The 56,873-nt window shown below is 71.8% G+C and carries 50 protein-coding genes and 3 pseudogenes; 31 read left to right on the top strand and 22 right to left on the bottom strand.

All coding sequences use genetic code 11. The features are described from left to right. Positions 1-163 precede the first annotated feature (163 nt). Together ACWEK3_RS23450 and ACWEK3_RS23445 are read left to right on the top strand one after the other, a co-directional pair. Positions 164-1,792, top strand: a complete 1,629-nt coding sequence (locus ACWEK3_RS23450; RefSeq protein ID WP_453250540.1) for a SulP family inorganic anion transporter — start codon at positions 164-166, stop codon at positions 1,790-1,792. A gap of 108 nt (positions 1,793-1,900) precedes the next feature. Continuing rightward, positions 1,901-2,254, top strand: coding sequence for an ArsR/SmtB family transcription factor (locus tag ACWEK3_RS23445; protein ID WP_450541794.1), 354 nt, complete (start codon positions 1,901-1,903; stop codon positions 2,252-2,254). Positions 2,255-2,311: 57 nt separating this feature from the next. On the opposite strand, the gene ACWEK3_RS23440 is transcribed toward ACWEK3_RS23445, so the two are convergent. The 4 genes from ACWEK3_RS23440 to ACWEK3_RS23425 all read right to left on the bottom strand — a co-directional run bounded on the left by ACWEK3_RS23440 (position 2,312) and on the right by ACWEK3_RS23425 (position 5,829). Further along, positions 2,312-2,803 carry a hypothetical protein gene (locus tag ACWEK3_RS23440; protein WP_453250524.1) on the bottom strand — a complete coding sequence of 164 codons (492 nt, stop codon included), beginning with the start codon at positions 2,801-2,803 and terminating at the stop codon, positions 2,312-2,314. Positions 2,804-2,959: 156 nt separating this feature from the next. Next, positions 2,960-3,832 (bottom strand): amidohydrolase family protein, encoded by an 873-nt coding sequence (locus tag ACWEK3_RS23435; RefSeq protein ID WP_453250523.1) that lies wholly within the window; start codon positions 3,830-3,832, stop codon positions 2,960-2,962. A 117-nt stretch (positions 3,833-3,949) separates the two neighbouring features. After that, a complete protein-coding gene (locus ACWEK3_RS23430) occupies positions 3,950-4,624 on the bottom strand; it encodes a response regulator (protein WP_450541800.1) in 675 nt (224 codons plus the stop codon). Next, positions 4,621-5,829, bottom strand: coding sequence for a sensor histidine kinase (locus ACWEK3_RS23425; protein WP_450541802.1), 1,209 nt, complete (start codon positions 5,827-5,829; stop codon positions 4,621-4,623). Before ACWEK3_RS23425 ends, ACWEK3_RS23430 begins: the two co-directional genes overlap by 4 nt. A 225-nt stretch (positions 5,830-6,054) precedes the next feature. Here ACWEK3_RS23425 and ACWEK3_RS23420 point away from each other — a divergent pair, with 225 nt between their 5' ends. The 3 genes from ACWEK3_RS23420 to ACWEK3_RS23410 all read left to right on the top strand — a co-directional run bounded on the left by ACWEK3_RS23420 (position 6,055) and on the right by ACWEK3_RS23410 (position 7,968). Then, positions 6,055-6,762, top strand: coding sequence for a class I SAM-dependent methyltransferase (locus tag ACWEK3_RS23420; protein ID WP_453250522.1), 708 nt, complete (start codon positions 6,055-6,057; stop codon positions 6,760-6,762). Between the two features lie 186 nt (positions 6,763-6,948). After that, positions 6,949-7,131, top strand: coding sequence for a hypothetical protein (locus ACWEK3_RS23415; protein ID WP_450541806.1), 183 nt, complete (start codon positions 6,949-6,951; stop codon positions 7,129-7,131). 204 nt (positions 7,132-7,335) lie between these two features. Further along, positions 7,336-7,968 carry a hypothetical protein gene (locus ACWEK3_RS23410; RefSeq protein ID WP_453250521.1) on the top strand — a complete coding sequence of 211 codons (633 nt, stop codon included), beginning with the start codon at positions 7,336-7,338 and terminating at the stop codon, positions 7,966-7,968. A 90-nt stretch (positions 7,969-8,058) separates the two neighbouring features. Here ACWEK3_RS23410 and ACWEK3_RS23405 read toward each other — a convergent pair whose 3' ends face one another. Next, positions 8,059-8,508 carry a DNA-binding protein gene (locus ACWEK3_RS23405; RefSeq protein WP_361418466.1) on the bottom strand — a complete coding sequence of 150 codons (450 nt, stop codon included), beginning with the start codon at positions 8,506-8,508 and terminating at the stop codon, positions 8,059-8,061. Between the two features lie 221 nt (positions 8,509-8,729). Here ACWEK3_RS23405 and ACWEK3_RS23400 point away from each other — a divergent pair, with 221 nt between their 5' ends. The 4 genes from ACWEK3_RS23400 to ACWEK3_RS23385 all read left to right on the top strand — a co-directional run bounded on the left by ACWEK3_RS23400 (position 8,730) and on the right by ACWEK3_RS23385 (position 13,828). Further along, complete coding sequence (locus ACWEK3_RS23400; RefSeq protein ID WP_453250520.1) at positions 8,730-9,515, top strand: IclR family transcriptional regulator; 786 nt, start codon at positions 8,730-8,732, stop codon at positions 9,513-9,515. A 159-nt stretch (positions 9,516-9,674) separates the two neighbouring features. Next, on the top strand, positions 9,675-11,366 hold the full coding sequence (locus ACWEK3_RS23395) for an OPT/YSL family transporter (protein WP_453250519.1): 1,692 nt from the start codon (positions 9,675-9,677) through the stop codon (positions 11,364-11,366). A gap of 108 nt (positions 11,367-11,474) precedes the next feature. After that, positions 11,475-12,542, top strand: coding sequence for a hypothetical protein (locus ACWEK3_RS23390; RefSeq protein ID WP_453250518.1), 1,068 nt, complete (start codon positions 11,475-11,477; stop codon positions 12,540-12,542). Continuing rightward, positions 12,542-13,828, top strand: coding sequence for an alpha/beta fold hydrolase (locus ACWEK3_RS23385; RefSeq protein ID WP_453250517.1), 1,287 nt, complete (start codon positions 12,542-12,544; stop codon positions 13,826-13,828). Before ACWEK3_RS23390 ends, ACWEK3_RS23385 begins: the two co-directional genes overlap by 1 nt. 181 nt (positions 13,829-14,009) lie before the next feature. Here ACWEK3_RS23385 and ACWEK3_RS23380 read toward each other — a convergent pair whose 3' ends face one another. The 3 genes from ACWEK3_RS23380 to ACWEK3_RS23370 all read right to left on the bottom strand — a co-directional run bounded on the left by ACWEK3_RS23380 (position 14,010) and on the right by ACWEK3_RS23370 (position 15,344). Beyond that, on the bottom strand, positions 14,010-14,387 hold the full coding sequence (locus ACWEK3_RS23380; protein ID WP_390726282.1) for a fic family toxin-antitoxin system, toxin component: 378 nt from the start codon (positions 14,385-14,387) through the stop codon (positions 14,010-14,012). After that, positions 14,387-14,626 carry a hypothetical protein gene (locus ACWEK3_RS23375; RefSeq protein ID WP_376543439.1) on the bottom strand — a complete coding sequence of 80 codons (240 nt, stop codon included), beginning with the start codon at positions 14,624-14,626 and terminating at the stop codon, positions 14,387-14,389. Before ACWEK3_RS23375 ends, ACWEK3_RS23380 begins: the two co-directional genes overlap by 1 nt. A 73-nt stretch (positions 14,627-14,699) precedes the next feature. Then, complete coding sequence (locus tag ACWEK3_RS23370; protein WP_450541817.1) at positions 14,700-15,344, bottom strand: FxLYD domain-containing protein; 645 nt, start codon at positions 15,342-15,344, stop codon at positions 14,700-14,702. 567 nt (positions 15,345-15,911) lie between these two features. On the opposite strand from ACWEK3_RS23370, the gene ACWEK3_RS23365 reads away from it, so the two are divergent. The 7 genes and pseudogenes from ACWEK3_RS23365 to ACWEK3_RS23335 form a co-directional block, all read left to right on the top strand. Continuing rightward, a complete protein-coding gene (locus tag ACWEK3_RS23365; RefSeq protein ID WP_453250516.1) occupies positions 15,912-16,889 on the top strand; it encodes a Gfo/Idh/MocA family protein in 978 nt (325 codons plus the stop codon). A gap of 1 nt (position 16,890) precedes the next feature. Beyond that, entirely contained in the window at positions 16,891-17,955 is a 1,065-nt protein-coding gene (locus tag ACWEK3_RS23360; protein ID WP_450541820.1) for a Gfo/Idh/MocA family protein, read from the top strand. Positions 17,956-18,304: 349 nt separating this feature from the next. Further along, positions 18,305-18,949 (top strand): dihydrofolate reductase family protein, encoded by a 645-nt coding sequence (locus ACWEK3_RS23355; protein WP_450541822.1) that lies wholly within the window; start codon positions 18,305-18,307, stop codon positions 18,947-18,949. 255 nt (positions 18,950-19,204) lie between these two features. Beyond that, positions 19,205-19,912 carry a hypothetical protein gene (locus ACWEK3_RS23350; protein WP_450541823.1) on the top strand — a complete coding sequence of 236 codons (708 nt, stop codon included), beginning with the start codon at positions 19,205-19,207 and terminating at the stop codon, positions 19,910-19,912. A gap of 175 nt (positions 19,913-20,087) precedes the next feature. Continuing rightward, positions 20,088-20,513: a hypothetical protein gene (locus tag ACWEK3_RS23345; RefSeq protein WP_453250515.1), complete on the top strand. Its 426-nt coding sequence runs from the start codon at positions 20,088-20,090 to the stop codon at positions 20,511-20,513. Next, positions 20,510-22,093 (top strand): multicopper oxidase family protein, encoded by a 1,584-nt coding sequence (locus ACWEK3_RS23340; protein WP_453250514.1) that lies wholly within the window; start codon positions 20,510-20,512, stop codon positions 22,091-22,093. The genes ACWEK3_RS23345 and ACWEK3_RS23340 overlap by 4 nt, the downstream gene beginning before the upstream one ends. Positions 22,094-22,154: 61 nt before the next feature. Beyond that, positions 22,155-22,850: pseudogene (locus tag ACWEK3_RS23335) on the top strand (site-2 protease family protein); the annotation flags it as partial. Positions 22,851-23,453: 603 nt separating this feature from the next. Here ACWEK3_RS23335 and ACWEK3_RS23330 read toward each other — a convergent pair. From ACWEK3_RS23330 to ACWEK3_RS23295, 8 genes and pseudogenes are all read right to left on the bottom strand, one after another. Beyond that, on the bottom strand, positions 23,454-24,476 hold the full coding sequence (locus ACWEK3_RS23330) for a metallophosphoesterase (protein ID WP_453250513.1): 1,023 nt from the start codon (positions 24,474-24,476) through the stop codon (positions 23,454-23,456). A 129-nt stretch (positions 24,477-24,605) separates the two neighbouring features. Next, a complete protein-coding gene (locus ACWEK3_RS23325; protein ID WP_453250512.1) occupies positions 24,606-25,835 on the bottom strand; it encodes a glycosyltransferase 87 family protein in 1,230 nt (409 codons plus the stop codon). Further along, positions 25,832-27,220 carry a polyprenol phosphomannose-dependent alpha 1,6 mannosyltransferase MptB gene (gene mptB, locus ACWEK3_RS23320; protein ID WP_453250511.1) on the bottom strand — a complete coding sequence of 463 codons (1,389 nt, stop codon included), beginning with the start codon at positions 27,218-27,220 and terminating at the stop codon, positions 25,832-25,834. Before mptB ends, ACWEK3_RS23325 begins: the two co-directional genes overlap by 4 nt. A 415-nt stretch (positions 27,221-27,635) precedes the next feature. After that, complete coding sequence (gene aspA / locus ACWEK3_RS23315) at positions 27,636-29,048, bottom strand: aspartate ammonia-lyase (protein WP_450541833.1); 1,413 nt, start codon at positions 29,046-29,048, stop codon at positions 27,636-27,638. A 37-nt stretch (positions 29,049-29,085) separates the two neighbouring features. Then, complete coding sequence (locus ACWEK3_RS23310; protein ID WP_453250539.1) at positions 29,086-30,132, bottom strand: asparaginase; 1,047 nt, start codon at positions 30,130-30,132, stop codon at positions 29,086-29,088. 11 nt (positions 30,133-30,143) lie between these two features. Then, the gene (locus ACWEK3_RS23305; protein WP_365776469.1) at positions 30,144-30,821 is read right to left on the bottom strand and encodes a FadR/GntR family transcriptional regulator; all 678 of its coding nucleotides are present in this window, start codon (positions 30,819-30,821) and stop codon (positions 30,144-30,146) included. Positions 30,822-30,907: 86 nt separating this feature from the next. Next, positions 30,908-31,279, bottom strand: coding sequence for a DUF1330 domain-containing protein (locus ACWEK3_RS23300; RefSeq protein ID WP_453250510.1), 372 nt, complete (start codon positions 31,277-31,279; stop codon positions 30,908-30,910). Between the two features lie 251 nt (positions 31,280-31,530). Further along, positions 31,531-32,688: pseudogene (locus ACWEK3_RS23295) on the bottom strand (RNA-guided endonuclease InsQ/TnpB family protein); the annotation flags it as partial. Positions 32,689-32,967: 279 nt separating this feature from the next. Between ACWEK3_RS23295 and ACWEK3_RS23290 the strand changes: the two are divergent. Beyond that, positions 32,968-33,510, top strand: a complete 543-nt coding sequence (locus ACWEK3_RS23290) for a hypothetical protein (RefSeq protein WP_453250509.1) — start codon at positions 32,968-32,970, stop codon at positions 33,508-33,510. Positions 33,511-33,518: 8 nt separating this feature from the next. Here ACWEK3_RS23290 and ACWEK3_RS23285 read toward each other — a convergent pair whose 3' ends face one another. Together ACWEK3_RS23285 and ACWEK3_RS23280 are read right to left on the bottom strand one after the other, a co-directional pair. Beyond that, entirely contained in the window at positions 33,519-34,079 is a 561-nt protein-coding gene (locus ACWEK3_RS23285; protein WP_450541837.1) for a DinB family protein, read from the bottom strand. 97 nt (positions 34,080-34,176) lie between these two features. Then, positions 34,177-35,790, bottom strand: a complete 1,614-nt coding sequence (locus ACWEK3_RS23280) for a hypothetical protein (protein WP_453250508.1) — start codon at positions 35,788-35,790, stop codon at positions 34,177-34,179. 352 nt (positions 35,791-36,142) lie between these two features. Between ACWEK3_RS23280 and ACWEK3_RS23275 the strand changes: the two genes are divergently transcribed. After that, the gene (locus ACWEK3_RS23275; protein WP_450541841.1) at positions 36,143-37,285 is read left to right on the top strand and encodes a glycoside hydrolase family 19 protein; all 1,143 of its coding nucleotides are present in this window, start codon (positions 36,143-36,145) and stop codon (positions 37,283-37,285) included. 90 nt (positions 37,286-37,375) lie between these two features. Here ACWEK3_RS23275 and ACWEK3_RS23270 read toward each other — a convergent pair whose 3' ends face one another. Further along, entirely contained in the window at positions 37,376-38,350 is a 975-nt protein-coding gene (locus tag ACWEK3_RS23270) for an ROK family protein (RefSeq protein WP_453250507.1), read from the bottom strand. Positions 38,351-38,382: 32 nt separating this feature from the next. Continuing rightward, complete coding sequence (locus ACWEK3_RS23265) at positions 38,383-39,180, bottom strand: GntR family transcriptional regulator (protein ID WP_453250506.1); 798 nt, start codon at positions 39,178-39,180, stop codon at positions 38,383-38,385. A 291-nt stretch (positions 39,181-39,471) separates the two neighbouring features. Here ACWEK3_RS23265 and ACWEK3_RS23260 point away from each other — a divergent pair, with 291 nt between their 5' ends. From ACWEK3_RS23260 to ACWEK3_RS23200, 13 genes are all read left to right on the top strand, one after another. Then, a complete protein-coding gene (locus ACWEK3_RS23260) occupies positions 39,472-40,626 on the top strand; it encodes a Gfo/Idh/MocA family protein (RefSeq protein ID WP_361418406.1) in 1,155 nt (384 codons plus the stop codon). Further along, positions 40,623-41,618 (top strand): sugar phosphate isomerase/epimerase family protein, encoded by a 996-nt coding sequence (locus ACWEK3_RS23255; protein ID WP_453250505.1) that lies wholly within the window; start codon positions 40,623-40,625, stop codon positions 41,616-41,618. The genes ACWEK3_RS23260 and ACWEK3_RS23255 overlap by 4 nt, the downstream gene beginning before the upstream one ends. Before the next feature lie 429 nt (positions 41,619-42,047). After that, positions 42,048-43,442 carry an ABC transporter substrate-binding protein gene (locus ACWEK3_RS23250; protein ID WP_453250504.1) on the top strand — a complete coding sequence of 465 codons (1,395 nt, stop codon included), beginning with the start codon at positions 42,048-42,050 and terminating at the stop codon, positions 43,440-43,442. Positions 43,443-43,543: 101 nt separating this feature from the next. After that, positions 43,544-44,422: a carbohydrate ABC transporter permease gene (locus ACWEK3_RS23245; protein ID WP_376543484.1), complete on the top strand. Its 879-nt coding sequence runs from the start codon at positions 43,544-43,546 to the stop codon at positions 44,420-44,422. A gap of 3 nt (positions 44,423-44,425) precedes the next feature. Then, positions 44,426-45,256 (top strand): carbohydrate ABC transporter permease, encoded by an 831-nt coding sequence (locus tag ACWEK3_RS23240; RefSeq protein ID WP_450547218.1) that lies wholly within the window; start codon positions 44,426-44,428, stop codon positions 45,254-45,256. Positions 45,257-45,261: 5 nt separating this feature from the next. Further along, positions 45,262-46,077 (top strand): 6-phosphogluconolactonase, encoded by an 816-nt coding sequence (locus ACWEK3_RS23235; protein WP_450547219.1) that lies wholly within the window; start codon positions 45,262-45,264, stop codon positions 46,075-46,077. 8 nt (positions 46,078-46,085) lie between these two features. After that, on the top strand, positions 46,086-47,051 hold the full coding sequence (gene iolC, locus ACWEK3_RS23230) for a 5-dehydro-2-deoxygluconokinase (protein ID WP_450547223.1): 966 nt from the start codon (positions 46,086-46,088) through the stop codon (positions 47,049-47,051). After that, positions 47,048-47,953, top strand: a complete 906-nt coding sequence (locus ACWEK3_RS23225; RefSeq protein ID WP_453250503.1) for a Cgl0159 family (beta/alpha)8-fold protein — start codon at positions 47,048-47,050, stop codon at positions 47,951-47,953. Before iolC ends, ACWEK3_RS23225 begins: the two co-directional genes overlap by 4 nt. Further along, a complete protein-coding gene (gene iolB, locus ACWEK3_RS23220) occupies positions 47,953-48,837 on the top strand; it encodes a 5-deoxy-glucuronate isomerase (protein WP_450547221.1) in 885 nt (294 codons plus the stop codon). The genes ACWEK3_RS23225 and iolB overlap by 1 nt, the downstream gene beginning before the upstream one ends. Beyond that, positions 48,834-50,735 carry a 3D-(3,5/4)-trihydroxycyclohexane-1,2-dione acylhydrolase (decyclizing) gene (gene iolD, locus ACWEK3_RS23215; RefSeq protein WP_453250502.1) on the top strand — a complete coding sequence of 634 codons (1,902 nt, stop codon included), beginning with the start codon at positions 48,834-48,836 and terminating at the stop codon, positions 50,733-50,735. The genes iolB and iolD overlap by 4 nt, the downstream gene beginning before the upstream one ends. A 374-nt stretch (positions 50,736-51,109) precedes the next feature. After that, on the top strand, positions 51,110-52,315 hold the full coding sequence (locus ACWEK3_RS23210; RefSeq protein ID WP_453250538.1) for a glycosyltransferase: 1,206 nt from the start codon (positions 51,110-51,112) through the stop codon (positions 52,313-52,315). 144 nt (positions 52,316-52,459) lie between these two features. After that, complete coding sequence (gene helR, locus ACWEK3_RS23205) at positions 52,460-54,628, top strand: RNA polymerase recycling motor ATPase HelR (RefSeq protein WP_453250501.1); 2,169 nt, start codon at positions 52,460-52,462, stop codon at positions 54,626-54,628. Between the two features lie 128 nt (positions 54,629-54,756). After that, positions 54,757-55,533 (top strand): SAM-dependent methyltransferase, encoded by a 777-nt coding sequence (locus ACWEK3_RS23200; RefSeq protein WP_453250500.1) that lies wholly within the window; start codon positions 54,757-54,759, stop codon positions 55,531-55,533. Between the two features lie 76 nt (positions 55,534-55,609). Here the strand turns inward: ACWEK3_RS23200 and ACWEK3_RS23195 are convergent, their stop codons facing one another. After that, on the bottom strand, positions 55,610-56,011 hold the full coding sequence (locus tag ACWEK3_RS23195; RefSeq protein ID WP_453250499.1) for a hypothetical protein: 402 nt from the start codon (positions 56,009-56,011) through the stop codon (positions 55,610-55,612). 226 nt (positions 56,012-56,237) lie between these two features. Next, positions 56,238-56,873: pseudogene (locus ACWEK3_RS23190) on the bottom strand (hypothetical protein); the annotation flags it as partial.

The raw sequence follows: 56,873 nt of genomic DNA, 5'->3' as shown, positions 1-56,873 counted from the left end.
ATTGCTTAGATGCTGTGTTCGCTGTGCCCCCAGGTAGCCGGGGGCACAGCTTCTGTGTGGGTCGCCCCGGTGGGGCTGTGCGAGGGGAAGTTGAGGGGTCGTGTCGGTTCCGCTGTACCAACGGATCACCTCCTCGTTGCCCTCCCGCTCCGATCTGTCCCAGATGCGGCGTGATCCGCGCCGTGACCTGCTCGCCGGGCTGACGGTGGCGATCGTGGCGCTGCCGCTCGCCCTCGGCTTCGGGGTGTCTTCCGGGCTCGGCGCCGAGGCAGGTCTGGCGACCGCGGTGGTGGCCGGCGCGCTGGCCGCCGTGTTCGGCGGGTCGAATCTCCAGGTGTCGGGGCCGACCGGGGCGATGACCGTGGTCCTGGTGCCGATCGTCGGTCAATACGGTCCGACCGCCGTTCTCACGGTGGGCCTGATGGCCGGCGTGATGCTCGTCGTCCTCGCCGCGTTCAGGGCCGGGCGCTATATGCAGTACGTGCCGGCACCCGTGATCGAGGGCTTCACGCTCGGCATCGCCGGAGTGATCGGGTTGCAGCAGGTGCCGAACGCGCTGGGCGTGCCCAAACCCGAGGGCGACAAGGTCCTCGTCATCACCTGGCACGCGGTCGAGGAGTTCGTGAAGGCGCCGGACTGGACCGCCGTGGGACTCGCGGTCTGCGTGGTCGTGCTCATGCTGGCCGGTGCGCGGTGGCGGCCCACCGTGCCGTTCTCCATCGTCGCCGTGATCGCCGCCACGGTCGTGGCCCAGGTCGCCGGACTGGACGCGAAGCCGATCGGCGACCTGCCCGCGGGACTGCCCGCGCCTTCCCTCTCCTTCCTCGATCCAGGCTCGCTCAGCTCACTGCTCGCCCCGGCCGTGGCGGTGGCCGCGCTGGCCGCGCTGGAGTCGCTGATGTCCGCGGCCGCCGCCGACGCGATGACGGTGGGGCAGCGTCACGACCCGGACCGGGAGCTGCTTGGCCAGGGGCTGGCCAACATCGCCGCCCCGCTGTTCGGCGGCGTCCCGGCCACCGGAGCCATCGCACGCACCGCCGTCAACGTCCGCACCGGTGCCCGCTCCCGGCTGGCCGCCCTCACCCACGCCGCCGTCCTCGCGGTGATCGTCTTCGCGGCGGCACCCCTGGTGTCGAAGATCCCGCTGGCGGCGCTGGCCGGCGTGCTGCTGGCCACCGCGATCCGCATGGTCGACGTCGGCTCGCTGAAGGCGATGGCCCGCGCCACCCGGTCCGACGCCGTGATCCTCGTCCTGACAGCGGCCGCGACGCTGGCTCTGGACCTGGTGTACGCGGTGATCATCGGCCTGTTGACCGCCGGTGCCCTCGCCCTGCGCGCCGTGGCGAAGCAGGCCCGCTTCGACCAGGTGTCCCTCGACCGGGGTGACCACACCGACGAGGAGCACCAGCTGCTCGCCGAGCACATCGTCGCCTACCGCATCGACGGTCCGCTGTTCTTCGCCGCCGCGCACCGCTTCCTGCTGGAGCTGACCGAGGTGGCGGACGTGAAGGTCGTCGTCCTGCGGATGTCGCGGGTGTCCACGATGGACGCCACCGGCGCCCTCGTCCTGAAGGACGCGGTGGAGAAGCTGAACCGGCGCGGCATCGTCGTCCTGGCCTCCGGAATCCGTCCCGAGCAGCGGCAGGTACTCGACTCCGTCGGCGCCTTGGAACTGCTTCAGCACGAGGGCCGTGACTACGCCAACACGCCGGAGGCGATCCACGCCGCCCGCGATCACCTGCACCTGGCCGGAGTCCTGCCGGCCGAGCCGACGGCACCGGCTGGACAGTGACGCGACCGGACAGGCGAGGATAGGGCGCATGTTCTTGACGAGTAGGTGGATGCGATGCCGAGTGGGCCGGCCGTTCCGGTCGTACCGTGCCGGGGAGGGGACGGCAGGGTGAGTACGCCCCTGTACCAACTGAAGGCCGAGTTCTTCAAGACGCTCGGACACCCGGCCCGTATCCGCGTCCTGGAGTTGCTGAGCGAGCGCGAGCACGCGGTCGCGGAGATGCTGCCCGAGGTGGGGATCGAACCGGCGCACCTGTCCCAGCAGTTGGCGGTGCTGCGGCGGGCGAACCTGGTGCGGACCCGCAAGGAGGGGTCGAACGTGTACTACTCGCTGGCCAACCTGGAGGTGGCGGAGCTGATGCGGGTGGCCCGCTCGATCCTGTCGGGTGTGCTGGCGGGGCAGGCGGAGCTGCTCGCCGATCTGCGGGCGGACCAGCCGGAGAGGAAGCAGTCGTCGCAGTGACGGTCATCGGACGACGGTGGTCCCGGGAAGGCGGCCTGTAGGGCGTCGCGGTCGGGGCTACGCCCTGCGGACGGTCTCGTGCTCCGCCCCCTGCGGCCAGAGCACCTCGACGTCGACACCGTGGCTGCGGGCATAGGCCACCAGGTGCGCCGTCGCGTCCCGCCCCGAGGAAGGGGAGCCGTCCCAGACGGCCAGCACCCGTGCGCACGAGCGCAGCAAGCCCTCGTCGGCCGTCACACACGAGGAGCGGTCACCGGGGTCGTACTCCACCAGCCGCACCTGCTGGGACAGCAGCAGGAGTTCCCCGGCCGCCTTCCGGTCCGGCTCGGCGACATGCGCGGGTACCCCGTTGCAGGACGGCAGGACCGTCACCACGGCCAGTCCCGCCTTCCGAGCGGCCCGCCCGAACGCCACCGGCAGTCCCTTCCCGGCGCGCACCAGCCCGGACGTTCCCGCCTGGGCGAAGGCGGCCAGACGGGAACGCAGTTCCTCCTCCAGCACAGCCAGCGTCGACGCGCTGAGATCGGCGTGCCCTACAACAGCGATCACTCGTGGCTTTCCCTTCTCCCCATGCCCTTGATCATCGTCAAGGCGGCTGGGACGCGCAGGGGCCCGGTCGGCCCCGATATCAGGCTGTTCGGCCCTGGCGGACGGCGCTGCACGAGTACAGCGGGCACACGCTCGCAGGTTGCCTTCGGTTGCGTGTTACAGCCCGAACAGTCCTGCCGCGTTGTCGTGGCACACGGCCCGCAGCCACTCCGGTCCGAGCCCCAGCCGCTCCAGGGCGTCGAGCTGATGTACGTAGGGATAGGGGATGTTGGGGAAGTCGGAGCCGAGCAGGACGCGGTCGCCGAGCGCCGCGAGCCGGGGCAGGGCCCGGCTCGGGAACGGCATGAATCCCTCGGTGAAGTCGGTGAACGCCATCGTCGTGTCCACCCGCACGTGCTCGTACCGCTCGGCGAGGCCGAGGAAGTCCTCGTACTCGGGCATCCCCATGTGCGCGACGATCAGGCGCAGTTTCGGGTGCCGCGCCAGCACCCGCGCGATCGGCTCGGGGCCGGTGTGCTTGCCGGGCGCGGGCCCGGAGCCGCAGTGGATCACCACGGGGATCCGCGCCTCGGCGAGCAACCCCCATGCCCGCTCGAGAAGTTCGTCGGCCGGGTCGTAGGCCCCCACCTGTACATGTGCCTTGAACACGCGCGCGCCCGCTTCGACGGCCTCGCGGACGTATGCCTCGACGTCCGGCTCGGGGTACAGGGTGGCGGTCTGCAGGCAGTCGGGCGTGCGACGGGCGAAGCCGGCCGCCCATCCGTTCAGCCACCGGGCCATGCCGGGCTTGTGCGGGTAGAGCATCGCGGTGAAGGCCCGGACGCCGAACTCCCGCAGAACGGCCGTGCGCTCCGCCTCCTCCTTCCGGTAGGTGATCGGCCACTCGAGCCCACCGGTCAGCGGTCCCTGCCCGTCGAAGTAGTCCCAGACCTTGTGCAGGACACGCTCGGGCATGAAGTGCGTGTGGACGTCGACCAGCCCGGGAAGACCGAGCCGGCCCCAGAAACGGCGGACCTCACCGGATGCCATGCGGTGATCATTCATGTCGTCCACGATCGGCCCTGGTGAGGGTGCGGGCCACCCTTTCCGCAAGGGGCGCGGTGCGGGATCCGTCACACGCGCCCCGGCGGTGAGGAGCCGTTCCGGCTAAGGGGCTGTGCCGCGAGGGGAGACAAGGCCGGACTCGTAGGCGGCGACGACGAGTTGGGCGCGGTCGCGGGCGGCGAGCTTGGTCATGGTGCGGCTGACGTGGGTCTTGACCGTGGACGAGCTGATCACCATGTGGGCGGCGATCTCGTCGTTGCCGAGGCCTCGGCCGACCAGGGCGAGGACCTCGCGCTCCCGCCGGGTCAGCGCCTCCAGTCCGGGGTGCGTGCCCGAGCCCGGGTACAGGGGCCGGGACGTGTACTCGGCGATGAGCTTGCGGGTGATGGCCGGGGACAGCAGCGCCTCGCCCCGGGCGGCGACCCGGACCGCCTGGAGCAGGTCGGCGGGTTCGATGTCCTTGACGAGGAATCCGCTCGCACCCGCGCGCAGCGCGCCGTAGACGTACTCGTCGACGCCGTAGTTCGTCAGGATCACCACGTGCACGGCGGACAGGGCCGGGTTCGCGGCGATCCGGCGGGTGGCCTCGATCCCGTCCACCACCGGCATCGAGATGTCGACGAGAGCCACGTCGGGGACGTGCTCGGCGGCGAGCGCGGCTCCGGCCGCGCCGTCCGCGGCCTCGGCGACGACCTCGATGTCGTCCTCCGCGTCGAGGAGCGCGCGGAAGCCGCCGCGGATGAGCGGCTGGTCGTCGACGAGCAGGACCCGGATCATGGTGTGCCGCCGGGGTCGGTGCCGTTCAGCGGGAACTCAGCGCGGACGGTGAACCCGCCCTCCGGCCGGGGTCCGGCGTGCAGCCGCCCGCCGAGTCCCGTGACCCGCTCGCGCATACCGGTCAGGCCGGTACCCGGTTCCGGCTGTACCGCGGGGGTCGCCCTGCCGTCGTCGTCGATGTGTACGGCCAGCGCGTCCGGCCGGAAGTCGAGACGGATCCAGGCGGAGGCGGCCCCGGCGTGCCGGGCGGTGTTCGTCAGGGCCTCCTGGACGACCCGGTAGACAGCCCGGTCGAGTTCGGGTGGCAGCTCCTTCGGTTCACCCTCGACCGTGACGGTGGCGGGCAGGCCCGTGGAACTGGTCCGTTCCACCAGCACGGGCAGGAGGCCGAGTCCGGTGACCGGTGGGCCTGCCCGGCCGGGGACGGCCTCGCCGGGTGCGCGGAGCACGTCGAGGGTCGCCCGGAGTTCGCGGGTCGCGTCGCCCGCGGCCTCCTGGATGGCCAGCAGAGCCTCCGGCACGCTCTCGCCGCGCTTTCGCGCCAGATGGACGGCCACTCCGGCCTGCACCTTGATCACGGAGATGCTGTGGGTGAGCGAGTCGTGCAACTCGCGGGCGATCCGCAGCCGTTCCTCCCCCGCGCGGCGGCGTGCGGTCTCCTCGCGGAGCCGCTCGGCGTCGGCCGCCCGCCGCTCGGCGTCCGCGGCGCGCTGCTCGGCCTGGCTGAGGTTGCTGTTCCACTGGCGCCGCATCTCCGCCGCCATGACCGCGGCCACCACCCAGCCGACCAGCAGGAACCGTCCCTCGACGATCTGCCGGGCGGACTGGCCGCCGGAGGACGTGAGGGTCAGCGCCACCGTGCCCGCGGCGAACGCGCCCGCGCCCAGGACGACCGTCACCAGCCGGTGGCCCGCGAGGACGGCGGTGTAGATCGCCACGAGAACCGGTGCGGCGGCCCCGTCACCCGGGTAGCCGCGCAGATGGTAGGCGAACAGGCAGACGAGCGTGGTGGCCACGACCGCGACCGGGAAGCGGTGCCTGGCGGTGAGCGCGAGGCCCCCCACCAGCACCAGCAGGTATCCGAGCGCGTCGAGACCGGTGCGGTCGGGGACCGCCACCACTGAGCTGACCAGCGAGATCACGGCAACGGCACCCGCCGTCACCGCGTCCCGCGCGTAGCCGCGCAAGCTCAGCCGCATGCTCATCCCCGCACGGTAGCGCCGGTGCGCGGGGCAATACGTCACCTCGTAGGGCCATTTCCTGCGTACTTCCGGCGGAGTAGCCGTCGGGCCGGGTGGCCCCGGTGCGGCAGCGGGCAGTCCAGCCGCCAGGGCGACGACGGCGGCCCCGGCCCCGCCCATCATCGAAGGACGTCTCGGCCGACACCGCGGACGGCCGGTTCGGCAAGGGCATCGGAAGGAGAACAGGTCATGAAGAGTCACGGAGTTGACACCGCCGACACCGGGGTGCGGGAGCCGGAGCAGCCGGGCCTCCTCATCCCGTGGGCGCGCCGGTACAACCTGCTCGTCACGGTGATCTTCGGCGGCCGCCGGGGCGCGCTGAACAACACGCTGGTGGCGGCGAGCGGCGTCCGCCCCGGCGACCGGGTGCTCGACGTCGGCTGCGGCCCGGGGGTCTTCGCCGGGCGGCTCGCGGAGGCGGTGGGGCCCGGGGGCCGGGTGGTCGGCGTCGACCCCTCGGCACCGATGGTCGAGTACGCGACCCGGCACGCGGGCCGGTCCGCCAACTGCCGCTTCGTCCTCGCGGCCGCGCAGTACCTGGACCTGCCCGACGGTGAGTTCGACGTGGTCACCTCGACGTTCGCGATGCACCACATCCCCGAGGGGCACCGGAAGACCGCGCTGGCGCAGATGTACCGCGTGCTGCGGCCCGGCGGGCGGCTGCTGATCGCGGACGCCTTCCCGAGCGGCCCGGTGGCTCCCCGGGTGACCCGCGCCATCGCCGGGATGATGGTCCACGGTGTCGCGCACGGGGAAGTCACGGAGGATCCCATGTCCGCCGCCGACGTGCGGCAGTACGCGGACGTGCTCCGTGCCGTCGGGTTCACCGAGCCCAGGTTCGCCGACGTGCGGCCCTGGACGCGATATCTGCTCGCGGAGCGGCCGGCGGCCGCTTGAGCACGGGGTGGGGCGCCACCGCGGGGGAGCGGCGCCGTCCCGGAACGGTCGGGCCGGGTGGCCGGGTCACGGCAGCGTGACCCGGCCACCCGGCCTGTGTTGATGTCGCTCGGAAGCCCTCTTTGAAGTCTGACTGCCGTCCCCGGCCGGTCCGTCGGCTGTCAGGCACTGGTCGGGGTCCACCAGGTGGATGAGCGCGGGAAGGACGCCGATGAGGAAATCAGCGAGGGCGCCCATGAGGAACTCCGCCGCCGAACCGCGCAGAAGGAGTTTCCCGTCACCCTCCAAGTGGAGAATGACGGGCTCTTGGCCTCCTCCGAGGATCTGGAGTTGTCCGTGTCGCCCGTCGATCTTCTCGCCAACTACTGACGGAGTGGGGGTAATCGCCTCCACTTGAGCGTGAATCCGCTCGCGCGGCGGGGGTTGAACGCCATACTTGCCGAAGTGGTCAGTCAGCGACTGATATACCCGGCCTATCATCACTGGGCCAGACCCCCACAGCCGGACTACCTGCCGCCTGACTCTCTGTACCTGGCACGCAGGTTTCGCCCGGCACGAAGCGAGGAGAGAAGGATGCCCGAAACTACGGCTCCGTCCACCGAGTTGACGTCGCAGTACATCAACCAGGTAACCAGCGACCTTGAGCGCAACGTCAAGGAGCAGGAACGCATCACGGCGGAAATCACGGCGTTGCAGTCCCAGTTGGCCGCCCTTCAGCACGACCACACCCTGCTGGTGAGCATGCAGCAGGCACTCGGTATCGCGGCAACGGCCCCCGAGCCCGCGACCACCGCCAGCGCCTCCGTGCCCTCTCCCCGGAAGAAGACCACTGCCGAGCCTGGCAAGAAGGCGAAGACGGCGACCGCGAAACAGCCCACGGTCAAGAAGCAATCCGCCAAAAGCCCCGCGCCCAAGAACGACGCTGCCGCGAAGAAGGCACAACCCACGCTGGCCGAACTCGTCCGCCGCCACCTGACCGAGCAGAGCGAGCCGCGCTCCGCCGCGGAAATCGCCACGGCACTCGGCCAGGCACACGCCGACCGCGACATCAAAACCACCGTCGTACGCACCACTCTCGAAAACCTTGTGGCCAGGAGCCAGGCTCAGCGCAGCAAGCAGGGCACGTCCGTCTTCTACACCGCTCCCAACCCGCCGGAGCCCACGGCAGCCTCCAAGACCGAGGCCCAGTCCGAACCCGCCGAATAGGCCACGCTCGTCGTGCGCTGAACCACTGCCGCCCGACGCGGAGTCGGCAGACCCGAGGAAACGGGCCGGGCAGCCCCGAGGCCGGCTCCTCTACTCCGGGTCCTCCGCGTCGGCTGCGGCACGGGCGGCCAGTCGCTCATACCGCTGCCTGGCCGCCTGCGGGGTGCCCAGCCCGAGCCCGAAGGCGATCTCCTGCCAGGTCATGCCACGGCCTCGTGCCATCTGGAGCAGTCCGGTCTCCAGTTCGTCCATTTCCCCGCGAACCAGCGGGACGAGACTCAACGCGGCCGTGATGTCGGCGCGATCCACCTCCGGCTCGCCGTCATCCGGCTGTGCCGCCCCGCTGAGCAGGAACGACACGAGTCTGACGGCCTCGTGCGGCGCGATGACCGAGGGATGTACCTGTCGCCGGCGTTGCTCGTCGGTGGCCGCGTGCCGCTCGGCGATACGGAACAGGGACGCGTAGACGCGCTGCGCCCGCGCCTGCTCCGGCTGCGGAGGCGTGAAGGGGTCTGCGTGCTGATCAGAAGTCGACGACATGAGACGAGGATGGGGCAGCATGCACCGGGAAGTCAACAGGACGTTTTAAACAACTAGTTCAATTCCGTGCCGGCTCGCGCGGAAAAGTGCGCCTGGAACCCTTGACACCTCCACCCGGCCAGCGGATAGTTTCTGGCCGCTCAGCGCCACGGCGTTGCGCCGAGCGCACCGGAGGGCGGCTGAGTCGCCCGGTGCGGGGCACCACATGATCGAGGAGTCTCATGGCCGAGCCGACCGACGAACCGGGTACACCAGCGCCTCGCGGGGTGCTGCAGAGCGCCGACCGCGCCCTGGTAGCCCTGCTCTCGTTCACCGAGCGGCGGCCCGAGTGGGGCGTCAGCGAGATCGCCCGCCACCACGGCTGGGACAAGGCGGTCGCCCAGCGGCTGCTCACCACGCTCACCGCGCGCGGGTTCCTCACCTGCGACACGATCACGCGCCGCTACCGTCTCGGGCCGTCCGTGCACCGGCTGGCCCGGGTGGGCGAACACAGTGGGGTCCTGCCCTCGCTGGTCCGGCCGATCCTCGCCCGTATCCTGCGCGAGACCGGGGAGAGCGTCGTCCTCAACGTCCCCAACGGGGGCGGGTACCGTTGTGCCGCGGCCGTCGACGGTACGGGACCGGTCCGCTACACCGCGATCGTGGGCGCCCTCATCCCCGGCCATGCCGGAGCGTCCGGACACGCGATCTTCGCCCACTACCCCGAGGCGGAGATCCAGAAGACCTTCGGAGCCACCCCGCTCCAGCGCTTCAACGAGCACACCATCACCGACCTCGACGCCCTGCTCGCCTGCTACGCCGGTGTACGCGAGCGCGGCTACAGCGTCAGCCACGGCGAGTACGACGAGGCCGTCTCCGCCGTCTCCGCGCCCGTCTTCCAGGCCGGCACGATCGCCGCGTCCCTGACCGTCATCGGTCCCGCGCACCGCATCGACGCGGGCGTCGACCGGCTCGCCGAACTCGTCACCGCCGGAGCCGCGGAGGCCACCGCCACCCTCGGCGCCTGACCGGCCCACCGGTCACCCGCGCCCGCGCCGGCTTCGTCGCTCACCGGCGACACCCGCCTCCCGCTCCACCTTCACCCTCCCCTTTTCTTCATCTCCCTGTTCCCGTCCTCCTTCGGCGTCCCCCGACCCGCCAGGACTCGCCCACGCAAGGGATGTCCCGTGCCCCATCACACTTCCGCACCGCCCACCGCGCCCCCGCCCTCCCCCGTCGAGGAGCCGACGCACCATCCCCGGGTTCGCGAGCCCGTCGTCTTCGTCCTGCTGGTCGTGCTCTCCGTCGTCGGCGCCGTGATCGGAGCGGACCTCGTCGCCAAGCTGGGAATCTCCGCGAACACCTCCGTCGTCGGCGCCCTGATCGCCATGCTCGTGGGGCGCATCCCGCTCGGCGGGCTGCGCGGTATGCGGTCCGTCCATCGGCAGAACCTCGCCCAGTCCGCCATCTCCGCCGCCACCTTCGCCTCGGCGAACGCGCTGCTCACATCCGTGGCGGTGCCGTACGTCTTCGGCCGCAAGGACCTCGTGTGGCCCATGCTGAGCGGCGCGTTCATCGGACTGCTCATCGACACGTGGGTGCTCTACCGCTCCTTCGGCTCCCGGCTGCTGCCCGCCACCGCGGCCTGGCCGCCCGGCACCGCCGCCGCGGAGACCATCAAGGCCGGAGACCAGGGCGGCCGCCGCGCCCTCGTCCTGGGCGCCGGAACGCTCGTCGGCATCGGCGGGACCCTGCTCAGCCTGCCGCTGTCGGCCGCGGGCGTCGCCTTCCTCGGCAACGTGTGGGCGCTGCTGATGTTCGGCATAGGCCTCGGCATCCGCCAGTTCAGCCCCGACCTGTTCCACACCGACATCGGCGCGGGCTACGTCCCGCACGGCGTGATGGTCGGCGCCGGCATCGTCGCACTCGGCCAGGCCGCGGTGCTGCTGCTGCGCCGTCGCGCCGGCCGCACCGCGCACCAGCCGGTGCGGGCCGCCGCGGAGACCGGTCCCGCGGGCAGCCCCACCGCCGAAACCGCCGCCGACCCCAGCACCGCCGTCACCGTCGACGAACGCGCCCTGCGCCACACCCTGCTGCGCGGATACGCCCTCTTCACCGCCGGCGCCGCGGTCCTCGCCGTCGTCGGCGGCCTCGTCGGGGACATGAGCCCCACCGGTCTGGTCGCCTGGGTCCTGTTCGCCGCGTTCGCCGCCCTCGTGCACGAGCTGATCGTGGGCCTGGCCGCGATGCAGTCCGGCTGGTTCCCCTCGTTCGCGGTCACCCTGATCTTCCTGATCGCGGGCCTGCTCATCGGCATCCCGTCCGTTCCGCTCGCCCTCCTCGTCGGCTACGTGTCCGCCACGGGTCCCGCGTTCGCCGACATGGGCTACGACCTCAAGGCCGGCTGGCTGCTGCGGCGCGAGCACCGTCCCTGGGACCCCTTCGAGCGCGAGGGCCGGCGCGAGCAGTTCCGGGCGGCGCTCATCGGCTTCGGCGCGGCGCTCGTCGTCGTCGCGGTCCTGTGGCAGTCCTACTTCCGCCAGGGACTCATCCCGCCGGTCGCCAAGGTGTACGCCGACACCGTCAAGCACGGGCTCGGCGACCCGGGCGTGATGCGCACCCTGGTGCTGTGGGCGATCCCCGGCGCGCTCGTCCAGCTCCTCGGAGGCACCAAGCGGCAGATGGGCGTCATGCTCGCCACGGGCCTGCTGATCCTCACACCGCAGGCCTGCTGGATGGTCCTGGCCGCGCTCGCCGTCCGCGTCGGCTACCGCCGTCTGCGCGGTCCGCGGGCCGAGGAGGAGCTCAACCTCGTGGGCGCCGGACTCATCGCCGGATCCTCCCTCGGCGACTCGGCCCAGATCATCAAGGCCGGCTGAGCGGGCCCGCCCCCTTTGTCCACCAGGCGGGAAGCGCCCTGCCGTCCCGCCGCATCCCGCACCGCTGTCACGCGGTACCGATCACGCAGCACCTAGGAGATCCACCCCATGGAGATGTTCAGCCGCCTCGAGCCGCGCGGCGAGTACCTCAGCTTCGAGCTCGCCCTCGCCGCCCGCAAGCTCGTCGAGGAGGTCATGCTCGTCAAGCCCGGTGAGCACGTCGTCCTCACCGGCGACACCAGCAGCGACCGCCGCGTACTCGAAGCCACCGCACAGGCGGTCGCCGCCGCCGGCGCCCACCCCGTCGTCGTCTGGTACGAGACGCTGCCCAGCTCCTCCATGGAGCCGCCGCGGCCTGTCGCCGGTGCCATCGCCGACGCCGACGTGTGGATCGAGTTCGCCGTCTCGTACGTCATGCACTCCGACGCCTTCCGGACGGCCATGGCCAACGGCTGCCGGTACACCAACCTGACCGCGATGGACGTTCACATGCTCGTCGCGACTGTGGGACGGCCCGACTTCCAGGGCGTCATCAAGCTCGGCAAGGCACTGGTGCGGTTGCTGGAGCAGGCGGACGAAGTCCGTATCACCTCGGCGGCGGGCACCGACCTGGTGGGCCGCAACGGAGACCGTCCCATCAACCTGCGCGGAAAGCCCGCCGAGAAGCCCGGCGAGACCGTGATGCTGTCCGGGCAGATCTCCTGGAACCCGCTGGAGGAGACCCAGGACGGCGTCCTCGTCTTCGACGGCGCCCTGTGGCCGCCGGACCAGCTCGGCCTGCTGCGCTCCCCCGTCCGTCTCACGATCGAGAAGGGCGTCGTCACGGCCATCGACGGCGACGGCCAGGACGCGGCCGTCTTCCGTCGCTGGATGGAGTCCTGGAACGACCCGAACATGTACCGCATCGCCCACTGGTCCCTCGGCTTCAACCCGGGCGTGCCCGCCCCCACCGGCCGCATCGTCGAGGACGAGCGTGTCTTCGGCTGCGTCGAGCTGGGCATCGGCACCAAGGGTGCCTGGATCGGCGGCGAACCGTGGGTCGCCGCCGCCCACACCGACGGCTCGGTCAGCGCGCCCTCCATCCACCTCGACGGCGAGTGCATCGAGAGGGACGGTGTGTACGTGCATCCCGAACTCGTCGAGATCTGCCGTGAGCTGGAGGTCGAGGGCTACTGATGGCCACTGTCCATCGCCACGGCGGCATGGTGTGCACCGACCACACTCTCGACGTCCCGCTGGACCACTCCCGCCCCGACGGCCCGTCGATCTCCCTCTTCGCCCGCGAGGTCGTCGCCGCCGGCAACGAGCACCGCGACCTGCCCCGCCTGCTGTGGCTCCAGGGCGGCCCGGGCGGCCGCGCGGAGCGCCCGAACGCCGCAGGTGCCTGGCTGAAGCGTGCGCTGAAGGAGTACCGGGTGGTCCTCATGGACCAGCGCGGCACGGGCCGGTCCACGCCCGCCGACCGGCACACCCTCGCGGTCCATCCGTCCCCCGAGGCCACGGCCGCGTACCTCGCGCACTTCCGTGCCGACGCCATCGTCCGCGACGCCGAGCTGCTGCGCGGGTTCCTCGTCGGCGACCGGCCGTGGACCGTGCTGGGCCAGAGTTTCGGCGGTTTCTGCGCACTGACCTATCTCAGCCATGCCCCGCACGGCCTGGACCAGGTCTTCATCACGGGCGGCCTGCCGACGCTGACAGGGCACGCCGACGATGTGTACCGGGCCGCGTACCGGCGCACCGCCCGCCACAACGAGCTGTTCTTCGCCCGCTACCCGGACGATCGGGAACTCGCCCGAAGGATCGCCGCGCACCTCGGCAGCCACGACGTGCGCATGCCGTCCGGCGAGCGGCTGAGCCCCCGTCGCTTCCAGTCCCTCGGCATAGGTCTGGGCACCTCGTCCGGCTTCGACGCCCTCCACTACCTGCTGGAGAGCGCGTTCGTGGCCGGGCCGGCCGGACCACGGCTGTCGGACGCCTTCCTGTACGGCGCCCAGGCCACGCTGTCCTTCGCGCCGCGCCCCCTGTACGCGGTGCTCCACGAGCCCATCTACGCCCAGGGCGGCCGGGCCACCGCATGGTCGGCGCACCGCGTCCGCGAGGAGTTCCCCGAGTTCGACGCGGACGGTGACGGCCCGTTCCTTTTCACCGGCGAGATGATCTACCCCTGGCAGTTCGACGAGGACCCGGCGCTGGTTCCGCTGCGCGAGGCGGCGCATCTGCTGGCCGCGCGCAGCGACTGGCCCGCCCTGTACGACCTGAACCGGCTCGCCGGCAACAGGGTCCCGGTGGCGGCAGCCGTGTACTTCGACGACATGTTCGTCGACCGCGAGCAGTCCCTCGAGACCGCCGAGGTGGTCCGTGGTCTGCGGCCGTGGATCACCAACACCCATGCCCACGACGGCGTCCGCGCCGACGCCGCCGTGCTGGACCGGCTGATCGCGATGGCGCGCGGCGAGGTGTGAGGCCCCGGCCCGCCGACCCGGTGCCGATCCCCGCTCGGCGTCGTACGAGCGGGGATCGGCGGCGTGTCGACCATGATGGTGGCCGGCTCCGACTCCGAGCACGTCCGGCGAAGCCCTCGGTACGTCTCGTACGACCGGTACGGGAGGACGCACGTCGGCCCGGCTGCCCGAGGAGCGCGGCTCAGGTGGCCTGCGGCCAGGTGCGCAGCAGGCCGGCGATCCTCTCGGCGGTGCAGCCGGGATCGCGCAGCAGGTCGCGCAGGGCGATGGCGTCCTCGCGGGTGGGCTTGACCGTGATACCGGAGGCCTCCAGATACATCACGCCCGTCGCCGCGGCCACGGCCATGTTGGAGCGCTCGAGCCAGCGACAGCGACCGAGGATGTGCACGAGGGCGGCGGCGCGGGCGTAGGGGCCGTCGTAGACGGGTGTTCCCAGCAGTTCGGCACGGTGGCAGGCGACCGCGGCCACGGGCACCCCGTAGTCGTCGGGGGCGGGATCCCCCGCTCCCGCGAGTTCGGCGACCTGCAGGATCCAGGGGACGTCGATGTGCAGTTCCATTACGCGGCGTGCGCTCCCCGGGGGCGGCGATCGGCCTCTTCCGCCTCGTCGAAGAGACTCTGGTGCTCGTCGAGGAAGCGCCGCGCGGCATCCAGACCCCGCTGCCGCAGCCCGCTGGTGTCCTCCCGCACCAGGCCGGCGATGTAGTCACCGAGGCTCAGACCGCGGTCCCTCGCACGGGCCTCGGCCAGTTCCTTGATCTCGTCATCGACGCGCACGCCCAGCTGTGTCTTCGCCATCCACCGATGGTAACAGCTGTTACCACTCAGGCGGCCCGAACGCGTACCGGGTTTCCGCACACCACCCAGCCGCTCAGTAGCGCTCGGCCTTGGCCAGTCGGGGCGTCAGTTTGGGCTCGGGAGGTTTCCGGCTGAACACGATGGGCTGCTCGCGCTTGCCGGGTTCCAGGTTCTCCGCGCCCGCGTAGCGGGTCTCGACCACGTGCCCCTGCGCGTCCAGAAAGTCGACCTGCACGGCGTAGGACGCCTTGCGGTCGGTCTTGTTGGTGATGGTGACCAGGGAAGCCAGTACACCTCCGGTCTGCGTCCTGGGCACTCCGGTCAGACTCACCTCCGACCGCGCGTTGCCGCCTCCCTTGACACCCTTGAGCGCCTTCTCGGCGGCCGCGGCCCGCCGGGCGGTCTCGGCCGACACCGACGCCTCGAACTCCGAGGCACGCGCGGACGCGGACGAGGCCGCCGCCGACGCCGAGGCACGGGCGGAGGCGATGGCCGACGACGCGGAGGACGGCAGCGGATGGGACGAGAACGACGCCGTGTTGGGAGGAGTCGGCCTCGGGCTGACCGTGGAACCCCCGCCGCCGCTGTTGCCGCATCCGGTCAGCACGCCGGCTGCGAGAGCGAACATCACGGTGGCCGAGGCCCGGGCGAAGCACTGCCGGTGCGGGCGGACACGGTGAAGGGACGGCGGCACGTCTTCCGTCGACTGAGGGCGCATGACCTCATCGTCCGCACTGCGTGTCCGGTACGCGACGCGGGCCGGTCCTGATGGGTGACCCTCCCGCCTCCTCGTATCGCCCGGCGGGGCGCCGGAGCACCCGGCCGACATCGGGTCCGCCGGACACCGGTCCAGGATTCACGGCAGGTGACCGCGTCACCGGCAGCGTCGTTGAGGGGCGCGGGCACGGGGCGGCAACCTGACGCCGCCGGCGTGGGGATGGCCCTGACGCCGCCCACCCCCCTCCCCGGCACAGGCGATCACCGGGGGCCGTGAGGCCCGGGTTGCCGAGTTCCCGCACATGGCGGGCCTGGTGGACGTCACCCACTGCGTGCGTGGCGAACACGCCGAACCGTCTTCCTGAGGGCCGGCGTACGGCACCCCTCCCGGAATTCACGGCTCGGACATAAGATGTCTGACGTCTGAACTCCCAGCCGAGAAGTCGAGTGTGAGGAGCCGTGCGTGCGCTCTGCCCCCGTGCCCGGAGAGGCCGCCGTGCCCGGAGAGCCCGGAGAACCCGGGCAGAGGGAATCGCGGGACCCTGGACAGTGGCCACGCGACCATCGCGTGGCCGTCCTCGGTGCCGGCGCCATCGCCCGTGACCACGTCGCCGCGCTCGCGGGTGTCCCGGGAATGCGGCTGGCCCACGTAGTCGACCGGCATCCCGAGCGGGCCGCCGCGCTGGCCGCCCTCGCCGAGGGAGCCACCTGGTCCACCGACCCGGCGAGCGCGTGGTCCGACGGCATCGACGTCACCGCAGTGTGCACCTCCCCCGAATCGCATGCGGAGTTCTCCGTGGCGGCGCTCGAGGCCGGCCGCGCGGTCCTCCTGGAGAAGCCCGCCGCGCTGAAGGTGGCCGACGTCGACCGGGTCCTCGCGGCCGCGGAGACCACCGGCCGGCCCCTGCTCGTCGCCCAGACGGCGCGCTTCCAGCCCGTCCACCTGGAAATCGCCCGGGCGGTCGCCGAGGGCGCGATCGGCACACCCCGCCTGGCCCACCTCACCTGGTACACCGGGCACGTCTGGCCCGGAGGCTGGCGGGGCTGGCAGCTGAACCCGGCCCGCTCCGGAGGCCATGTCGCCCACAACGGCGTACACGCCCTCGACCTGCTGACCTGGCTCATGGACGACGAGCCCGTCCGCGTCTTCGGCCGCCCCTGCCGCACATGGGCGCCCGGGATGCCGACCCCCGACAGCTTCCAGATCCTCGTACGCTTCGCCGGCGGCGCCCTCGCCACCGTCGAACTGTGCTACGCCCTCGCGGCACGCGGCACGTTCGTCCGCCGGCTCGTGCTGTCCGGCACGGCCGGCACCCTGCACCACAGCAGCGAGGACGAGCCGAGAGCGCACTCCGCGCCGCCGGTCGCCCCCGCCTCGATCGACGGCGCCATGACGGAGCAGACCAGGCACCTGCGCGACGTGCTCGACGGGGTGGCCGCCCCGCTGACCGCGCCCCACCAGGTACGTGCCGCTCTGGCCGCCGCCCTGGCGGCACAGCTCAGCGCGGACGAGGGCCGCCCCGTCGACGTCAAGGAAGTCTGCTGACATGAGGATCCTCATCGCATCCGGGGTCCGGCACGCCCGTGACTACGTGCCGCTGCTGCGGTCCCTGCCAGGCTTCGAGGTGATCGGCTGCGCCGACTCCGCCGACAGCCCCTTCGCCGAGGACAGTGCCGCCCTCGCCCGTACGACGGGCATCCCGCTGCTCGACCTGGACCAGGGCCTCGCCTCCTGCGACATCGCCCTCGTGTGCAGCGAACCCACGCGGCACGTCGAACTCGCGCTGAGAGCGCTCGAAGCGGACCGACACGTCATCGTCGACAAGCCCGCCGCGACCGACACCCGCGGCGCGCAGCGCCTGTGGGACGCGGCCGACCGCTCCCGCGGACTGCTCACCGCCGTCCACCGTCTCTACTCTCCGCAAGTAGTACGGGCCCGGCGCATCGTGGACTCCGGCGCGATCGGCCTGCCCCTGGCCGTCGACGCGGAGTGGCTCGCGGCCGGCGGACTCGACGGCACCACGGTCGAGCGCCCCGAACTCGTCTGCGACCCCGCCTTGTCCGGTGGCGGCGAACTGATGAACTTCGGGTGGTATCCGGCCCTGGCGGTCCGGCACCTGACCGGCCTGGACGTGGACGAGGTCGTCGCCTTCAGCAGTGCGGCGCCCCACGCACCGCTGTTCGACGGTCCCCACGGCACCCACGGTGTCGAGGACGCGGCGGTGCTCTCGCTCCGCCTGCGCAACGGAGTGGTGGCGACCGCCACCGTGGCCCGCACACCCGCCGGCATCGGCCCGGCCCCCGTCTCGTCCACCCTGCGCGTGCTCGGCTCGCACGGCCACGTACTCGCCGACGAGGACGCTCCCTCGGTCTCGGTGCGCGGTGCGGACGGCGTAGGCGTCTCCCGCCAGGTCGGCGGTCCCGCCGGGGTGACGGCACTGCGCCGATTGTTCACCGAGTTCCGCGACGACATCCGCCACGGACGCACTCCCCTGGTCACGGTGGCCGACATCCACGCGGCCGTCGCGGTGGTCGAGGCCGCGCTCGGCTCGGCACGCCGGAACGGCGCCCCCCTCGCACCGGCGGTCCGCGAGTACACCAAGCCTGTGTGAGCGGCGGCACACAGCCGCAGGGCTTCCGATTCGAACGGTGGAGGCGTACGTTCCGCTTACCTCGCGTAGGCGCCTTCGAGGCGCCGGCCCGCCGGTCCTGGGCGGCGGGCCACGCGGGGGCCAACTGAACCTGCTTCGGTGACCGTGACACCGGGCGGAGCCTGGTGACCCGGCCGCTGACGGTCCGGCCGATCATGCCGGCGAACGCGGGCAGCCGATCCGCGTGTTCGTCCCACTCGTGCGCTTGCTCCTCACCGGATAGTGGTAGTCGGCAGCCCACACGGCGCGGCGATGAGTATTCCTCACCCGGAGAGTCTCACCACCGTTGTCGACACCACCGGAGGAACACATGGCTCAACTACTGAGGGTCCAGAACTTCAACGTCTCCAGTGACGGAATCGGCGCCGGGGAGGACCAGAGCTTCGAGAGTCCGTTCGGCCACGTCCGCCCCGAGAGGCTGTTCGCCTGGGCCGGGGCCACGGCGAGCTGGCCCATGCGCACCGACCCCGGGGGGAGTCGGGGCCTCGACGACTACTTCACGCGGGACTACGCGCGCAACATCGGCGCCGAGATCATGGGCCGCAACAAGTTCGGGCCCCAGCGCGGACCCTGGAACGACCACGAGTGGCGCGGCTGGTGGGGTGAGGAACCCCCGTTCCGCACCCCGGTGTTCGTCATGACGCACCACAAGCGCCCTTCGTTCACGCTCTCCGACACCACCTTCCACTTCGTCGACGGCGACCCGGCCACGGTCCTCGATCGGGCCAAGGAGGCGGCGCAGGGCAAGGACGTACGGCTCGGCGGCGGGGTCACCACCGTCCGGCAGTTCCTCGACGCCGACCTCGTCGACACCATGCACATCGCCGTCTCCCCGGTGAAGTTCGGCTCCGGACTACGGCTCTGGGAGTCACCCGACGAGTTGCTCGACCGGTTCCACCTCGAGGTCGTGCCCAGCCCGAGCGGCGTGACGCACCACCTGTTCTGGCGGAAGTGACACGAGGACCCACCGGGTAGCGGCGCACCGGCCCTGAGTTGCCCCACCACGCCGGCGGGGACGACGGGCCGGCACCGCCATCGGGTTGCCGGAGGCGCTGCTGACCGGATTCGTCGGCGGGTCGCGGCCGCGTGTGCGAGGGTGGTCGGCATGTCGGAGGAGCCGATACGGGGCCCGCGAAGCGGCCGTGACCGTCGACGGGATGTCATCGCGGCTGTCATCACGTGTTCGGCGATCGGAGCCGCGATCGTTCACGTGGTCAAACCCGATCTGACGATCGACGCGGTCACCGCCGCACTCCTCGCGGTGGCCGTAGTGCCGTGGCTGGGCGCCCTGTTCGACAGTATCGAGCTGCCCGGCGGGACGAAGTTCCAGTACAAGCGACTCGTCGACCGCATCGAGGCAGCCGAGGAGCACAGCGCACGAGCCGGTCACGTGGCTGATGACGCGTCACGCACCGCCCGTCTCGCTTTCGTGGCCGGCGGCAGTGCGGACGACGAGGGGGCCACCGGCTCCGCGGTGAGCGATGCCGTTGCGCAACTCGCCGCCGAATACACCCAGGTGCGAGAACGCATGGCGAGCAGCCCCGAGCGCACCAACCTGATGGAGCAGATCTTCGCGGACCTCGTGACCGCCACCCGCCGCGAACGGGACTTCGACGTCGAGGGCTCGCTCGGGTCCGAAGATCCCGGGACCCGGCTCGCTGCCTACGCGCGCCTTTACGCGCGCCCCGACGCCGATCATCTCGACCCCTTGGTGGAGGCCGTCCTCGGAGACGAGGATCGCGCCTTCAGCCAGTACTGGGGCTTCAAGGCGATCACCGCCGTCGTCGACGCGGCAGGCGCGGGCGGTCTGCGGATCGGCGACATCGACAGACTGGAGACCTGTCTCTCCCGCCTTCCCCGCGACAGCGACCGCATCGGTGTCCTCGCGCGCCTGCTCGACAAGATCAGCGCCCGCTGACCGAGCCACACAGCCACTCGAACGCGGGGATCACGAAATCCCGTAAGACTCAACTTCGGGGTTGCGCCCCGGAGTTCCCAGACGGTTCGATGACCCGGGTTCTACGACTGTGTACGACTGTGGGCCCTTCCCGTGTCGTACATCCCTTAAATCGACAAAGAGCCGAGGTATCCGTATGTCCTTACGTCGTTCCCTGCTCACCGTCCGCGTGGTCGCCCTGCTTCAGTCCGTGCTGCTCCTCGTCCAAGTCGCCCTGGCCGGGGGCTTCCTGGGCGGGCACTTCGACATGCTGGAGATGCACGGCATGCTGGCCCGCGGGGTCGTGGGCGTGGCCATGGTGATGGCCGTGGCCGCCTTCCTGGTGCGCCGGGCGGGCGGCCCGTCATCGTTCCTCGGCCCCTCGGTCCTGCTGCTGATCGCACTCCTCGGCCAGGTGGTGCTCGGTGTGAAGCACAGTGTGCCCGCCCACGTGGTGCTCGGGGTGACCATCGTCGCGGCTACGGCGATGCTCACCCAGCGCGTGATGGCCACCCCGCTGCCGCCCAGTGACTCCCCCGGTCCGCCGGACACCCCGGACCGTGCATCGGAGCTGGTCGCGTGAGACGGCGTACCGTCCTGAACGCGGGGGGCGCCGTCCTCGGCGTGGGAGCCGTGAGCCTGGCCGCCCGGCCCCTGCTGCGCTCCTATTTCAGCGAGGGCAAGCCCGGCCGACTGCTCGGCAGCACGGCGAAACTGCCCCGGCCCCACCAGGTGCCCCTGCCCGTGCCGCCGGTCCTGGAGCCCGCCTCCAGCAGCGGCACCACGGACACCTACGACATCACCCAGCGCGTGGCCGAGTTGGAGATCCTGCCCGGTCTCAGGACGAAGGCCTGGACGTACGGCGGTACGTTCCCGGGGCCCACCATCGTCTCCCGTTCCGGGCGGCGCACCGTGGTACGGCACCGCAACGAACTGGACCAGCCCGTCGTCGTGCACCTGCACGGCGGGCACACCCCGGCGGCGAGCGACGGCTACCCGACCTCGCTCATCCTGCCCGCCGACGGCTCCTACGACGCCCACCGCGCCGTCCAGGGCATGGCCGGCGGCAAGCACGGCATGTCCATGGACCACGGCGCGATGGACCTGGCCGAGGGGGTGCGGAGCTACACCTATCCGTTCAAGCAGCGCGCGGCGACGCTCTGGTACCACGATCACCGCATGGGCTACACCGGGGCGAGCGTGTGGATGGGGCTGGCCGGGTTCCATCTCGTCCACGACGACGAGGAGGACCGGCTGCCGCTGCCGAGCGGCGAGCGCGACATTCCGCTGATGATCACGGACCGGTCCTTCGCGGAGGACGGATCGTTCCGTTACCCCATGGTGGATCCGGGATTTCACGCTCCAGGCGTCACCGATGCCTACATGAACGGCGTACTGGGTGACGTGGTGCTGGTCAACGGAGCGCCCTGGCCGGTGCACGAGGTGCAGCGGCTGCGCTATCGCCTGCGGTTCCTCAATGCCTCCAACGCCCGTGTGTACAAACTGGAGTTGGACCCGCAGCCCGAGGGCGGGGACGCCTTCGTGCAGATCGGCGGCGACGGCGGGCTGCTGTCCTCGCCCCGCCCCCACGACGCGTTGGAGATCGCACCCGGCGAACGCTTCGACGTCGTCGCCGACTTCTCCCGGTTCCGCGCGGGCACCGAGGTGCGTCTGTTGAACCGCTTCGGAGACGGTACGACCGCCGAGGTCATGCGCTTCGACGTGGGGTCGGGCTCACCCGAGGACGACACGAAGGTGCCGGCGAAGCTGAGCGAGGTGGTCGCGCTGGAGCCCGGCCGGGCCGCGGTCACCCGGGACTTCCACTTCCGCGGCTCGGTCGCCGGGTGGACAATCAACGGCCTGGAGTACCGGCCGGGCCGGGCTCTGGCCAGGCCCAAGCTGGGACAGACCGAGGTGTGGCGGTTCACCACCAACTTCCACCATCCGGTCCATCTCCACCTCGACCACTTCCAGGTGGTCTCGCGGAACAACCGGGAACTGGGGGCGTACGACCACGGCTGGAAGGACACCGTGGCCCTGCGCCCGGCCGAGGCCGTCGAAGTGGTCGTCCGTTTCACCGACTACACCGGTCCCTTCATGCTCCACTGCCACAACCTGGAGCACGAGGACATGGCCATGATGGGCGACTTCGTCACCGAGTAGCACCCGCACGCGGAGCGGCCGGCCGCCATGTGTCCGACGGGCTGAGGCAGCCGGCCGCCGTATGCCCGCGACGGCCGTCAGTGCCGGATTCGGATGGATGTTTCCTTTCGTTGGCCTGTGGCGGACCCTGGAAGGGAGGGGTACGTCCGGAGGGCGTGACCTGTCGGCGGTGATGGGAATGAAGGGTTCGATCCGGATCGGAAGCATCCGAGGGCTGGCGATTGAGGCTCACTGGAGCGTGCCGCTGGTCATGCTCTTCTTCGCGTACGGACTGGCCAGCTGGACGCTGCCCAGGTATGAGGCGGGCCTGGCACCGGTTGTGTACGCGGCCGCCGGGGTCGTCGGTGCTTCGCTGTTGCTGGTGAGTCTGGTGGTGCACGAGGCCGCGCACGCGCTGACGGCCCGCAGGGCGGGGATAGCAGTGCGGGATGTGACGCTGTGGGCGCTCGGCGGACTGACCCGGATGGACCGGCCGACGACGGCACGCACGGCGTTCTCGGTCGCCGTCAGCGGTCCGGTCGCCAGCCTGGTGCTCGGCGGTGTCTGGCTGGGCGCGGCGGCCGGCGTGGACGCGACGACGGGGTGGCGCATTCCGGTTGCCGTGCTGGGCTGGCTGGGCGGCACGAACCTGCTGTTGGGCGTCTTCAACCTGCTGCCCGCCGCACCCCTGGACGGAGGCCGGCTGGTCCAGGCCGTGGTGTGGTGGCGTACGGGGGACCGCGAGCGGGCCCAGCGGGCGGCCGGTCGCAGCGGACAGGTCGTCGGGATGGCGCTGGCCGCCGGCGGGTGGGTGGTGCTCTTGCGGGGCACGACCGGCGGCTTGTGGCTGATGGCCATCGGTCTGTTCGTGGCCGGTACCGCCGCGACCGAACGGCGGTGGGCGGAGCTGGTCACCGCCCTGCGTGGCGTACGGGTGGGGCAGACGATGACCACTCCGGTGGTCACCGGGCCCGACTGGCTGACCGTGGACGGCTTCCTGTCCGAGGTGGCCGCCCGGACAGGGCACTCGGTGGTGCCCCTGCTGGACTTCGACGGTCACCCCAGCGGCCTCCTGCAGCTGCGCCGGCTGGCCGCCGTACCGCCCGGGCAGCGGGAGCGCCTGCGGGTACGGGACCTCGCGACCCCGCTGTCCCGGTGCACCCTCGCCGCACCGGACGAACTGCTGAACTCCGTACTGGAGCGCCTCGGCGCCGCGGGCGGTGGACTGCCCATCCTGGTCATGGACGACGGCCGGCTCGGCGGGATCATCACCGCGCACGACATCGACCGGTCCCGGCGGCGCTACCGAGGCCCGTCGGCCCACAGGGAGCACCCGGCGTAAGCGGCTGGGTGCTCCCCCCTTGGTGTCCCCCGGAGGGGCTCAGTTCGCGTGGGCGAAGGGCACCCGGGTCCAGCTCAGGACCTGCTTGCTGCCCGGATCGATCGTCACCTTCAGCCAGTTGCGGACGTCGGTCGAGCCGTCGATGGTGACCCGGTGGAGGTTGGGCGCGACGGTCTTGACCCCGTAGAAGGGCAGCCACTGGGAACCGGTGTCCAGCGGCTTGTCGCTGTTGTAGACGTGGCTGTCGCCGTTGAAGAGGTACACCGGGCCCCGGAACTTGGCCGACTCCTCGGCGATCGCCTTGACGATCGGCTGGAAGGCGTAATAGTCCGCGAAGGACGGGCCGGTGACCGTCGGGTCGAACATGTCGGCCTGGGTGAGCAGGACGACGGCCTTGTTGTGCTCGCGCGCGGCGGCCGCGAAGGTCTCGTGGATCTCCTGCACCACTGCGGCCGTACGGCCCAGTACTTCGGCCGCCTGCTCCGGCGTGGCCGAGGTGTTGCCGGTCCACGGGGCCATGTTGTTGTTGCTGCCGACGATGTGCAGGGCGGCGAAGGCGACGTTCGCCCGGGTGTACCGGACGTCCTCGGGGTAGCCCTGGTCGGCCTGCGAGGTCACCCGGACGCTGTTGCGGCCCAGTGTCCGGTCCGGCTGGGGGAAGAAGACCTCGCGGATGGCGGCCAGGCGGTCCAGCGGGTCGTAGCTTCCGTTGTTGGGCCGGTGGCAGTCGGTCCACTCGTTGTCGCCCACCGTGTAGACCAGCGGGTCCTCGAACATGTCGAAGTCCGACTTGATCAGCTTGAAGTAGTCGTCGCTGCAGACGGTGGAGCCGTTCTTGATGTCGCCGATGTGGTTGACGAACCGTACGTCCGGGTCGGCGTTGATCTGGCTGATCACGTGGGGGAAATCCGCGATCTGGGTGTCACCGTAGGGAATGTCGCCGATCACCGCGAAGCTGAAGCGGCTGTGCCCGGGGTCGGCCGTCGCCGACGGGGTGGTCAGCGCGAAGGTGAGGGCGCTCAAGGCCAATACGACGGATGCCGCGCGACGCCACAATCTCATCGAAACCTCCTGGTGGTATGCGGCAGCACTGTTCTGCTCGGGTCTTAACTCCGCCTCGAACCGGGATGAGGGAGGGATGAACAGGCGCCGTACACCAAGATCGTCCGGGAGCTGTGCCGCGGCCGTGGCCTACGACCGCGTCGTGTACGGGCGGGCGTGCGGATCGCCGGTCGCAGGCGCGGGTGCGGGTGCGGGTTCTTCGGTGCTGCCGCTGCGGCTCGGGCTGGTGACGGCGGGCTGACCGGTCGGCAGAGTCAGCAGCAGGCCCAGGGTGATCCACACATAGGTGTTGCTGCCGAGGAAGCCGTCGAGTCCGGAGGCGTCGTCGAACCACAGCCAGACCACGCTGCTGCACAGCAGCCCGTACAGGACGGCCGCGGTCCGCAGGCGGCGTGCGTGGACCAGCACCGCGAACGACGGCAGCAGCCAGACGAGATGGTGCACCCAGGTGATCGGGCTGATCAGGCAGGAGACAAGCCCCGTGAGGGCGAGGGCGGCCGGCCAGTCGTCGGCGCGCAGGGCCCGGTGCGTGCGCCACACCCACACCGCCAGGACGAGGACGACGGTCAGGGCCCAGACGGCACGGCTGGGTTCGCCGGGTGCCGCGAGCCGGGCGAGGACGCCCTGGAGGGACTGGTTGGAGACGTAGTCGAGGCGTCCGACGCGGGTGGTGTCCCAGAGGGCGTGCGTCCAGTAGAAGCGGGACGCGTCCGGTGCCGCCCAGGCCGCGAGAACAGTGGCGACTGCGGTGACGGCGGTCGCTACGGCGGCGGCCCGCCAGCGCCGGGCGAGCAGCAGCAGGCCGATGAAGACCGCGGGCGTGAGCTTGACGGCCGCGGCGAGCCCGATGCCCGCCCCCGCCCAGCGTCCCCAGCGGCCGCGCCCGCTGGACAGCAACCACCCGTCGGCGAGCACGAGGGTCAGCAGCAGGAGGTTGACCTGTCCGAAACTGATGGTGTCCCGTACGGGTTCGAGCAGCGCCAGCGCGCAGGCCGCCAGGGCCCAGCCGAACCAGCCGTACCGGCGCAGTTCCCGGCCGACGAGGATCCACAGCACGGCGGCGACGGCGGCGAGGTTGAGCAGCAGCGCGCCCGCGATCGCCGTGTTCGGGCCGACGAGCGCCATCGGCAGCATGCTCAGGGCGGCGAACGGCGGGTAGGTGAAGCCGTAGGTGGTCCCCGGCACCTGGTAGTCGTAGATACGGCCGCCGTGGTGCACCCAGTCGTTCACGGCGCCGTAGTAGACGCGCAGGTCGAACCAGCCGCGCAGCAGCGGCACGGTGGCGGTGAAGACGGTCACGGCCACGGCGAGGCACAGGACGAGGACGAGCCGTCCCCTGTCGGTGCGCGGCGGTCTCACGCGGCCCCTCCCAGCACTGGTGCCTGAGCCGTCTGGTGGGCCTGCCACAGGACGACCAGGGCGAGCGCGCCGCCGGAGACCGCCAGGGCCACCTGGGCGAGGTCCGGCGGGTCGCCGCTCGGCAGTACGGCGAGCGCGAGGACGGCGGTCGCGGCGGCCACCCGGTGGCGGACGGAGGCGCTGGGCGCGGCGGCGGCGATGAGGAACAGGCCCCACAGGGCGTACCAGGGCCGGATCGCCGGGCCGAGGACGGCCACGGCGGCGAGGCTCAGGCCGAGCGCGTAGATCGGGCCGGGGCGCAGCCGGAGCCAGATGAACAGCACGGCGGCCGTGGTCGCGAGAAGTCCCGCCGCGTGCCAGACCGGGGTGGCGAGGGGCGCGAGGCCGCTGCCCAGTTGTGCGAGGGCGTCGCCCGTGACCCGGCCGAGGACGCTGGTGGGCGACCAGTTGTGCGGGGAGACGGGTGTCCGCAGGGCCGCTATCCAGCCGTATCCCGTGCCCGTGAGGGCGGTTGCCACGACCGTGGTGGCGAGCGCGACCGCGGTGGTCGTCGCCACCGCGCGTGCCATTCCGGTGTGCCGGCGCAGCGCGATCACGGCCAGCAGGCCGAGCGCGGCCGGTGCCTTGACGAGCGCGGCGAGCGTGATCAGAACGACCCCGAGGACGTGCAGGCGGCCGCGGGCGGCGAGCAGTCCGATGCCGAGCAGCCCCAGCATGATGGCGTCGTTGTGGGCTCCGGCGACCAGGTGCAGCAGCACCAGCGGGTTGAGGGCGCCGAGCCACAGCGCGGCGGCCGGGTCGGCGCCGCACTGTCGGGCGAGCCGGGGCAGTGCGACGGCCATGAGGGCAACGCCGAGCAGTGCGACCAGCCGCATGCCGATCAGGCCGGCCGGCAGTTCCCCGCGGGTCAGACCGGACAGGGCGGAGGCGACGGCGAGGAAGACCGGACCGTACGGGGCCGCGGTGTCCCGCCACACCGGCGCGACCTCGGCCGCGAGCGGCCCGCCGAGTTGCGCGGGCCCGTGCGTGTACACGTCTAGGTGGGCGTCGACCATGGCGCCCTGCGCGAGGTAGCTGTACACGTCCCGGCTGAACAGCGGCGGCGCCAGCAGCAGCGGTGCCGCCCACACGGCCAGGACGAGCAGCAGGGCGCGGGGCGTGGGCGGCTCGGGGCCGCGGATCACCCGGCCGAGCAGCGCCCACGCGGCGATCAGCAGAACGACCCCGAAGTACACCCCCACCAGTCCGAGCGCGGCGCGCCCGGACTCGGGAGAGACCAGATCCGCGACCGGCAGGGCCCCGGCGGTCTGACCGCCCAACGCGAGGAAGGCGGTACCGGCCAGGCCGAGGGCCTGGCAGCGGCGGAGATCGACGGGGAAAGCCATGGCCAACACTCGGGAAGCGTGTCAACGCCTGGTGGCCGGAAGGCGACGCACGCCTCTCGGCCGGGCGGCGTGCGCATGACCGCCGTGTGAGCGGCACGCGTACGACTGCCGTGTGAGCGGCACGCGTACGACTGCCGTCCGAGCGGCACGCGTACGACTGCCGTCCGAGCGGCACGCGCATGACCGCCATGAGAGCGGCGCGCGCAGGGCCCCGTGTAAGCGGCGCGCGCATGGCCGCCATGTCAGCGGCGCGCGCAGGGTCCCGTATGAGCGGTCCTGGTCAGAGGCCGCCGAGGTGCCGGCCCGCACGCACGGCATGCGGCGGCCGGCACGACCGCGGTGGCGCCGAGGCCGACGCCGCCCCGGGGAGCACCGGCACCCGCACCGGAGTGCCGAACCGCCGGGCGGTGGTCGCTCAGACCTCTGGCGAACCGCTGCCCGCGAGCACCTCGGGCCGCAGCAGCGCCTCAAGGCGCTCGGCCGGGAGCAGGCCCTTCTCCAGGACGAGTTCGGCGACGCCGCGGCCGGTGGCCAGGGCCTCCTTGGCGATGCCGGTGGCCGCCTCGTACCCGATGTACGGGTTGAGGGCGGTGACCAGACCGATGGAGTTCTCCACCGCGGCCCGCAGTTGCGCCGTGTTGGCCGTGATGCCGGCCACGCACCGCTCGGCGAGGGTCAGGCAGGCGTGCTCCAGATGCGTGATGCTCTCGGAGAGGGAGTGCAGGATGATGGGCTCGAAGGCGTTCAGCTGGAGCTGACCGGCCTCGGCGGCCATGGTGATGGTCACGTCGTTGCCGATCACCTCGAAGGCGACCTGGTTGACGACCTCGGGGATCACCGGGTTGACCTTGCCGGGCATGATGCTCGAACCGGCCTGCACCGGCGGCAGGTTGATCTCGCCCAGGCCCGCGCGCGGACCGGAGGACAGCAGTCGCAGGTCGTTGCAGCTCTTGGAGAGCTTGACGGCGATCCGCTTGAGCACGCCGGACATCTGCACGAAGGCACCGCAGTCCTGGGTGGCCTCCACCAGGTTGGCGGCCGTCACCAGCGGCAGGCCGGTGATCTCGGCGAGGTGGCGGCGGGCCGACTCGGCGTATCCGGCGGGGGCGTTGAGACCTGTGCCGATCGCCGTGGCGCCGAGGTTGATCTCGTGGATCAGTTCGACGGCCTCCGCGAGCCGGAGACGGTCCTCATCGAGCATGACCGCGAACGCGGAGAACTCCTGCCCCAGCGTCATCGGCACGGCGTCCTGGAGCTGGGTACGGCCCATCTTGAGTACGTCGCGGAACTCGACGGCCTTGCCGGCGAAGGCGTCCTGGAGTACCGCCATCGCCTTGAGCAGACCGCGTACGGCGAACACCGTGGCGACCTTGACGGCGGTCGGGTAGACGTCGTTGGTGGACTGGCCGAGGTTGACGTCCTCGTTGGGGTGCAGGTGCTGGTACTCGCCCTTGGCGTGGCCGAGCAGTTCCAGCGCGCGGTTGGCGACGACCTCGTTGGCGTTCATGTTGGTGGAGGTGCCGGCGCCGCCCTGGATGACGTCGACGACGAACTCGTCGTGCAGTTTGCCGTCGCGGATCTCGCGGCAGGCCTCGACGATGGCGGCGGCCTTCCGCGGCTCCAGCAGGCCGAGTTCCTCGTTGGCGAGGGCGGCGGCCTCCTTGACGGCGGCGAGGGCGTCGATCAGGTGCGGGTAGGCGGAGATCGGCGTCCCCGTGATGGGGAAGTTCTCCTTGGCGCGCAGGGAGTGGACGCCCCAGTACGCGTCGGCGGGTACGTCGCGGTGGCCGAGCAGGTCGTGCTCGCTGCGGTGGGCTGCGGCGGTCATGGCTGTGCGGGTCCTCTTTCGGAGGTGGACGGTGCGGTCAGGCGGGCGTCTGGGCGTGGGCCCCGCCCGAGCGGAGCCCGGAGCACGGGGCGGGATCGAGCGCGCGGGCGGGCCGGACGCGGCCGACCGGCCGGCCGCCGCCGAGCAGGGGCTCCCCGGCGAACTCGGCGAGCGCGGCCGGGTCGACCCCGGCCCGCACGAGGGCCGCGGCGGCGACCGGGACGCGCGCCCGGTTCGCTCCGTCGGCGATCTTCACCGCGACGGCCCGGCCGTCCGGCAGCGCGGCGACCTGGACGCCCTCGAAGCCGTCCTTGGCGAGCAGCCCGGGCACGGCACGCATCAGCGCCGCGACGTCGCGCCCGGAGCCGGAGGCCGTCTCGGCGTGCTCACGCATGGCGTCCGCCACCCGCGCCTCGGGGGTGCCGGCCGACGCGGTGGTGATCCGGGCCGCGGCGCGCGCGAGCCCGTGCAGCGAGACGGCGAACAGGGGCGCTCCACAGCCGTCGACGGTCACGCGGGCGATCGCCTGCCCGGTGAGGTCCTCGACGGCCTCGGCGACGGCCCGCTGCAACGGGTGGCCCGGGTCGAGGTAGTCCTCCAGCGGCCAGCCGTTGAGCCGGCAGGTGTAGAGCATGGCCGCGTGCTTGCCGGAGCAGTTCTGCGCGAGCCGGGAAGGCAGGCGCCCCTCGCGCACCCAGGCGTCGCGGACGACCGGGTCGTACGGCAGGTCGGGGACGTTGCGCAGGTCGTCCTCGGTGACTCCGGCCAGCTCCAGGATGCGCCGGGTGCCGGCCAGGTGCCGCTCCTCCCCGGAGTGACTGGCCGCGGTCAGCGACAGCAGTTCCCCGTCGAGCGGCAGCCCGGCGCGGAGCATGGCCACCGCCTGCACCGGCTTGATCGCCGAGCGCGGGTAGAAGGCGGCCTCGATGTCGCCGAGTTGCAGTTCCACGGCTCCGTCGGCGCCGAGGACGACGACCGAGCCGTAGTGGATGCCCTCGACGACCCCGCCGCGGACGAGGTGGGCGACGGGGGCGTGCAGGGGCTCCCGGACCACAGGAGCCTCGGCCACCGAAGTTCCGTACATCACTGCCTGGTTCATGCCTCGGGTCCGTCTTCCGTGGGGGCGTCCGTGCGGCTCGGGCGCATGATGTCGGTGAGGGTCGTCTCGACGCGGTCGAGGTGGTGGGTCATGGCCTGCACCGCGTCGTGCTCGGAACCGTCGATCAGCGCCTCGACGATCGCCCGGTGCTCGCGGTTGGACTGCTCGCGCCGGCCGCCGAGTTCGTTGAGGAAGGCGGACTGGCGGGCCAGCGCGTCCCGGATCTCCTCGATCACCCGGCGGAAGACCGGGTTCTGGGCGGCTTCGGCCACGGCCAGGTGGAAGACGGTGTCCATCGCGACCCACGCGGTGGTGTCCGTCTCCTGCTCCATCCGGTCCAGGAGGTGGGCCAGGTGGTCGAGGTTCTCCGCGGTGCGGCGCCGCGCCGCGTACCCGGCGACCGGGATCTCGACGTGGCGGCGCACCTCCAGGAGGTCGCTGGCCGCGTAGTCGCCGAAGGTGGGGTCCTCGACGGCTGCTGCGACGACGAAGGTGCCCTTGCCGGTCCTGGAGACCGTGAGCCCCATCGTCTGCAGCGCCCGCAGAGCCTCCCGCAGCACGGGCCGGCTGATCTCCAGGGTGCGGCACAGCTCCGCTTCCGAGGGGAGCTTGTCGCCGATGGCGTAGTCACCACGCTCGATGGCGCCGCGAAGGTGGCCGAGCACCGCTTCCATGGCGCTGACACGCCGCGGCCCCGGACCACCTGTCTGGCTGTCTGACAGGTTCACGGAGTGATCCTGCGGGTGACGGGGCCGGACTGTCAAGGCGTGCCCGAATCCGAGAGCCACCCGGCGGGCAGCGCCGCCCGCATCGCCTTCGCGGCGCCGGTCGGGTCGTAGTCCTCGGGGACGCCCGGGACCAGGATGATGTCGCCTTCGATGTGCCGCGAGCGCAGCGGTGCGATCTCCTGGTACGCGGGTGAGTCCCACCAGGCCCGCGCCTCGGCGATCCCGGGGAAGGAGATCACCACGACGTGTCCGGGCCAGCTGCCCTCCTTCACCTCGTGCCGCGCGGCGTGCACGAGGAAACGGCCACCGTACGGTTCGAAGGTGGCGGAGATGCGCTCGATGTACTCGGCGATCTCCGGGTGCGGAGCGGCCTCCTGCAATTGAGCTATGGCGTAGGCGGGCATGTCGTCCTTCCGACCGGTCGGGCTCTGCACCGGCGATCCTGGCAGGTGGGCGCAGTGAGGGCGATGACCTGAAAGGTAAGCACCCTCCGCGCGCACGGGGAGGGACAAGGCCGCCATCGCCGACTCGTGCACCGCTCGAGGGCGCAAGACCTCCTGGAGTGCTGCTCCAAGAGGCGGCCTGAGCCCAGGAATCCCCTCCCTTCAGGGAGGGGAGCAGTCAAAGAGGTGAGGCGCTTCATGGCTCGCGCCCGGGAGCCAGCCGGGTCCAGACCTGCCCGGACGAGCATCACGCGGGCGGAGTTCTTGTCCCGGGGACAGACGGCTCCGCACGCGGTGCAGGTATAGGTGCGTTCCGACAGCGGCAGTGCGTGCTTGGTTCTCGCTCCACACGATCCGCAGTCCATGGTGGTGTGCGCAGGATGCACCAGGCGTACGTCCCGCACGTGTTTGCGGCCCATCTCGATCAACGCCTGCTTGGTGGCGCCGATCGCGGCATCGGCCGCCTTGCGGGCCATCGACGTCCGGGCGAGGAACTTGGGCCGGAAGTCCTCCACCGCGATCGCATCGTGGTCGCGCACGACCTTCTTCGCCCACTTGCGTGCGGTGTCCTGGCGCTGCCGGGCGATCTTCGCGTAGGTCTTCGCCCGCCACTTCTTCGCCTCCCGGTAGCCCTTCGAGGCGGGCTGCCCCTTCTTGGGCCTGCGGCGGGCCATCATCCGGTCGTAGCGGGACAGCCTCTCCTGCGCCTTCTGACCGTGCTGGGCGTGGGAGAGGTCATGGGCGTCGGAGGTGGTGGTGGCGGTCTCCCTCACGCCCCAGTCGATGCCGATGACGCGGCCGGTGGCGGGGAGCGGTTCAAGCGTGGCGGGGACGACGAACGAGCAGTACCAGGCGCCCAGACGGTCGCGGTAGACGCGCACCGAGGAGGGCTCGGCCGGGAGAGGACGGGACCACACCACGGTCAGGACGATCCCGCCCGCCACGTGCAGCCGCCCGTCCTTGAGCCGGAACCCGCGCCGCGTGTAGTTCAGCGTCGGATCCGTTTCGCGTTTCCTCTTGTGCCGGGGCATTCCGGCCCGCCGCCTCACGGGCAGCCGGTCCTTGATGCCCTTGAATGCCTTCGTGCGGGATGCGGCGAAGTCGCGGATGATCTGCTGCTGTGGCACGCAGGAGCCCGCGGCCAGCCACGGTGTCACCGCGCGGGCCCGGGTCAGCATCCGGTCGAGCCGGGCCGGCCCGCACCCCTCACCCTCGGCGTGGGCCTTCCTGGAACGGGCCACGCACTCGTTCCACACCCACCGACACCGCCCCCACTCCCCCTCCAACCCGGTACGGGCCGTGGCCGACACCCGCAGCCGGTACGTGTACCGGGCATGTCCGCCCCCGCCGACCTCCCGCACCGCCGCCACCCCCGCCCCCGGCACTTGTCCCGATCACCCGGCACCACCACGCGACCGTACGCACGACACCCGAACAGCCACACCCCCCTTCCGATGCGATCACCCCAATCAGCGAACACCAGTACACGTGTTCGCGCTCGTCCGGCTCCGCCGGACAGGCTGCCAGGACGCTCCGCGCCCCGGAACCCGGAAGCGGCGGCACTCCGCGCCGCTGTCACCCGATGCGATTCCTACCCGGCATGAACGCCGGGCCCTCCTCGCAAGAGAGCAGGTGACACGCTGTGAAGCATGGGGTGGACTTTCAAACTGCATGGTGGTGTTGCGGCCGGGCTGGGCGCCGTGCTCCTCTCGCTGGCCGCGCTAACATGGCTTCCCGGGACCTTGCCGCTGCCGGGCGCGAGTTGGTGGGAGGCCGCGATCTTCGCATCCGCCTTCTCGACCTGTGTCTCCGCTCTGGCGCGACTGGCCCTGACGCGCGCGGCCAAGGACGCGGTGTGGCTGGCCTTCCGGTGCCTGCCGGGCACAGTGCAGATGGCACTTGGGGCGTTGGCCGTGGGAGGTGTGGCACTGCTGGTGTTCAGCACGCTGCAGGAGACCAACCTGCAGTCGGCCGAGATACGGGACGGCCGTTACGTCGCCTTCGACACGACGCCCCATGCGCGCGGTGTCGTCGAGGTCTCCCGGCGCCGCTACGAGGATGTGCTGGAGAGCGATCAGCGCACCATGCTCGCCATCCCGGGCCTGCTCTGCCTCGGCGGCGCCTATGCCGCGCTGACGGCCGGGGAACTGCGCCGCGCGGACCGCGCTGTTGCCCCGGCTGACGCCACGTAAGCCGCGCGCTACTGCCCCACCCGGCCGTCGATGCGCTCGCGCAGCAGATCGACGTGCCCGCACTGGCGGGCGTACTCCTCGATCCGGTGGACCCACAACTCCCGGACAGAGCTGAGGTCGCGGCCCACCCGCGCAGCCAGATCGGCGTACTCGGCCAACACCGCGTCGGTCGCCGCCTGTTCGCGGACCAGATCGGTAAACGCACCGTCCACCAGGTCCTGTTCCCCGACGGCTCCCTCGAAGTCGCGGTCATCCGCTCCGTACAGCTCCGGCGCCGGGTCCCCCGGCACGATCCAGTTGCGCCAGTCCCGCTCCACCTCGGCAAGATGGCGGACGAGTCCCAGCAAGGACATGGTCGACGGCGGCACCGACCGGCGTGCCAGTTGCTCCGGGTTCAGCCCCTCGCACTTCATCCGCAGGGTCAGCCGATAGCCCGTCAGGCAGTCCAGCAAGGTCGTCAACTCGCCATCGGGACTGGGTTTGTCATTGTTACGAGGGTCCTCGTCGGGGTCCGCCCACATGTCGGGGTGGACGCCGGCCTGACTCCACCGCTCGGGTATGTCGCTCACCGTGTGCCTGATCCTGAGCGGCGGTCCGCCAGGCAAGTGGTTTGTCAGGCAAGTGGTTTGTCAGGCGGGCCGGGCGATGCCGAACGGGCGTAGGAGTTCAGGTGGTCGACGAGCCTCCGAGCCCGAGGTGGAAGCGCAGCAGGCGCACCCGGTCCGGGCCGAACACACCTTCGGCGGCGCGCAGTTGCTCATTGAGCGCGTCGAGCGTGCGGCCCTGCGGCATCGAGTACGTCGTGGCGGCTTCACGCGCGAGCCAGGTCGCGATGTCGCCACGGGCGCGGTTGCGCATCGGGGGTGACGGATCGGCGACGAGTTCGAGGTCGACGAGCAGTCGAGTCCAGGTGTCCCGTTCGTGGAGCAACCGGTAGGCGGCCATGCGGATGTGCTGCGGGTTGCTCACGGTGAGGAGTTGGCGGAGGCGCGGCAGGTCGAGACGGGACGTCCAGGGGCGCAGTGCGATGGTGACCTGCCGGGTCACCGCTCCGGACGGGTCGGTGAGCATCGCGAAGAGGGGCTCCGGGTCGGCCGCGCCCAGACGGCGCAGCGCGCGCACAGCCTCCGCTCGTGCGCGAGGCCGCGGGTGTTCCAGCCAGGCCGCGACGAGGACAGCGTCGTCAGCGGTCCCCGTCTCACCGAGGCCGGCGATGGCTCCCGGCTCGGGGCGGGACGTCGTGATGAGGCGCCGGTACTGCTCCGCCGGGTCGGATCCGGCGCGGCGCAGTGCCGCCTGAGCGACCGCCCGCACGATCGGGTTGCGGTCGGCGAGCGCGGCGGTGGCAGGGGTGATGTCGCCCTCTCGGGCCAGCACGTGCACGGCCTCTGCGCGAACCCTCGCGGTGCCGCTGGACAGCAGGGGGCGGACGCGGTCGACGGTTCCGGCCGCGACCGCGGTTTTCACCGCGGCTTCGGCGCAGCGGATCCGGGTCGGCAGGTCGTCGTCGTGTTCGGCGGCGTGGAGCATCTGCTCCAGGTCGAGTCGGCCGACGCCGAGCGCGGTGAGGTGCGCGGTGCGGCGGGTGAGCCGGTCCGGGGCGGCGAGGGCGGCGGCCAGCAGCTCGTCCGGGCCTTCCCGCAAGACGGTTTCGACGCGTTCGGCCAGCCAGCGGCCCTCGCGGCGGTCCCGCAGGGCCAGGGCGACGGCCGCGGCCGCGGCCAACGCCGCACCGGAGGGCTCGGCGAGACGGCGCTCGAGCGCCGCGCGGGCACGGTCACGGACCTGCGGCACCCAGTCCGAGGCCCGCAGCGCCAGTGCGGGCACCGCCGGCGTGTCGTCGAGTTCGGCCAGACGCGCAACGGCCGCCTCACGAACATGGCCGTCGGAGTGGAACGCGGCGACCGTGAGCCCCAGCAGTGAGGGTTCACCTTGGACCAGCCGTTGCACCGCGGCCGCCGACCAGCGTGGAGCCAGCCACCAAGCACCGCGTACCGCCACATCGAGCATGAGCCACAAACGGGGAGTTGCCCCGAGCAGGAACTGTCCGGTGTCGGCAAGCAGCTTCGGGTCACCGTCGCGGTCGACGGCGAGCAGCAGGACGGCCAGTTCGTCGGCGCTTCGGACACGCCCGGACTCGATGGCGGCTGTCTCGTCCCGGAGTTGACCCGCGGTTGGCCGAAGAGGCAGGCGGTCCTCGCGCAGGTGCGGCGTGACGCCGAGGACTTCGGGGCGGCCACGCAGCCGCCGCAGCAACTGCCGTCCAGGGCTGGGGATCACGATGCTCCCGTCCGGTTCAGCGGGTCGGCCGCTCGCGCGGCGGGGCATTCAGGATCCTCTAGGCCCACGGCTTCCGCGAGCCATTTTGGTGGGGCAGGGGCATCAGGGCTTGCGGGGCCGCCCCCTCGATTATCGGCCGGATGTCATGTACAGCTCTTGACCGCATTGGTTTAGACCTTTAGATTCCAGGCCGTCAGGCCCCTCCCACAGCTCCGGGTCGAGTCCTCGTGGCGCCACGGCGCTCTTCGCCGGCTCGCACTCGTCCCCCACCCTCGCGGCCGCCCCGAGTCCCACCGGAGCCCGGCGGCCACGTCGTCACTCCATCACCTCTTCCTCAGGAGGAGCACTCCTCATGTCCACCCCCCACCCCGGTACCAGACTTCGCAGACGCTCATCCCTGGCCAGGCTCACGGTCAGCGCGGTGCTCGCTCTCGCCCTCTCCGCTCTGTTCGCCGTCTCGCCCGCCTGGGCGGCGGACGGGCAGATCAGCGGCCTCGCGGGCAAGTGCGTCGATGTAGCCGCCGCGAGCAACGCCAACGGCACGGCCGTCCAGCTCTACGACTGCAACGGCACGAACGCCCAGAAGTGGTCCAACTCCGGTGACGGAACCCTGCGGGCGCTCGGCAAGTGCCTCGACGTAGTCGACCGCAGCACGGCCAACGGCGCCGCCGTCCAGTTGTGGGACTGTTCCGGCGGAGCGAACCAGCAGTGGGTCGTCACCGGCGCCCGCGACATCGTCAACCCGGCCGCGAACAAGTGCCTCGACGTCCGGGACAACAACAGCGCCAACGGCACCCGCCTGCAGATCTGGACCTGCACCGGAGGCGCCAACCAGAAGTGGAACGCTCCCGCGAGCGGCGGCGGCGGCAACCCGTCCGGCTTCGTCGTCTCCGAAGCCCAGTTCAACCAGATGTTCCCGAACCGGAACTCCTTCTACACGTACAGCGGCCTCACCGCCGCGCTCAGCGCCTACCCCGGCTTCGCCGGTACGGGCAGCGACACGACCAGGAAGCAGGAGGCGGCCGCGTTCCTGGCCAACGTCAATCACGAGACGGGCGGCCTGGTCTACGTCGTGGAGCAGAACACCGCCAACTACCCCCACTACTGCGACTGGAACCAGCCGTACGGCTGCCCCGCCGGGCAGGCGGCCTACTACGGCCGCGGGCCGATCCAGCTCAGCTGGAACTTCAACTACAAGGCAGCCGGCGACGCGCTCGGCATCGACCTGCTCAACAACCCCTGGCTGGTGCAGAACGACGCGTCCGTGGCCTGGAAGACCGGCCTGTGGTACTGGAACACCCAGTCGGGTCCCGGCACCATGACCCCGCACGCCGCCATGGTCAACGGCGCCGGCTTCGGGCAGACCATCCGCTCGATCAACGGCTCCCTGGAATGCGACGGCAGGAATCCGGCCCAGGTGCAGAGCCGCGTGGACGCCTACCAGCGCTTCGCCTCCATCCTCGGCGTCAGCCCCGGTAACAACCTGTACTGCTGAGCAGTTCCTTCCTCCGGCAGGCGGGGCGTGGACCGATGGAGTTCCGGTCCACGCCCCGCCTGTTGCCGGCTCAAAAGCCGGTACGCGGCGTCAGGAAAGCGACGCCGTGAGCCCCGTGAGTGCCGGGAGTGCCGCGGCGCCGATGAGGCCGGCGTCCGGGCCGAGGGCGGCCCGGTGGATGGGCGGCGGCGCGGGGCGCGTGCGGGTGGTATGGGCGTAGGCCTCGCGCAGGGCGGTGTGCAGCGGCCCATCGCCCGTGCCGAGCCCGCCGCCGAGCACGATCGCCGAGGGGTCGAGGACGCGGACGAGCTGGCCGAGCACCGTGCCCAGCGCCTGTCCGGCGGTCGTCAGGACGCGGGCCGCCGCGGGGTCGCCGGACCGGGCCAGGGCGGTGACCTCCCGGGCGCCCGGTACGGGCGAGCCGCCGCAGGCGGTGCGGCGTGCGCCGATGCCACGGCCGGAGCAGTACTGCTCGAGGTTTCCGCGCCAGTCCGGGTCCACGGAGGCCGGGACCTCCCACTCCCCCAGGGCGATGGCCTCCCCGCGCCGTCCGGCGACGGGCCGCCCGTCGAGCACGAGGGTGGAGGACAGTCCGGTGCCCAGGGAGACGTAGAAGAAGTCGGGAAGCCCGCGGCCGACGCCGAACCGTGCCTCGCCGAGGGCCCCGCAGCGCACGTCGGAGCCGACGGCCACCGGCAGGCCGGGCGCGGCCTCGGCGGCGAGTACGGCGGTCGGCTGGACATCCCAGGCCAGTACCTCACGGCTGGTCAACATGCCGTCGGCGTCGACGTATTCGGGAAACCCTGCGCCAAGGGCGGTCACCGTGACGCCGAGCCGCACGGCGTCGTCGAGGAGGGCGCGGGCGGCCCGTGCGGTGCCGGCCAGACCGGGGTCGCGCAGTCCTCCCTCCGCGGCGGTGGCGGTGGGCAGTTCGCGGCGGTGCAGCAGGGCGCCGTCGGCGGTGACGAGTCCGGCGGCGATCTTCGTGCCGCCGACGTCCAGGGCCGCGACGGCGGCACGGCCGGACGGTTCCCCGGCGGACGCCGGGATCGGGCTGGTGTTCACGGGAGTTGGCCTTCGCCTGGGATGCGGTGGGTTCAGTCGGAGCTGCGGTGCAGGGTGGCTTCGAGGCGGTAGGCGTCGCCGCGGTACACGGCCCGGCCGAGCAGCACCGGGGTGTCGCTCTGGTCGTAGGTGACCTCCTCGCCGACCAGGACCGGCGTGCCCGGCGGCACCCGCAGCAGCTCCGCCTCCAGGGGCTGGGCACCGTCCGCGCGCGCGGTGTACGTGCTGTGCATGACACGCACCCCGGCCCTGGCCTCCAGCTCGGCGAACAGCGAACGATCCGTCAGGTCGGCGTCCTCCAGTGCCCGAGCGCGGGAGCGCACCAGCACCGTGGTGTCGAGGCACACCGGTACGTCGTCCAGGCCGCGCACCCGGACGATCTCCAGCACCTCGGCGGCGGGTGCGATGCGCAGCCGGGCCGACTCCTCGTAGCCCGCCGGGCGGACCTCCCGGCGCAGCAGCCGTGCGGTGGCGGTCAGGCCCCGGGCACGGGCGATGTCGGTGAAGCTCTTCAGCACACTGGGCGGCTCGCTGACCACGTCGGTGGCGACGAACCAGCCGCGCTGCGGGGAGGAGTGCACCCGGCCCTCGTCCTCCAGCAGGGCAAGGGCCTGGCGCAGGCTGCTGCGGCTGACGCCGACTCGCTGGGCCAGTGCGCGCTCCCCGGGCAGTTGGCTGCCCGGGGCCCATACCCGGCGGTCCAGCAATTGCCCGAGTGCGCGGCGGGCGAGCTGGACGGCCGGACCTGCGGTCGCGGTCGCGGAGGGCGCGCTCACGGCGGTGGCGGGGGCGGGGACGGATGGTGAGGCCGGTGCGTCATGCGTGGTCACGGTCATGGACCGTACCAGAGCAACCAGTTCATGGACCAGATGAAAATCTGGTCCAAACACTGGACTGACTGGACTGAAGTACGCCATGATCCCACCACGCCGAAATTCGGAAGCCTCTCTTCCGTTCCCCGGCGTGTGCCCGCCTGCCGGTGCACGGGGCCACTGCCGGCCCCTGCCCCAACAGGCCACAGGGCCCAGCCCGATGGCACGCCCCCGACATCACCACCCGCGACACCACCCACCCGCGACCGCGACAGCACACCGCGCCGCACCCGAGCCGAGGGAGCCTCGATGCCGTCACATCCACCGGTCCGTCTCGCCGTCATAGGCGCAGGAACGATTTCCCAGTCGGTCCACCTCCCCGCCGTCCAGCGCCTGGGCGCGCTGTTCGAGACCGCGGTCGTGTGCGACCTGTCCCCCTCCCGCGCGGCGGCGGTGGCCGCCCGCTGCGGCGTCGGCGTCCGGGCCACGCACAGCTATGAGAGCGTGCTGGCCGACGACACCGTCGACGCCGTGCTGCTGGCCACCCCCGGCACCCACGCGCAGGCCGCACGCGCCGCGCTGGAGGCCGGAAAGCACGTCCTCGCCGAGAAGCCGCTGTGCCTGACCGTGGCCGAGGCCGAGGAACTGGGCGCGCTCGCCGAGGCCAGGGGCCTGGTGCTGCAGGTCGGCTACATGAAGATGTACGACCCGCTCACCGAGGTCGCCGCGGCCGAGCTGGCCGAGCTGGACACCCCGCGCACGGTCCGGGTCACCGTGCTGCACCCCGCAGACGAACCGCAGGTGGAGCATCTGCGGCTGGCCCCGCCGACCGACGACGCGGACCTCTCCGTGATCGCCGAGTCCCTCGCCTACGAGGACGCGCGCACCCTGGACGCCCTGGGCGAGGTGCCCGCCGAGCTGGGCCGCTACTACCGGGACGTGCTGAACGGCTCGGTGATCCACGAGCTCTCCGTACTGCGTGCGCTCGGCTTCACCCTGCCCACCACGTTCGACAGCGCCCAGCTGTGGCCGTGGCCGGTCGAGGGCGAACCGCCGTGCCTGCTGGCCACCGCGCCTCTGGGCGACGGCGCCCAGCTGGTCCTCAACTGGAACTGGCTCCCGGACCACCCCGAGTACGGCGAGGAGATCGCCGTACTCGCCCGCGACGGCCGGCTGCGGCTGGACATGGCCGCGCCCTACCTGGTGGACGTGCGCTCCACCCTGCGCGTGGAACGCGCCGAGGGCGCGCTGCGCCGCGACACCACCGCGCGGCACGGCTACGACACCGGGTTCGTGCGCCAGCTGGAGGAGTTCGCCGCCGCGGTGCACGGTGAGGCACCGGTCCGCTCCGGCGCCGCCGGGGCGGCCGAGGACGTGCGCTGTCTCCAGGCGCTCGTCGCCGCGCTCGCCGCGCGGGCGGGCGTCGCGGTCGGCGGCGAGGCCGCGAAGGGGGCCGCAGCATGACCGACCCCACCACGAACCCCGCCACGACGCCTGGCGCGGATACCTCCGGCGGCCTGCCGGACGGCATTCTGATCGGGAACGCGCCGGTGAGCTACGGCGTGTACGGCGAAGGCGCGGGCGGGCCCGGTTCCTCCCCCGGCGCCCTACTGGCCTCCATGGCCGAGGCCGGTTACCACGGCAGCGAGCTCGGCCCGCCCGGCTTCTTCGGCACGCCCGAGCAGACCGCCGCGCTGTTCACCGAGCACCGGCTGGCCGCCGTCGGCGCCTACATCCCCGTGCACTACGCCCTCGGCGACGACGTCGTGGAGCACGACCTGGCCCGGATGGAGCAGACCTGCCGCGAACTGGCGGCGTGCGCCGAGGCGGCGGGCACCCCCGCCGACCGGGCGCCGCTGGCCATCCTGGCCGACGAGGGCAGCCAGACCCTGCTGCACAATCCCGCCCGCTCCTGGGACGACCGCTCGCTGGCCCTGGACGAGGCCGGCTGGGAGCGTCTGGCCCGGCTGTCCGAGCGCGCGGTGGCGATGGCCCGCTCCTACGGACTGCGCCCCTCCTTCCACCCCCACATCAGCACCTATGTGGAATCGCCGTGGGAGGTCGAGCGGCTGCTGGAGCTGACCGAGGTCGGCCTCACCCTCGACATCGCTCACATCCAGCTCGCCGGCGGCGACCCGGTGGAGTGCCTGCGGGCCTGGCGCGAGCGGATCAACCACGTGCACGTCAAGGACGTACGCATGGCCGTGCTCGCCGACGCCAAGGCCGCCGGGCGCACCGACTTCGACGAGTGGTGGGCGGACGTCTGCGTGCCGTTCGGCGAGGGCGACGTCGACATCGACGCCTTCCTGGCCGAGCTGCTGCGCGGCGGTTACCGCGACTGGCTGCTGGTCGAGCAGGACCGGGCACCGACCCCGGCCGATCAGTACCCGCGGGTCGCCGCCGAGCAGGCGGCCAACTACGCCTGGCTGGCCGCGAAGGTGGCCGCCCACTCCTGATCACCCGGCTGCCCCGGAGGCACGCGGCCCTACCGCCGCGCCTTCCGGGCGCCGTTCCCGGTCCGCCCGCGGGCGGGCCCGAAGTGGAGCAAGGTTGACATCTCCCCCAGCTGGAGCAGGGGGATTCAACCCTCACGGGTTGATCTTTCTGCTTCATCGACAGCAGCCGACCCGAACCAACGGCGAGGACTGGTGTGCCAGTCATCGGTCTTACGCCAGCTCCACAGACCTGACATCCCGCCAGCCCGGCGGTAGGCCCGGTCAGCTTGGTTATCGCCGACCGGGCACCCGAAAGCTATCACCCCACCCCGAGGCCGTGGGTGGCCGACGAAGAATCGCCCTGACGGCGATTCGCCTTTCCCTGCCCTGCTCCGCAGGGGTCCGATTCCGCCCCGCCCTGGAGGACGGGGTTTCCTCGCAGGAGATCTGATGAAAAAGCTGCGTTGGACCGGGGCCGCGGTGCTGGCCCTGACCGGGCTGCTGGTCTCCGGGTGCGGTGTCCCCGGAGCCGGCGGCAGCACCGCCTCGGCCGGCGTCACCGGACCCCGGATCACCCAGCCGGTGACCGTCCAGGAGGTGGCCAAACCCGGGCCCACCACCCTGCGCGTGCTCGCCGACTCGGGCGAGGACGCCACTCTCAAGGCGCTCGTGCCGATGTACGAGAAGAAGTACCCCAACGTCAAGGTCGAGGTCGTCACCAAGGGCTTCGACGATCTGATGAAGACCGTCGTCAACTCGATGTCCGGCACCGACGCGCCAGACCTGGTGCAGGGCAACCAGGGCTACGGCACCGACGGCCCGCTGGTCAAGGCCGGGCTGATCCGTCCGCTGGACGACGTGATGCGCGCCTACGGCTGGGAGAACACCTTCACCGACGGCGCCCTCAAGCAGTACCGCTGGACCCCGGACGGCGCCGTCTTCGGCTCCGGCAGCCTCTACGGCATCTCTCCCGCCACCGAGTACGTCGGCGTGTTCTACAACACCGACAAGCTGGCCAAGCTGGGCATCAAGCCGCCCACGACCTATGCCGAGTTCACCGACGCGCTGGCCCGCGCCAAGGCCGCGGGACAGCAGCCCATCATGCTGGGCAACTCCGAGAAGTACCCCGCCAGCCAGGTCATCGGCCTGGTCCAGGCGCAGAACGTGGCCAGCCGCGACATCCGCTCGTGGATCAGCGGGGTCCCCGGCGCCACCATCGCCGACAAGGGCACCGAGGCCGCGGCCGGCACCGTGCAGGACTGGGCCAAGCGCGGCTGGTTCGGCAACGGCTACGACGGCATCAGCTCCGACGACGCGGTCGCCAAGTTCAGCCACGGCCAGGGCGCATTCCTGGTCGCCGGCTCGTGGAACGCTCCGGCCCTCCAGCAGAGCATGAACGGCCATGTCGGCTTCACCCTTCCCACCCGGCCCGACGGCACCCGCGCCACGGTCGGCTCGCTCGGCCTCGGCTGGCACGTCAGCTCCAAGACCCAGCACCTGCCCGCCGCGGTCGCCTTCCTCGACATGCTGATGAGCGACCGGTTCGCGCAGACCCTCGCGGACGTCGGCCGCACCCCGGTCACCGGCCAGGGCACCGTCAAGGCCGACAGCAAGGTCGTCGACCAGGTCAACGGCATCGGGCTCAAGCTGCTCGCCGACGACGGGCAGAACTTCTACCTCGACTGGGCCTCCACCACGATGCTCGACACCATCGGCTCCAAGACCCAGGACCTGCTGGCCGGCCGCACCTCACCCCGCGGCTTCGCCGAAGGCCTGCAGAACAACTGGCTGGCGTTCCAGAAGCAGCAGCGCCAGGACGCGGCGGCCGCCGGAGGCACCCCGTGACCGCGGCTCCGCTCTCCGGACGGGCCAGCGCCACCGAGCCCGCGTCCCCCGCGCCGGTCCGCACCGGCCACAAGCCGCCGGCCCACCGGAGACGGAACGGCCTGCGCGCCTGGGCCGGACGCCAGTACTGGCCCGCCCTCTGGTACCTGCTGCCCGCGGCCATCGTGTACACGCTGTTCGTGCTGCGGCCGCTGGGCCAGACCGCCTGGATCTCGCTGTTCCGCTGGGACGGCCTCACCGAGGGCCGCTGGGTGGGTCTCGGCAACTACCGCGCCCTGCTGTCCGACAGCCGTATCCCCGCCGCGATCGGCCACTCGCTGGAGTTCGTGGTCTTCTACGCGCTGCTGCCGGTCGCCCTCGGCCTCTTCCTCGCCGCCCTGATGTCCCGCATCCGGGTGTACGGACTGAGCTTCTTCCGCGCGGTGCTGTTCCTGCCGCAGATCCTGGCCACCGTCGTGGTCGCCGTCTCCTGGCGATGGGTCTACGACATCGACGGGCCGCTCAACGCCGCCCTGCGCGCGGTCGGCCTCGGCTCCCTGGCCCGCGCCTGGCTGGGCGACTACCACACCGCCCTGCCCTCGGTCGGCCTCGTCGGCACCTGGGTGATGTACGGGCTGTGCATGGTGCTCTTCCTCGCCGGCACCCAGAAGATCCCCACCGAGCTGTACGAGTCCGCCCGCATCGACGGCTGCGGCCCGGTCCGCGAGTTCTTCACCGTCACCCTGCCCGCGCTGCGCGGCGAGATGTCCATCGCCCTGGTTCTCACCATCACCTACGCCCTGCGCAACTTCGACCTGGTGTGGAACACCACCACCGGCGGCCCCGGCACCTCCACCACCGTGCCCAGCGTCTTCATCTACCAGGGCGCCTTCCTCACCCACGAGGTGGGCGGCGCCGCCGCGATCAGCGTCTGCCTGACCGCCGTGGTGCTGGTGGTGACCGGGCTCGTCATGCGCCTGGTGCGCGGAAAGGAGGGCTGACGGATGCTCACCAGCCGCCGCCAGACCGTCATCGGACACGCCGTCCTGGCCGTCGCAGCCATCGCCGCCCTGTACCCCTTCCTGTCCGTGGTGCTGCTGGCGCTCAGCAAGCCCGGCACCCGGCAGAGCGGCTTCACCCTGCCCACCTCCATCAGCCTCGACAACTTCTCCGAGGCCTGGAGCCGGGGACTGTTCTCCCAGGCGCTGCTGTCCAGCCTGATCGTGGCCGCCGCCGTGGTGGTGGGCACCATCGTGCTGGCCGTACTGGCCGGCTACGCCTTCGCGGCCTTCCCCTTCCCGCTCAAGGGACTGCTCCTGGGACTGCTGCTGGTCGGCCTGGTGATGCCGTACGAGGCGACCGTCATCCCGCTCTACTACCAGCTGCGTTCCTGGCACCTCACCAACACGTACTGGGCGCTGATCCTGCCGCAGATCGGCCTTTCCCTGCCGTTCGCCGTCTTCTGGATGCGCACCTTCTTCGTGTCCACACCGCCGGCGCTGCGCGAGGCCGCCGCGGTCGACGGAGCCTCCAGGTTCCGCACCCTGCGCTCGATCCTGCTGCCGATGGCCGCACCCGCCATCGGCACCCTCGCCACCCTGCTCTTCCTCTTCGCGTGGAACGAGTTCCTGCTGGCACTGGTCCTCGTCCCGGACGACCGCAGCGTGCAGACCGCACCGCTGGCCCTGTCGTTCTTCGCGGGCAACCGGCGCAACAGCAACCCGGGCGTCACCGCGGCCGCCGCCGTCATCGTCGCCCTGCCCGTACTCATCAGCTACATCGCCCTCCAGCGCCGCATGATCAGCGGCATGCTGGCCGGCGCCGTAAAGGAGTGACATCCATGTCGGCCCCCCTTCCCCCGCGCGTCTTCGACAGCCCCGCCCAGCTGGGCGCGGAGCTGGCCCGCGAGATCGCGGACGGGATCGCGGAAGCAGCAGGCTCCGGCCGGCGCTACGTCCTGGGCTGCCCCGGCGGCCGCAGCCCCAAGCCGGTCTACGAGGCACTGGCCGAACTGACCGCCGAGCGCGGGCTCGACCTGCGGCACGTCGTCATCGCCATGATGGACGAGTACGTCCTGCCCGACCCCGACGCGCCGGGCGGCTTCCACGACATCGACCACGGCGCGCACAACAGCTGCCACCGCTTCGCCGCCGAGGAGATCGTCGCTCCACTCAACACCGCGGCCGGCCCCACCCGGAGCATCCCCGCCGACGCGGTGTGGTTCCCCGACCCCGCGGACCCGTCCGCGTACGAGCGGCGCCTGGCCGAGGCCGGCGGCATCGACCTGTTCATCCTGGCCTGCGGCGCCTCGGACGGGCACATCGCCTTCAACCCGCCCGGCACCGACCGCCACAGCACCAGCCGGATCGTGGAGCTCGCCGACACCACCCGCGTCGACAACATGGGCACCTTCCCCGACTTCGCGTCCCTCGACGAGGTGCCCCGGCACGGCGTCACCGTCGGCGTGCACACTATCGTGGCCAACTCCCGGCGCGCGGTGATGACCGTCCACGGCGCCCACAAGCGCGAGGCGGTGCGCCGCCTGGCCACCGCCGGCGGCTACGACCCCTCCTGGCCCGCGACCCTGGTCATCGAGTGCGCCGACGCCGCCCTCTACGTCGACCGGGCGTCGATGGCCCTGGAGGACGCCGCGTGACGTACGACCTGATCACGCTGGGCCGGGTCGGCGTCGACCTCTACCCGGAGCAGACCGGGGTGGGCCTGGCCGAGGTGCGCACCTTCGCCAAGTACCTCGGCGGCAGCGCCACCAATGTGGCCGTCGCCGCCGCCCGGCACGGCCTGCGCAGCGCGGTGGTCACCGGAGTCGGCGACGATCCGCTGGGCGGGTTCGTCCGTGACGCGCTGCGCGGCTTCGGCGTGGACGACCGGCATGTGGTGACCGTGCCCGGTTCCCAGACCCCGGTGGTGCTGTGCGAGCTCTTCCCGCCGGACGACTTCCCGCTGTACTTCTACCGGCCCGAAGCGCCCGACCTGCGGCTGCTGCCGGAGCATCTGGACCTGCCCGCCCTGCGCGGCGCCCGGGTCGTCTGGGCCACCGGCAGCGGCCTGAGCGCCGAGCCGTCGCGCGGGACCACGCTGCGCGCGCTCGCCGAGCGCGACCCGGGCACCGACACCGTGCTGGACCTGGACTGGCGCCCGATGTTCTGGGACCGGCCCGAGGACGCGCCCGCCCGCTACGCGCAGGCGCTGGAGCACGCCACCGTCGCGGTCGGCAACCGCGACGAGGTCGAGGTCGCGGTGGGCACCCGTGACCCGGACCGGGCCGCCGACCTGCTGCTCGCCCGAGGAGTGCGGCTGGCCGTGGTCAAGCAGGGCCCGCACGGCGTCCTGGCACGCACCGCGACCGAGGACGTACGGGTGCCGCCGATCCCCGTCGAGGTGGTGAACGGCCTCGGCGCGGGCGATGCCTTCGGCGGCGCCCTGGTCGCCGGACTGCTGGCCGGACTGCCGCTGGCCGACACCCTGGCCGCCGCCAACGCCGCCGGCGCCCTGGTCGCCTCCCGGCACGCCTGTGCCGACGCGATGCCCACCCCCGAAGAGATCGCCGAGCTGACCGGCCGCCCCACCCCGCGCGCCGTCGCCACCACCACGACCGGAGAACCTCGTTGAGCACCACCCTCGCCACCGCCGCCGCCCGTGACCTCGCCGAGGTCACCCGGATCCGGCTCACCGACCCGGACGCGATCCGCCGGGCCGCCACCGCCCGCCCGAAGTTCGACAGCGCGGACCTGGCCCGGCCGCTGTTCATCCTGGCCGCCGACCACCCGGCCCGCGGCGCGGTGGCCGCCGGCGGCAACCCCACCGCCATGGGCGACCGGCACGAGCTGCTGGCCCGCTGCGTCGAGGCGCTCTCCCGCCCCGGCGTGGACGGCTTCCTCGGCACCCCCGACCTGGTCGAGGACCTGACGTTGCTCGGCGCCCTTGACGGCAAGCTGGTGCTCGGCTCGATGAACCGGGGCGGCATACCCGGTGCCTCGTTCGAACTCGACGACCGCTTCACCTGCTACGACGCCCGAGGCATCGAGGAGGCGGGGCTGGACGGCGGCAAGGTGCTGCTGCGTGTCGACCCCGCCGACCCGGGGACCGCGGAGACCCTCAGTGGTACCGCCACCGCCGTGAACGAGCTGGCGGAGCGCCGGCTGCTCGCCCTGATCGAACCGTTCAAGTCCGTGCGCGAGGGCGGCAAGGTGCGCAACATCCTGGAGGCCGACGCGCAGATCTGGGTGAACAACATCGCCTCCGCGCTCGGCCGCACCTCCGCCTACACCTGGCTGAAGGTCCCGGTCGTCCCCGACATGGAGCGGATGATGACCTCCACCACCATGCCCACCCTGCTGCTGGGCGGCGAGGGCGGCGGCGACCCCGACGCCATGTACGCGTCCTGGCAGCGCGCGCTGGACATCGAGCACGTCCGAGGGCTGATCATCGGCCGTACGATGCTCTTCCCCGCCGACGGCGATGTGGCCGGAGCCGTGGACACCGCCGTCTCGCTGCTCGGCCGGGAGTCCTGATGTCCCGTCGGCTGCACCTGCCCGCCGGCGCCGCCGCGGCGGACGGATTCCGCCTCACCGTCACCCCTGAGGACGCGGGGTGGGCCTACAGCTCCCTGCGCGTCCTGGACCTCGCACCGGGTGCCTCGCGGACACTGGCCACCGGTGACAGCGAGATGATCGTGCTGCCGCTGTCCGGCGGCTGCCGCGTGGAGATCGACGGCACCTCCTTCGACCTCGACGGCCGCCCCGACGTCTTCAGCCGGGTCACCGACTTCGCCTACGCGCCGCGCGACGCCCGGCTCACCGTCCACTCGGCGGACGGCGGGCGGTTCGCGCTCCCCGCAGCCCGCTGCGAACGCCGGCTGGCGCCCGCCTACGGTCCCGCCGAGGCCGTGCCGGTCGAGATCCGCGGCGCGGGCCCCGCCACCCGGCAGGTGAACAACTTCGCCTCCCCCGAAGGCTTCCCCTGCGACCGCCTGGTCGCCGTCGAGGTGCTCACTCCCGGCGGTAACTGGTCGTCCTATCCGCCGCACAAGCACGACGAGCGGCGCCCGGGAGAGGCGGTGCTGGAGGAGATCTACTACTTCGAGATCGGCGGCCCCGGCCCGCACGGCTTCGGCTACCAGCGGGTGTACGAGCCCGCCGCGGCAGGGGTCGACGGGGTGGACGTGCTGGCGGAGGTCCGGCAGGGCGACGTGGTACTCGTCCCCCGCGGCTACCACGGCCCTTCGATGGCCGCGCCGGGACATCCCCTGTACTACCTCAATGTGCTCGCCGGGCCGGACCCGCAGCGCACCATGGCGTGCTGCGACGACCCGGCCCACCACTGGGTGCGTGCCTCCTGGGACGGCCAGGCCGCCGACACCCGGGTGCCGATCTGCGACGCGGGAGGGCCGCGATGACCACGTCCACGTCTCTCGGGCAGGTGCGCCGACTGACCACTGCCCAGGCGCTGGTGGCGTTCCTCGCCCAGCAGTACACCGAGCGGGACGGCGTCGAACATCGGCTGATCGAGGGCTGTTTCGGCATCTTCGGCCACGGCAACATCGCCGGCCTCGGCCAGGCGCTGCTGGAACGCCCCGAGGACCTGACCTACTACCAGGCCCGCAACGAGCAGGCCATGGTGCACGCCGCGGTGGCCTACGCCCGTACCCGGCGCAGGCTCTCCACGCTGGCCTGCACCGCCTCGGTGGGACCCGGCTCCACCAACATGGTCACCGGGGCGGCGCTGGCCACCGTCAACCGGCTGCCGGTGCTGCTGCTGCCCGGCGACACCTTCGCCTCGCGCGCCGCCTCACCGCTGCTCCAGGAGCTGGAGCAGCCGTACGCCGCCGACATCACCGTCAACGACACCTTCCGCCCCGTCTCCCGGTTCTTCGACCGGATCTGGCGGCCGGAGCAACTGCTCTCCTCGGCCGTGCAGGCGATGCGGGTGCTCACCGACCCGGCCGAGACCGGCGCCGTCACCCTGTGCCTGCCGCAGGACGTGCAGGCGGAGGCCTGGGACTTCCCTGAGGAGTTCTTCGCCCGCCGGGTGTGGCACGTCCGCCGCCCGGCACCTGACGAGGCGTCACTGGCCGCCGCCGTTCGGCTGCTGCGGGGCGCACGGCGCCCGCTGATCGTGGCCGGCGGCGGGGTGATCCACTCCGACGCCACCGCCGCGCTCTCGGAGTTCGCCGCCGCCACCGGCGTTCCCGTGGCGGTCACCCAGGCCGGGAAGGCCGCGTTGCCGCACGGCCATCCGGCGGCGGTCGGCGCCATCGGCCACACCGGCAGCGCCGCCGCCAACGCCCTGGCCCGCGACGCCGATGTGGTGATCGGCATCGGCACCCGCTGGCAGGACTTCACCACCGCCTCGCGCACCCTGTTCGCCGACCCGCGGGTGGCCTTCGTCAACCTCAACATCGCCTCGTTCGACGCCGCCAAGCAGGCCGGGGTGTCGCTGGTCGCGGACGCCCGCGCCGGCATCAAGGCCCTGGGCGCCGCGCTGTCCGGCTGGTCGGCCGCCCTGGAATGGCGTGAGCGCGCGGCCGGACTGGTCCGCGGCTGGGACGCGGCGGCGGACGCCGCCTTCACCGCCGGACACCGGCCGCTGCCCGCCCAGAGCGAGATCATCGGCGCGCTGCGGGACGCCATGGACGAGCGCGACGTGGTGGTGTGCGCCGCCGGTTCCATGCCGGGCGATCTGCACAAGCTGTGGCGCCCCAGCGATCCGCTGGGCTACCACGTCGAGTACGGCTACTCCTGCATGGGCTACGAGATCGCCGGAGGGCTGGGCGTGAAGATGGCCGCGCCCGACCGCGAGGTCGTGGTGCTGGTCGGCGACGGCTCGTACCTGATGATGGCTCAGGAGATCGCCACAGCCGTGGCCGAGCGCCTCAAGCTGGTCGTGGTGCTGGTGCAGAACCACGGCTACGCCTCGATCGGCGCGCTGTCGGAGTCGGTCGGCGCCGACCGGTTCGGCACCCGCTACCGCTATCGCGACCCGGCCACCGGGCACCTGGACGGCGACACCCTGCCGGTCGACCTGGCCGCCAACGCGGCGAGCCTGGGCGCGGACGTCATCCGCGCCCAGGGCCTGGACGGCTTCCGCGAGGCGCTCGCCACCGCGCTGGCCGCCGAGCGCACCACCGTCGTCCATGTGGAGACCGACCCCCTGGTGCCGGCGCCCGACTCGGACGCCTGGTGGGACGTCCCGGTCGCCGAGGTCTCCGCACTGCCGTCGACCACCACGGCCCGCGCCGCGTACGAGCAGCAGAAGAAGGCCCAGCGCCCGCTGCTCACCCCACCCCCGGCCTGACCCCGCCCCCGGTCCGCGTCCCCTGAGGCTCCCTCAGGGGACGCGGGCCTGTAGGCCGTCACGGCACTGGTCCTTTGGTTGTCACTGATCACACCGGGGATCCGCCAAAGACGCCACTCCCCCGCATCCAGTACGCCCCGCGGTGGCGCGGACGGGGTCGCGCCGGCGGACGGGTCGATATCCCCGTCCTCAATACGCACAAAACCGGCATCGTCCGTCGGTATCGCACGGACAAAAAGAAAAGGAAAGGAGGTTACCCGCTCCTTTCCACTCTCAACTTATAGCGCACTGGGGGGCTTGCGGCAAGGCCCCCGTCGTGCCGCAGAATCGCCGGCCGAAGCCAGAAAACGAGGGTGGGGTGTCGCGAAGTGCGTGTGTTGTTGTCGACGTATGGATCGCGTGGGGACGTCGAACCGCTGGTGGCACTCGCGGTGCGGTTGCGGGAACTCGGTGCGGAGGTGCGGGTGTGCGCGCCGCCGGACGAGGACTTCGCGCAGCGGTTGGCCGGTGTCGGCGTGCCGCTGGTGCCGGTCGGCCGGTCGGCACGCGCACTGACAACCGCGGCACCGTCGCCGTCGTCGCTGCCCCAGCGCGCGGCCGAGCTGATCGCCGGCCAGCTCGACGCGGTCACCGCGGCGGCCGAGGGCTGCGACGCGCTGGTGGCGACCGGCATGACGCCTGCCGCGGCCGGCGCGCTGTCGGTGGCCGAGAAGCTGGGCATCCGCTCCGTGTCCGTGACCTTCCAGCAGCTCACCCTGCCGTCGCCGCACCGCGCGCCGCTGGCATATCCGGGCCGTCCGTTCCCGCCGGACGTGACCGGCAACCGGGAGCTGTGGGACCTGGACGCCCAGAGCATCAACGCGCTGTTCGGTGAGGCACTCAACACGAACCGCGCGTCGATCGGCCTGCCACCTGTGGACGACGTCCGCGACTACGTCATCGGCGACCGGCCGTGGCTGGCGACGGACCCGGCTCTGGACCCGTGGCAGCGGACGCCGGACCTCGACGTCGTCCAGACCGGCGCGTGGATCCTGCCCGACATGCGCCCGCTCCCGGCGGAGTTGACGGCGTTCCTGGACGCCGGGGCGCCACCGGTGTACGTGGGCTTCGGCAGCATGCCCATGCGCGCCTCGACGGACGTCGCCCAGGCGGCCGTCGACGCGATCCGAGCGCAGGGCCGCCGCGCGGTCGTGGCCCGTGGCTGGGCCGACCTGTCCCTGGTCGACGACCGTGACGACTGCTGCGTCGTCGGCGAGGTCAACCAGCAGGCGCTGTTCGGCCGGGTGGCCGCCGTCGTGCACCACGGCGGCGCGGGCACCACGACGACGGCCACCCGGGCCGGCACGCCTCAGGTCGTGGTGCCCCAGGCGGCGGACCAGCCGTACTGGGCCGGCCGGGTCGCGGACCTCGGCATCGGCGCGGCACACGACGGTCCGACGCCCACCTTCGAGTCCCTGTCGGCCGCACTCGGGACGACCCTGGCCCCCGGCACCCGCACACGAGCGACCACCGTGGCCGACATGATCCGCACCGACGGAGCGGCGGTGGCCACGAAGCTGCTGCTCGACGCGATGAGCTGAAAAGTCTGCCGGTGCCCGCGTGAGCCACGTGGGATCACCGAGCCGGGACCCGGAACACGACGACCGACCACTCGACGTCACGCCGAGCCTGACACCTTGCCGCACGCAACGGTCGCAAGCGACCCCAGATCGGAACCGAAGACCATGAATCCCCTCACCACCAGCGCTTTCGACCTTCCCGACCGTCTCTCCTCCAAGGCCGACCCGACTCTGATCGCTGACGACGAGCAGCACTTCGCCGCCATCGCGGAGTGCCTCGAGCGGTCGATCGCCGAGGTGTCCGACCGCCTCGCCGCCGAACGCAGGGCGCCCGGCGGCACGGGCCGGCAGGCGTTGGACCGGGACCTGGAGATCCACCGGCTGACCGCTCGCCTGCGCACACTGCGCCGCTTCGGCCTGGACCTGTGCCTCGGCCACATGGTCGGCGCGGACCACTCCGAGCCCGTGTACGTCGGCCGGCTCGGCCTCACGGACAGCACGGGCCGCCGGCTGCTGCTCGACTGGCGCTCCCCCGCGGCTGAGCCGTTCTTCGGAGCCACCCACGCCAACCCGATGGGTCTGACGAGCCGCCGCAGGTACCGCTGGACCCGTGGCCGGATCAGCGACTACTGGGACGAGGTGTTCAGCGTGGACGACTTCGCCGGGCACGCCGCGCTCGACGACCAGTCCGCCTTCATCGCCAGCCTGGGCAGCAGCCGTTCGCCTCGGATGCGCGACGTGCTCGGCACCATCCAGGCCGACCAGGACGCCATCATCCGCGCGGGCTCCCGCGGCGCTCTCGTCGTCGACGGCGGTCCGGGCACGGGGAAGACCGTAGTCGCCCTGCACCGCGCCGCCTACCTCCTCTACTCCGACCCCCGCCTCGGGCACCGCCGCGGCGGCCTGCTGTTCGTCGGCCCGCACCAGCCCTACCTCGGATACGTCGCCGACGTCCTCCCCAGCCTCGGCGAGGAGGGCGTACAGACCTGCACCCTGCGCGACCTCGTCGCCGAAGGGGCCACGGCGGCGGTCGAGTCCGATCCGGACGTGGCCCGTCTGAAGTCGTCCGCGGATCTGGTGAAGGCGATCGAGCCGGCCGTCAGGTTCTACGAGGAGCCGCCCGCCAAGGGGATGACGGTCTCCACCCACTGGTCCGACATCCGGCTGACCGCCGACGACTGGGCCGCCGCGTTCGAAGCGGCGGAACCCGGTACCCCGCACAACGAGGCACGCGACCAGGTCTGGGAGGAACTGCTCACCATCCTGGTGGACAAGCACGACGGCGACGCCCCGGAGGACCTGCTGCGCAGATCGCTGCGGCAGCACAGGGAACTGCGAACGACCTTCAACCGCGCCTGGCCGCTGCTCGAAGCGACCGACCTCGTCGGGGACCTGTGGTCCGTGCCCGCCTATCTGCGGATGTGCGCTCCCTGGCTCGGCCCCGGCGACGTCGAAAAGCTCCAGCGCCCGGACGCCCAGGCCTGGACGGTGTCCGACCTGCCTCTGCTGGACGCGGCGCGGCAGCGCCTCGGCGACCCGGAGACGTCACGGCGCAAGGCCCGGCACGAGGCCGTCATCGCCGCCCAGCGCGAGCGCATGGCGCAGGTCGTCGACAACCTGATCGCCGCCGCGGCCGACTCCGGGGCCGACGGGGACGACGGCGAGGGCCTGGTGACGATGCTGCGAGGTGAGGACGCCGAGGTCAGCCTGGTCGACGAGTCCGAACTGTCCACCGCCGACCCGGACCAGCTCGCCGGCCCGTTCGCGCACATCGTCGTCGACGAGGCTCAGGAACTGACCGACGCGGAGTGGCAGATGCTGCTGCTGCGGTGCCCGTCCCGGAGCTTCACCATCGTCGGGGACCGTGCCCAGGCCAGGCGCGGGTTCACGGAGTCGTGGCGGGAACGGCTCGAACGGATCGGGCTCGACCGGATCGACCTGGCGTCCCTGAGCATCAACTACCGGACGCCGGAAGAGATCATGACGGAAGCCGAGCCGGTCATCCGGGCCGTGCTCCCGGACGCCAACGTGCCGACCTCCGTCCGCAGCGGCGGCGCCCCTGTCATGCACGGATCCACCGCGGACCTGCACTCGATCCTCGACACCTGGCTCGCCGCACATGCCGACGGGATCGCCTGCGTCATCGGCGATCCCACGTTCCCGAACACGGCTCGCGTCCGGTCGCTCACCCCGGAGCTGTCCAAGGGACTCGAATTCGACCTGGTCGTCCTCATCGACCCGGAGACGTTCGGCGAGGGCGTCGAAGGAGCGATCGACCGCTATGTCGCCATGACCAGGGCGACCCAGCGACTCGTCATCCTCACGAGCCCGTGACGTCGGCCGGGTCGCCGGCCGGGCAAGGCGGCCGGCGACCACCCACCTCGGCACCGCCACGCACCTCGGCACCGCCGCGGGAAAAACAGGTGTCGCCGACCGCCGTGCCCTCCCTACCGTTCAGGATCATGGATGACATCACTGCCCCGCCGCGGCTGACCCGACTCACCTTCCACGGACCGCTCTCCGAGGACCGGGCCGCCAGGATGATCCGGCGGCTCACCTCCCCGGCCGGGCAGGCAGCCCCGACCACCGTGCTCGACATCGGCTGCGGCTGGGGCGAGTTCATGCTCCGCCTCCTCGAGGCGATGCCCGGCGCGACCGGCGTCGGCATCGACCTCGTTGAGGAGGACCTCGCCCGCGGGCGCGCCAACGCCGAGAGCCGCGGGCTGGCCGAGCACGCCCGCTTCGTCCAGGAGTCCGCCGTCGACACCTCCCGAGGCCCCGCGGACCTCGTACTCTGCCTCGGCGCCAGTCACGCCCTCAGCGAGGCCCGACCCCCCGAGCACACCACTGCCGCCCTGCACGTCCTTCGGCGTCTGGTCACCCCGGGCGGCCGTGTCCTGCTCGGTGAGGGGTTCTGGCAACATCCGCCCGCTCCGGGCGAGTTGGCGGCGATGTGGCCGGACGCGTCCGCCTCCGAGTTCCACCACGTCGCCGACCTCGTCGACCTCGCCGTCGCCGCGGGGTTCCGTCCGGCGTGGATCGAGACCGCGAGCGACGACGAATGGGAGGAATTCGAGTCCGCCTACCAGTCCGACGTCGAGGAATGGCTCGCCACCCATCCCGATCATCCCCTCGCGAAGGAAACCCGCGACCGCGTCGACCGCCACCGCGGCATGTGGCTCCGGGGTTATCGCGGCGTCCTGGGCATGGCCTACCTGACCCTCATTCCCGTGGACTGAAGCTCGGGCGGCGCCACTGGGAGCGCCCGACAGCCTCGCGCTGCCGGGCACTGCTCCCCACTGGCTCTACCGCGTTTCAGCGCCCTTCCTTCCGCCTGCTGCGAACGAGCCAGGTGGCTCCCCCGACGGCCAGGGCGACCGGCCACTCAAGGGCCCCCGCGACAGCGAGGGCTCCCAGCCCCCCGTAGAAGACCAGGTCCCGGGTGGGCACGTTCTCCAGGCTGAGGTACGGGATCGGAACCGGGGCGCGGAACATGCGAGTGCGCAGGTGGACACCCCCGTCGGGGTGAGCCTCACCGGTCGCGCTCCGGGCTTGCGTACGCTCAGTGAACACCCGCGTACTCTGAGTCCCGTACTGCCCCTTCTGGGCCCGCACGCGTGCCGCGGGCTCGAGCGTGGTCAGTCCAGCGTCCGACATCTTCTTCTGGGCCCGGACACGCTCGGTGGGCTCGAGCACGGTCTCGGCTGCCGTAACCATCCCCGCTCCTCCTCTCCTGTGAGCCGGTATGGATGTGTCTGGATGCGTCTCTTTCATGCATCCTCTCTTCCATCCTCGCGCGCGCCGTCCGCCATAGCAGCTCCCTCGCGGCGAACCCGGACGAATCGGCCGGGGTCCGGAAGCACTCCTGCGGGGACCCTGGCCGGCCCTGCCACACCGACCGGGGTCCCCGAACCCGCTCACTTCACAGTCCCGAACCGAGTCATCACGGTGCGCAATAGACAAGGGGAGTGACGTCGTAGCTCTGAGTGACGGAGGTGTTGTGGAAGTTCACGGTCCAGCTGTCATCGGGTTTCTTGCTCGTGCTCCGGTAGCTGTTCACAGGGATGACCTCGTCGCCCCCGACCCAGCCCCCGCTGACCGCATGCTGTCCCGCCGGGCACACAGCGACCAAGGCGCGCGTCTGCCCCGGTGTCAGCGTCACGTCGCCCCCGACGACCGTGGTGATGTCGGCGACGCCCGAGGTTCCCTGCACACCCTGCGGTCCGGTAGCACCGGTGTCGCCGTGCGGTCCGGTAGCACCCTGGGGGCCAGCGACACCCGCGTCACCCTTGTCACCCTTGTCACCCTTGTCACCCTTCACACCCTCCGTGCCCTGCGATCCGGTAGCACCCTGCGGGCCAGCGACACCCGCGTCACCCTTGTCACCCTTGTCACCCTTGTCGCCCTTCACACCCGCCGTGCCCTGCGATCCGGTAGCACCCTGCGGGCCAGCGACACCCGCGTCACCCTTGTCACCCTTGTCGCCCTTGTCGCCCTTCACACCCGCCGCGCCCTGCGATCCGGTAGCACCCTGCGGGCCAGCGACACCCGCGTCACCCTTGTCACCCTTGTCGCCCTT

It is taken from the genome of Streptomyces sp. NPDC004721 (assembly GCF_053601495.1).
The sequence above is the reverse complement of the archived record's forward strand: the minus strand, read 5'-3'. Positions and strand labels throughout refer to the sequence as shown.

What these genes read in the sequence shown, in the direction of transcription:
- ACWEK3_RS23450 (WP_453250540.1), top strand. Translation starts at nt 164, where the DNA reads ATGCGGCGTGATCCGCGCCGTGACCTGCTCGCCGGGCTGACGGTGGCG.
- ACWEK3_RS23435 (WP_453250523.1), bottom strand. Translation starts at nt 3,832, where the DNA reads ATGGCATCCGGTGAGGTCCGCCGTTTCTGGGGCCGGCTCGGTCTTCCC.
- ACWEK3_RS23430 (WP_450541800.1), bottom strand. Translation starts at nt 4,624, where the DNA reads ATGATCCGGGTCCTGCTCGTCGACGACCAGCCGCTCATCCGCGGCGGC.
- ACWEK3_RS23425 (WP_450541802.1), bottom strand. Translation starts at nt 5,829, where the DNA reads ATGAGCATGCGGCTGAGCTTGCGCGGCTACGCGCGGGACGCGGTGACG.
- ACWEK3_RS23420 (WP_453250522.1), top strand. Translation starts at nt 6,055, where the DNA reads ATGAAGAGTCACGGAGTTGACACCGCCGACACCGGGGTGCGGGAGCCG.
- ACWEK3_RS23410 (WP_453250521.1), top strand. Translation starts at nt 7,336, where the DNA reads ATGCCCGAAACTACGGCTCCGTCCACCGAGTTGACGTCGCAGTACATC.
- ACWEK3_RS23405 (WP_361418466.1), bottom strand. Translation starts at nt 8,508, where the DNA reads ATGTCGTCGACTTCTGATCAGCACGCAGACCCCTTCACGCCTCCGCAG.
- ACWEK3_RS23400 (WP_453250520.1), top strand. Translation starts at nt 8,730, where the DNA reads ATGGCCGAGCCGACCGACGAACCGGGTACACCAGCGCCTCGCGGGGTG.
- ACWEK3_RS23390 (WP_453250518.1), top strand. Translation starts at nt 11,475, where the DNA reads ATGGAGATGTTCAGCCGCCTCGAGCCGCGCGGCGAGTACCTCAGCTTC.
- ACWEK3_RS23385 (WP_453250517.1), top strand. Translation starts at nt 12,542, where the DNA reads ATGGCCACTGTCCATCGCCACGGCGGCATGGTGTGCACCGACCACACT.
- ACWEK3_RS23380 (WP_390726282.1), bottom strand. Translation starts at nt 14,387, where the DNA reads ATGGAACTGCACATCGACGTCCCCTGGATCCTGCAGGTCGCCGAACTC.
- ACWEK3_RS23375 (WP_376543439.1), bottom strand. Translation starts at nt 14,626, where the DNA reads ATGGCGAAGACACAGCTGGGCGTGCGCGTCGATGACGAGATCAAGGAA.
- ACWEK3_RS23370 (WP_450541817.1), bottom strand. Translation starts at nt 15,344, where the DNA reads ATGCGCCCTCAGTCGACGGAAGACGTGCCGCCGTCCCTTCACCGTGTC.
- ACWEK3_RS23360 (WP_450541820.1), top strand. Translation starts at nt 16,891, where the DNA reads ATGAGGATCCTCATCGCATCCGGGGTCCGGCACGCCCGTGACTACGTG.
- ACWEK3_RS23355 (WP_450541822.1), top strand. Translation starts at nt 18,305, where the DNA reads ATGGCTCAACTACTGAGGGTCCAGAACTTCAACGTCTCCAGTGACGGA.
- ACWEK3_RS23345 (WP_453250515.1), top strand. Translation starts at nt 20,088, where the DNA reads ATGTCCTTACGTCGTTCCCTGCTCACCGTCCGCGTGGTCGCCCTGCTT.
- ACWEK3_RS23330 (WP_453250513.1), bottom strand. Translation starts at nt 24,476, where the DNA reads ATGAGATTGTGGCGTCGCGCGGCATCCGTCGTATTGGCCTTGAGCGCC.
- mptB (WP_453250511.1), bottom strand. Translation starts at nt 27,220, where the DNA reads ATGGCTTTCCCCGTCGATCTCCGCCGCTGCCAGGCCCTCGGCCTGGCC.
- aspA (WP_450541833.1), bottom strand. Translation starts at nt 29,048, where the DNA reads ATGACCGCCGCAGCCCACCGCAGCGAGCACGACCTGCTCGGCCACCGC.
- ACWEK3_RS23310 (WP_453250539.1), bottom strand. Translation starts at nt 30,132, where the DNA reads ATGTACGGAACTTCGGTGGCCGAGGCTCCTGTGGTCCGGGAGCCCCTG.
- ACWEK3_RS23305 (WP_365776469.1), bottom strand. Translation starts at nt 30,821, where the DNA reads ATGGAAGCGGTGCTCGGCCACCTTCGCGGCGCCATCGAGCGTGGTGAC.
- ACWEK3_RS23300 (WP_453250510.1), bottom strand. Translation starts at nt 31,279, where the DNA reads ATGCCCGCCTACGCCATAGCTCAATTGCAGGAGGCCGCTCCGCACCCG.
- ACWEK3_RS23290 (WP_453250509.1), top strand. Translation starts at nt 32,968, where the DNA reads ATGGGGTGGACTTTCAAACTGCATGGTGGTGTTGCGGCCGGGCTGGGC.
- ACWEK3_RS23275 (WP_450541841.1), top strand. Translation starts at nt 36,143, where the DNA reads ATGTCCACCCCCCACCCCGGTACCAGACTTCGCAGACGCTCATCCCTG.
- ACWEK3_RS23260 (WP_361418406.1), top strand. Translation starts at nt 39,472, where the DNA reads ATGCCGTCACATCCACCGGTCCGTCTCGCCGTCATAGGCGCAGGAACG.
- ACWEK3_RS23255 (WP_453250505.1), top strand. Translation starts at nt 40,623, where the DNA reads ATGACCGACCCCACCACGAACCCCGCCACGACGCCTGGCGCGGATACC.
- ACWEK3_RS23250 (WP_453250504.1), top strand. Translation starts at nt 42,048, where the DNA reads ATGAAAAAGCTGCGTTGGACCGGGGCCGCGGTGCTGGCCCTGACCGGG.
- ACWEK3_RS23240 (WP_450547218.1), top strand. Translation starts at nt 44,426, where the DNA reads ATGCTCACCAGCCGCCGCCAGACCGTCATCGGACACGCCGTCCTGGCC.
- ACWEK3_RS23235 (WP_450547219.1), top strand. Translation starts at nt 45,262, where the DNA reads ATGTCGGCCCCCCTTCCCCCGCGCGTCTTCGACAGCCCCGCCCAGCTG.
- iolB (WP_450547221.1), top strand. Translation starts at nt 47,953, where the DNA reads ATGTCCCGTCGGCTGCACCTGCCCGCCGGCGCCGCCGCGGCGGACGGA.
- iolD (WP_453250502.1), top strand. Translation starts at nt 48,834, where the DNA reads ATGACCACGTCCACGTCTCTCGGGCAGGTGCGCCGACTGACCACTGCC.
- helR (WP_453250501.1), top strand. Translation starts at nt 52,460, where the DNA reads ATGAATCCCCTCACCACCAGCGCTTTCGACCTTCCCGACCGTCTCTCC.
- ACWEK3_RS23200 (WP_453250500.1), top strand. Translation starts at nt 54,757, where the DNA reads ATGGATGACATCACTGCCCCGCCGCGGCTGACCCGACTCACCTTCCAC.
- ACWEK3_RS23195 (WP_453250499.1), bottom strand. Translation starts at nt 56,011, where the DNA reads ATGGTTACGGCAGCCGAGACCGTGCTCGAGCCCACCGAGCGTGTCCGG.